Origin of the sequence: Myroides sp., assembly GCF_032073645.1 — a bacterium.
Classification (GTDB): Bacteria; Bacteroidota; Bacteroidia; order Flavobacteriales; family Flavobacteriaceae; genus Flavobacterium; species Flavobacterium odoratimimum.
The window spans coordinates 1-57,671 of sequence record NZ_DAMANB010000020.1 but is presented as its reverse complement, the minus strand read 5'-3'; the positions used below and the strand labels follow the sequence as shown (position 1 = coordinate 57,671).

At 34.7% G+C, this 57,671-nt stretch carries 53 protein-coding genes (1 of these 53 running past the window's edge); 41 read left to right on the top strand and 12 right to left on the bottom strand.

Going from position 1 to position 57,671, the window contains the following annotated elements; genetic code table 11:
* Both RT228_RS14090 and RT228_RS14085 read left to right on the top strand, forming a co-directional pair.
* Positions 1–1,613, top strand: partial view of a M56 family metallopeptidase gene (locus tag RT228_RS14090; protein WP_313138716.1) — the 3' portion only. It extends 139 nt beyond the left edge of the window; only the last 1,613 of its 1,752 coding nucleotides appear in the window; its start codon lies beyond the left edge, outside the window; it ends in the stop codon at positions 1,611–1,613.
* A 142-nt stretch (positions 1,614–1,755) separates the two neighbouring features.
* A complete protein-coding gene (locus RT228_RS14085) occupies positions 1,756–3,228 on the top strand; it encodes a hypothetical protein (protein ID WP_006266699.1) in 1,473 nt (490 codons plus the stop codon).
* 77 nt (positions 3,229–3,305) lie between these two features.
* Here the strand turns inward: RT228_RS14085 and RT228_RS14080 are convergent, their stop codons facing one another.
* Positions 3,306–4,121 (bottom strand): XRE family transcriptional regulator, encoded by an 816-nt coding sequence (locus RT228_RS14080; protein WP_006259918.1) that lies wholly within the window; start codon positions 4,119–4,121, stop codon positions 3,306–3,308.
* Positions 4,122–4,393: 272 nt separating this feature from the next.
* Here RT228_RS14080 and RT228_RS14075 point away from each other — a divergent pair, with 272 nt between their 5' ends.
* The 6 genes from RT228_RS14075 (at position 4,394) to RT228_RS14050 (ending at position 7,700) form a co-directional block, all read left to right on the top strand.
* The gene (locus RT228_RS14075) at positions 4,394–4,666 is read left to right on the top strand and encodes a hypothetical protein (RefSeq protein WP_006259917.1); all 273 of its coding nucleotides are present in this window, start codon (positions 4,394–4,396) and stop codon (positions 4,664–4,666) included.
* Positions 4,667–4,736: 70 nt separating this feature from the next.
* On the top strand, positions 4,737–4,964 hold the full coding sequence (locus RT228_RS14070; protein ID WP_006259916.1) for a hypothetical protein: 228 nt from the start codon (positions 4,737–4,739) through the stop codon (positions 4,962–4,964).
* Positions 4,965–5,632: 668 nt separating this feature from the next.
* On the top strand, positions 5,633–5,983 hold the full coding sequence (locus RT228_RS14065) for a hypothetical protein (RefSeq protein WP_286401259.1): 351 nt from the start codon (positions 5,633–5,635) through the stop codon (positions 5,981–5,983).
* Positions 5,980–6,441 carry a CHAP domain-containing protein gene (locus tag RT228_RS14060; RefSeq protein WP_286401258.1) on the top strand — a complete coding sequence of 154 codons (462 nt, stop codon included), beginning with the start codon at positions 5,980–5,982 and terminating at the stop codon, positions 6,439–6,441. Before RT228_RS14065 ends, RT228_RS14060 begins: the two co-directional genes overlap by 4 nt.
* A 46-nt stretch (positions 6,442–6,487) precedes the next feature.
* A complete protein-coding gene (locus tag RT228_RS14055) occupies positions 6,488–6,997 on the top strand; it encodes a hypothetical protein (protein ID WP_232297433.1) in 510 nt (169 codons plus the stop codon).
* A 97-nt stretch (positions 6,998–7,094) separates the two neighbouring features.
* Positions 7,095–7,700 carry a hypothetical protein gene (locus tag RT228_RS14050; protein ID WP_006259910.1) on the top strand — a complete coding sequence of 202 codons (606 nt, stop codon included), beginning with the start codon at positions 7,095–7,097 and terminating at the stop codon, positions 7,698–7,700.
* Positions 7,701–7,728: 28 nt separating this feature from the next.
* Here RT228_RS14050 and RT228_RS14045 read toward each other — a convergent pair whose 3' ends face one another.
* A complete protein-coding gene (locus RT228_RS14045) occupies positions 7,729–8,331 on the bottom strand; it encodes an ATP-binding cassette domain-containing protein (protein ID WP_286401255.1) in 603 nt (200 codons plus the stop codon).
* A gap of 496 nt (positions 8,332–8,827) precedes the next feature.
* Here RT228_RS14045 and RT228_RS14040 point away from each other — a divergent pair, with 496 nt between their 5' ends.
* The 3 genes from RT228_RS14040 (at position 8,828) to RT228_RS14030 (ending at position 10,254) form a co-directional block, all read left to right on the top strand.
* Entirely contained in the window at positions 8,828–9,271 is a 444-nt protein-coding gene (locus tag RT228_RS14040) for a hypothetical protein (protein WP_286401252.1), read from the top strand.
* Between the two features lie 97 nt (positions 9,272–9,368).
* Entirely contained in the window at positions 9,369–9,869 is a 501-nt protein-coding gene (locus RT228_RS14035) for a septal ring lytic transglycosylase RlpA family protein (protein ID WP_006259907.1), read from the top strand.
* Positions 9,853–10,254 carry a septal ring lytic transglycosylase RlpA family protein gene (locus RT228_RS14030; RefSeq protein ID WP_071306984.1) on the top strand — a complete coding sequence of 134 codons (402 nt, stop codon included), beginning with the start codon at positions 9,853–9,855 and terminating at the stop codon, positions 10,252–10,254. Before RT228_RS14035 ends, RT228_RS14030 begins: the two co-directional genes overlap by 17 nt.
* Positions 10,255–10,256: 2 nt before the next feature.
* Here RT228_RS14030 and RT228_RS14025 read toward each other — a convergent pair whose 3' ends face one another.
* On the bottom strand, positions 10,257–10,724 hold the full coding sequence (locus tag RT228_RS14025; protein ID WP_016650237.1) for a CYTH domain-containing protein: 468 nt from the start codon (positions 10,722–10,724) through the stop codon (positions 10,257–10,259).
* 97 nt (positions 10,725–10,821) lie between these two features.
* Here RT228_RS14025 and RT228_RS14020 point away from each other — a divergent pair, with 97 nt between their 5' ends.
* Positions 10,822–12,888, top strand: a complete 2,067-nt coding sequence (locus RT228_RS14020) for a site-specific recombinase (protein ID WP_006262405.1) — start codon at positions 10,822–10,824, stop codon at positions 12,886–12,888.
* A gap of 57 nt (positions 12,889–12,945) precedes the next feature.
* Here RT228_RS14020 and RT228_RS14015 read toward each other — a convergent pair whose 3' ends face one another.
* Positions 12,946–14,823 carry a monovalent cation:proton antiporter-2 (CPA2) family protein gene (locus tag RT228_RS14015; protein ID WP_006259903.1) on the bottom strand — a complete coding sequence of 626 codons (1,878 nt, stop codon included), beginning with the start codon at positions 14,821–14,823 and terminating at the stop codon, positions 12,946–12,948.
* Between the two features lie 174 nt (positions 14,824–14,997).
* Here RT228_RS14015 and dinB point away from each other — a divergent pair, with 174 nt between their 5' ends.
* The 10 genes from dinB (at position 14,998) to RT228_RS13965 (ending at position 25,957) form a co-directional block, all read left to right on the top strand.
* On the top strand, positions 14,998–16,068 hold the full coding sequence (dinB, locus tag RT228_RS14010; RefSeq protein ID WP_006259902.1) for a DNA polymerase IV: 1,071 nt from the start codon (positions 14,998–15,000) through the stop codon (positions 16,066–16,068).
* Positions 16,069–16,131: 63 nt separating this feature from the next.
* Entirely contained in the window at positions 16,132–17,028 is an 897-nt protein-coding gene (locus RT228_RS14005; RefSeq protein ID WP_006264497.1) for an LD-carboxypeptidase, read from the top strand.
* A gap of 1 nt (position 17,029) precedes the next feature.
* Positions 17,030–17,389, top strand: coding sequence for a YraN family protein (locus tag RT228_RS14000; protein WP_016650239.1), 360 nt, complete (start codon positions 17,030–17,032; stop codon positions 17,387–17,389).
* A 182-nt stretch (positions 17,390–17,571) separates the two neighbouring features.
* The gene (locus RT228_RS13995; RefSeq protein WP_006262401.1) at positions 17,572–19,971 is read left to right on the top strand and encodes a TonB-dependent receptor; all 2,400 of its coding nucleotides are present in this window, start codon (positions 17,572–17,574) and stop codon (positions 19,969–19,971) included.
* 79 nt (positions 19,972–20,050) lie between these two features.
* A complete protein-coding gene (locus RT228_RS13990) occupies positions 20,051–21,202 on the top strand; it encodes a PepSY-associated TM helix domain-containing protein (RefSeq protein ID WP_286401247.1) in 1,152 nt (383 codons plus the stop codon).
* Positions 21,203–21,281: 79 nt separating this feature from the next.
* Positions 21,282–21,692 (top strand): BrxA/BrxB family bacilliredoxin, encoded by a 411-nt coding sequence (locus tag RT228_RS13985; RefSeq protein ID WP_006259897.1) that lies wholly within the window; start codon positions 21,282–21,284, stop codon positions 21,690–21,692.
* 212 nt (positions 21,693–21,904) lie between these two features.
* Positions 21,905–22,636, top strand: a complete 732-nt coding sequence (locus RT228_RS13980; RefSeq protein ID WP_006262399.1) for a lysophospholipid acyltransferase family protein — start codon at positions 21,905–21,907, stop codon at positions 22,634–22,636.
* A gap of 80 nt (positions 22,637–22,716) precedes the next feature.
* On the top strand, positions 22,717–23,715 hold the full coding sequence (locus tag RT228_RS13975) for an acyl-ACP desaturase (protein WP_006259895.1): 999 nt from the start codon (positions 22,717–22,719) through the stop codon (positions 23,713–23,715).
* 21 nt (positions 23,716–23,736) lie between these two features.
* Positions 23,737–24,387, top strand: coding sequence for an HD domain-containing protein (locus RT228_RS13970; protein ID WP_006262398.1), 651 nt, complete (start codon positions 23,737–23,739; stop codon positions 24,385–24,387).
* Between the two features lie 169 nt (positions 24,388–24,556).
* Complete coding sequence (locus RT228_RS13965) at positions 24,557–25,957, top strand: SLC13 family permease (protein WP_006259893.1); 1,401 nt, start codon at positions 24,557–24,559, stop codon at positions 25,955–25,957.
* A gap of 103 nt (positions 25,958–26,060) precedes the next feature.
* Here RT228_RS13965 and RT228_RS13960 read toward each other — a convergent pair whose 3' ends face one another.
* Together RT228_RS13960 and RT228_RS13955 are read right to left on the bottom strand one after the other, a co-directional pair.
* Positions 26,061–27,959 carry an amidophosphoribosyltransferase gene (locus RT228_RS13960; protein ID WP_006266703.1) on the bottom strand — a complete coding sequence of 633 codons (1,899 nt, stop codon included), beginning with the start codon at positions 27,957–27,959 and terminating at the stop codon, positions 26,061–26,063.
* 59 nt (positions 27,960–28,018) lie between these two features.
* A complete protein-coding gene (locus tag RT228_RS13955) occupies positions 28,019–28,948 on the bottom strand; it encodes a PfkB family carbohydrate kinase (protein WP_006264501.1) in 930 nt (309 codons plus the stop codon).
* A gap of 767 nt (positions 28,949–29,715) precedes the next feature.
* Here RT228_RS13955 and RT228_RS13950 point away from each other — a divergent pair.
* The 4 genes from RT228_RS13950 (at position 29,716) to RT228_RS13935 (ending at position 32,179) form a co-directional block, all read left to right on the top strand.
* Positions 29,716–30,561: a hypothetical protein gene (locus tag RT228_RS13950; RefSeq protein WP_286401244.1), complete on the top strand. Its 846-nt coding sequence runs from the start codon at positions 29,716–29,718 to the stop codon at positions 30,559–30,561.
* A gap of 7 nt (positions 30,562–30,568) precedes the next feature.
* The gene (locus tag RT228_RS13945; protein ID WP_286401241.1) at positions 30,569–30,937 is read left to right on the top strand and encodes a hypothetical protein; all 369 of its coding nucleotides are present in this window, start codon (positions 30,569–30,571) and stop codon (positions 30,935–30,937) included.
* Between the two features lie 169 nt (positions 30,938–31,106).
* Positions 31,107–31,499 (top strand): DUF1493 family protein, encoded by a 393-nt coding sequence (locus RT228_RS13940; protein WP_006259888.1) that lies wholly within the window; start codon positions 31,107–31,109, stop codon positions 31,497–31,499.
* 50 nt (positions 31,500–31,549) lie between these two features.
* A complete protein-coding gene (locus tag RT228_RS13935) occupies positions 31,550–32,179 on the top strand; it encodes an RDD family protein (RefSeq protein ID WP_006259887.1) in 630 nt (209 codons plus the stop codon).
* Between the two features lie 268 nt (positions 32,180–32,447).
* On the opposite strand, the gene rnhA is transcribed toward RT228_RS13935, so the two are convergent.
* Positions 32,448–32,921 (bottom strand): ribonuclease HI, encoded by a 474-nt coding sequence (gene rnhA, locus RT228_RS13930; protein WP_006259886.1) that lies wholly within the window; start codon positions 32,919–32,921, stop codon positions 32,448–32,450.
* 8 nt (positions 32,922–32,929) lie between these two features.
* Positions 32,930–33,490: a phosphoribosylglycinamide formyltransferase gene (locus RT228_RS13925; protein ID WP_006259885.1), complete on the bottom strand. Its 561-nt coding sequence runs from the start codon at positions 33,488–33,490 to the stop codon at positions 32,930–32,932.
* 196 nt (positions 33,491–33,686) lie between these two features.
* Between RT228_RS13925 and RT228_RS13920 the strand changes: the two genes are divergently transcribed.
* The 5 genes from RT228_RS13920 to pyk all read left to right on the top strand — a co-directional run bounded on the left by RT228_RS13920 (position 33,687) and on the right by pyk (position 38,161).
* On the top strand, positions 33,687–33,923 hold the full coding sequence (locus tag RT228_RS13920; protein WP_002988156.1) for an acyl carrier protein: 237 nt from the start codon (positions 33,687–33,689) through the stop codon (positions 33,921–33,923).
* Between the two features lie 201 nt (positions 33,924–34,124).
* On the top strand, positions 34,125–35,378 hold the full coding sequence (gene fabF / locus RT228_RS13915; protein WP_025125226.1) for a beta-ketoacyl-ACP synthase II: 1,254 nt from the start codon (positions 34,125–34,127) through the stop codon (positions 35,376–35,378).
* Positions 35,379–35,393: 15 nt separating this feature from the next.
* A complete protein-coding gene (rnc, locus tag RT228_RS13910) occupies positions 35,394–36,140 on the top strand; it encodes a ribonuclease III (RefSeq protein ID WP_006259882.1) in 747 nt (248 codons plus the stop codon).
* A gap of 97 nt (positions 36,141–36,237) precedes the next feature.
* On the top strand, positions 36,238–36,726 hold the full coding sequence (locus RT228_RS13905) for an IPExxxVDY family protein (RefSeq protein ID WP_006259881.1): 489 nt from the start codon (positions 36,238–36,240) through the stop codon (positions 36,724–36,726).
* A gap of 4 nt (positions 36,727–36,730) precedes the next feature.
* Positions 36,731–38,161 carry a pyruvate kinase gene (pyk, locus tag RT228_RS13900; protein ID WP_006259880.1) on the top strand — a complete coding sequence of 477 codons (1,431 nt, stop codon included), beginning with the start codon at positions 36,731–36,733 and terminating at the stop codon, positions 38,159–38,161.
* Positions 38,162–38,325: 164 nt separating this feature from the next.
* Here pyk and RT228_RS13895 read toward each other — a convergent pair whose 3' ends face one another.
* Positions 38,326–38,931 carry a superoxide dismutase gene (locus RT228_RS13895; RefSeq protein WP_006259879.1) on the bottom strand — a complete coding sequence of 202 codons (606 nt, stop codon included), beginning with the start codon at positions 38,929–38,931 and terminating at the stop codon, positions 38,326–38,328.
* Between the two features lie 111 nt (positions 38,932–39,042).
* Between RT228_RS13895 and RT228_RS13890 the strand changes: the two genes are divergently transcribed.
* From RT228_RS13890 to RT228_RS13875, 4 genes are all read left to right on the top strand, one after another.
* Positions 39,043–42,189: an exodeoxyribonuclease V subunit beta gene (locus RT228_RS13890; RefSeq protein ID WP_286401239.1), complete on the top strand. Its 3,147-nt coding sequence runs from the start codon at positions 39,043–39,045 to the stop codon at positions 42,187–42,189.
* Between the two features lie 32 nt (positions 42,190–42,221).
* On the top strand, positions 42,222–43,418 hold the full coding sequence (gene kbl, locus RT228_RS13885) for a glycine C-acetyltransferase (protein ID WP_006262388.1): 1,197 nt from the start codon (positions 42,222–42,224) through the stop codon (positions 43,416–43,418).
* 108 nt (positions 43,419–43,526) lie between these two features.
* Positions 43,527–44,927: an OmpA family protein gene (locus RT228_RS13880; protein ID WP_006259876.1), complete on the top strand. Its 1,401-nt coding sequence runs from the start codon at positions 43,527–43,529 to the stop codon at positions 44,925–44,927.
* Between the two features lie 70 nt (positions 44,928–44,997).
* On the top strand, positions 44,998–47,760 hold the full coding sequence (locus RT228_RS13875) for a PD-(D/E)XK nuclease family protein (protein WP_253112811.1): 2,763 nt from the start codon (positions 44,998–45,000) through the stop codon (positions 47,758–47,760).
* Positions 47,761–47,786: 26 nt separating this feature from the next.
* Here RT228_RS13875 and RT228_RS13870 read toward each other — a convergent pair whose 3' ends face one another.
* Complete coding sequence (locus RT228_RS13870; RefSeq protein ID WP_073144147.1) at positions 47,787–48,569, bottom strand: alpha/beta fold hydrolase; 783 nt, start codon at positions 48,567–48,569, stop codon at positions 47,787–47,789.
* A gap of 150 nt (positions 48,570–48,719) precedes the next feature.
* Between RT228_RS13870 and RT228_RS13865 the strand changes: the two genes are divergently transcribed.
* The 6 genes from RT228_RS13865 (at position 48,720) to RT228_RS13840 (ending at position 55,135) form a co-directional block, all read left to right on the top strand.
* Positions 48,720–49,568: a ChaN family lipoprotein gene (locus tag RT228_RS13865; protein ID WP_225600442.1), complete on the top strand. Its 849-nt coding sequence runs from the start codon at positions 48,720–48,722 to the stop codon at positions 49,566–49,568.
* Between the two features lie 182 nt (positions 49,569–49,750).
* Positions 49,751–50,575, top strand: a complete 825-nt coding sequence (locus RT228_RS13860; RefSeq protein WP_006259872.1) for a succinate dehydrogenase cytochrome b subunit — start codon at positions 49,751–49,753, stop codon at positions 50,573–50,575.
* A 17-nt stretch (positions 50,576–50,592) separates the two neighbouring features.
* A complete protein-coding gene (locus RT228_RS13855; protein ID WP_006259871.1) occupies positions 50,593–52,593 on the top strand; it encodes a fumarate reductase/succinate dehydrogenase flavoprotein subunit in 2,001 nt (666 codons plus the stop codon).
* Positions 52,594–52,644: 51 nt separating this feature from the next.
* Complete coding sequence (locus tag RT228_RS13850; RefSeq protein ID WP_006259870.1) at positions 52,645–53,388, top strand: succinate dehydrogenase/fumarate reductase iron-sulfur subunit; 744 nt, start codon at positions 52,645–52,647, stop codon at positions 53,386–53,388.
* A 94-nt stretch (positions 53,389–53,482) separates the two neighbouring features.
* Positions 53,483–54,322: an ion transporter gene (locus RT228_RS13845; protein ID WP_006262382.1), complete on the top strand. Its 840-nt coding sequence runs from the start codon at positions 53,483–53,485 to the stop codon at positions 54,320–54,322.
* Positions 54,323–54,367: 45 nt separating this feature from the next.
* Complete coding sequence (locus RT228_RS13840; RefSeq protein WP_006262381.1) at positions 54,368–55,135, top strand: nitrilase family protein; 768 nt, start codon at positions 54,368–54,370, stop codon at positions 55,133–55,135.
* 43 nt (positions 55,136–55,178) lie between these two features.
* Here RT228_RS13840 and RT228_RS13835 read toward each other — a convergent pair whose 3' ends face one another.
* Positions 55,179–56,783, bottom strand: a complete 1,605-nt coding sequence (locus tag RT228_RS13835; RefSeq protein ID WP_313138715.1) for an Ig-like domain-containing protein — start codon at positions 56,781–56,783, stop codon at positions 55,179–55,181.
* Between the two features lie 67 nt (positions 56,784–56,850).
* Positions 56,851–57,537: a ComF family protein gene (locus RT228_RS13830; RefSeq protein ID WP_286418754.1), complete on the bottom strand. Its 687-nt coding sequence runs from the start codon at positions 57,535–57,537 to the stop codon at positions 56,851–56,853.
* Positions 57,538–57,671: the final 134 nt, after the last annotated feature.

Here is a 57,671-nt window from a genome sequence, read left to right as displayed (position 1 = left end):
ACCAATACACATCTTATCTTTATTTAACGATCACGCTGTTGAGTCTTTTGTGGTTTGGGTATAAACTGATTAAGTTAACTAGACGTATTAGTAATATGCCTAAGACGGCTATTCATCAGAATATACGAGTAGATAGATCGAGTAGTGATGCTTATTCTTTTCTACACTATATCGTGTTACCTAAAGATTATGAAGAGCTGAGCCAGCTAGAGATAGTACTACTCCATGAGGAAGTACACGTCCATCATAAGCACAGCTTAGATCTTATCCTCGTGGAGGGGTTAAAACACGTATTCTGGTTTAATCCGATGATACGACTACTACAGAAAGAGGTAAACCTAAATCTAGAGTATATCGTAGATCAAGAGATTGCGAAACGAGAGGATAGCTATACGTATCAGCGTGCACTTGTACTATACGAATCTAATAAGATAGCGTGTGTACCTGTGGTGAATACTTTTGGCTCTTCAGATCTGAAGAAGCGTATATTAATGCTTAACAACCCAAAATCAACTAATATGAAACGTTTAAAATTATTATTAATCACTCCTGTATTAGCAGGGTTCTTTTTCCTCTTTCAGATAGAGGTAAAAGCGAAGTATATAGAGAGTCCAGCTTTTGAAGAAGATCATGTAGAAGACACTTTATTAGATGAGTATACAAGTATGACTACTGAAGTAGAAGAGGATCAACTAGATCAATCTGGTAAAAAGAAGGCTCCTAGTCATGATGATATGGCAGCAATAGCGGAAGAAGCTATAAGAATAGGAGAGGAAGCGTCTAGACTAGTGGATGAAAGTGAGCGTATAAGAGAAGAGGCGGAGCGCGTAAGTAAAGAGATACTAGAAGAGAGAAAAGTAATTCTAGCTAAGGCGGAGGAGATGAGAAAAGTGAATTTAGCTAAAACAGATCGTGAACGAAAAGAAATTCTGGCTAAAGTAGAGAAGATAAAAAAAGAAAGCTTAAGTAAAGCAGAAGAAGCACGAAAAGTCGCTTTAAAAACACGAGAAGAAAGTCTAGCTAAAGCTGGGATAGCTCGAGCCAATGCAATAACAGAAGTGAAGAATAGAGAATGGAAAGTTAAAGCAAACAAAGTTGAAATTGATTTTTCAGAAGATACGGTAATAGATGGTGAGAATGTAGTTATCATTAAATCAGGTAAACGCAGTAAAGGAGAGTTTGTGTATTATGTAAACGGAAAGCTGTATGATGAGAGTAATAAACATGAAGCAGAAGCGCTAGTAGAGAAGTATGGTGCTAAAGGTGTACGTGTTTATAGTAGAGCAGCTGCAGCTGACGAACTTGGCTATACGGGTAATGGTAGTGTGTTTGGCTTTACATTAATGACAGATGAGGATCGTGCGAATGAAGCTAGAGTAGAAGCCTTAACTAAAAAATATAAAGAAAAAGTCATCAAGGATATGACTCAAGTACAGAATAGTGACTATAAAGGATTAGTGTATATCAATGGTGTGAAGAAGTCTGCTGAAGATCTAAAAAATATACGCACAGATAAAATGGTGTCAATGGATGTATTTAAAGGAGATGCAGCAGTCAAAAAATATGGTGAAGAAGGAAGAGAAGGTGTTATCCTAATACGTGTAAAACCTTAAGTGTGATTCTTATATAAGATTATGTTAGCGAGTAATTAACCTCATCAATATGATGAGGTTAATTTTTTTAATATAAATAGTGTTAATGTTATGTTAATTAAACTTATTTTTCTTTATTATATTTGCATTAAAATATTTTAATATGAAAAGAAATTTACTTGTAATGTGTCTATCACTTGCGACAATGGCAGGAGCCTTTGCTCAGAAATTAGTGATTAAGAAAAGTGTTGTTTATGTAGATAAAACTACTGATCCTTTAGCGAGTATTGAGAAGGTAGATAGTAATACCTATATATATAAGAACCCTCAAGGAGAAAATGTATTTAAGTTGGAGGATATTAATGTAAATACTAGAGTAGCTACTTCATTTCATGTAGTGAATGTGACAGACTTACGTAATAATAAGAGTAATAATATACCTTTTGAGAGTTTATCTTTTGCTTTTGGTAATGAGACTGTATTATTTGCATTAATTTCTAAAGGACAATATAAGTTGATTAATGACAAAGGAATAGACTATACTGTTTTAGACGCTTTAATGGATGAACCTAAACAAGATGTGATGAGTAGAGTTAATATGATTAATGACTCAGTACAAGCTGTTATTGATAAGGGGATTGCTATCATGGCAGAAAAGAAAATTAGAATAGCTGCTGACAATAAGATTTTTAGTGATAATACGGAAATAGGGAATGTGGTTTTTAAGACAACCAAAGATAATGGGACTATCTATGCATTCTTTAATAAAAAGACAAAAACAACTATTGGATATTGGTCAAGCTTTAAAGAAAAAATTAATATGGGGGATTTGTATAGAGCTGAGAGTCCTGCATATATGTTATTTACTTATGATAATCAACGTTTCAGAGTATATCAGATGTCTAATAATGGTGTAAAAACACCTTTTTCTCAAGAATTATTAGCTATTATGTATGCTAATGGTATTGACTTTGAAAATGTAAGTGATGAAACTATTAAAGTTTTAAGTGATAAGTTAGCAGAAGAAAAGAGAATAGCTAAAGAAAATGATGTAAATATTAGAAGAGAGAAAGGATTCTTAATCGATGGAAAAGGTGTGAGAGTAGAGGGTGAGATTTCTATCGCTTTTGATAATACTGATATGCTGGAGAATGATATTTTTGGTGGATCTGGTAATATAGCTGATATTTCAAGCTATGGTAATAAAGTTTTCGTTTATGCTGAAAATGCAAAAGGTAAGTTTAAGTCAACTAGTTATAAGGCTAGTGATAATGTTAAGTTTGAAGTTACTTTAGCTAAAGATGGTAAAGTAGAGCGCTATGAAGGATTTAATTATGATATTGCAAATAAGACTATGGGATTTTTAAATAAATTAGCTAGTGGGGCTACTTTCTTTAAACATATATATGGAAATAATAAACTCGAATTATTCTACAGCCCTACAGAGAAGTTTTATACTATAAAATTAAAAGATGTTAAGAATGGTTTTGCGACAACTAGAAGTGATCAAGATAAACTTATAGCAGCTATTAAAGCTTATCTAGGATGTGAATCAATTAATTTAGAAGGAATTGATTTGTTTAGCCTAGAAGGATTAAAACAATTAGTAGATAAGTACGATACTCAATGTAACTAGCCATTATAAATTAAGAATAAAAAAAGCCCAAGTCTAATTTTAAGCTTGGGCTTTATTATTTTATGTAATGTATCTATCTAGAAAATACGTTTAATCACGTGGAATATTTGGTATACGCTATTAATAGGGTATTCAAATGGTTCGTATATTTTATTACGGCTAGATAAGGTGATGACACCTTTTTTCTCGTCATAGTTCGTAATGTCTTTTAAGAAGGTAGCATCCTTAGTGATGACGATAAACCCATAAGTCGTGTTTCTAAAACCGCCTTCCCATAGGTGACGTCCTACTTCACGTCCTAGTACTTCTGCTCCATCAGGGGTATCTTCTATGTTCCCTCCATTCATAGAGTCTCCTACTACATCAAAGGCCTTGTAATGACCAAGCCCAAACTTATCTACTCTGAACTGTACTGTGTCAAACTCTTGTATAAGCTGTGCGTCATCCTGATAGCAGGTAATATAAGAAGCATGAGCTGATGAAGGGATCTTCAGTACCTCTATATAGATACGCCCATCAGGGTAGAAGGTAAACTTGTTTCCGTGGTTATTATACATAATCTCTGGTACAGTATCCTTCGTGATATTAGTCGCTTCGAAGTTATATAGCTCCTGAGTAGGAGTATCTCCAGTTAGTTCTTGTATCGCTGGAGATGTATGTGATGTTAATAACATACTTCCTTCTCCTGTTAGTAACCAATGTTTGCTCAAGCTTAGGGCAAATTTGGTTAGATTCTCTATAAAGTTATCGCTGATGTTTACACGTCCATTTACTATCTGAGAGAAAGAAGACTTAGTATACCCTAGTTTTTGTGCTAGATCTGTTTGGTTCTTCGCTAATCCCTCAAAGAAAATCCACTTGATGGCATCGTTTACGCGTTGAATTCTATCCATAATAGTAATGATATTTAAAAAACTTTGTTTCTAATTGTTTTTATAATCGAAACTTTGTTTGTATATTTGTAAAAGTAATAGGAACAAAATTAGTCAAAAAAAGCATAGGTAGCTAATTTTAAAGGGATAAACTGAAATAATAGCGGTAGAATACTTCGACAGATACAAGTAAGATATTCTAGATAAGCAGTAAAAATCTCCTTTATAATACGAACGATGTTTATATTTTGGGTATGTCTTGTTCGATATATCAATACCAAAAATAAATTGTTATGAAAGCAGTGATGAGTACATCAACCGTATTTGAAGCAGGAGAACCAGCTATTCTGACTTTAAAAGAGAAACAAAGCATAGAGCGTGAACTGTATCTATACAGCGCCTTATACAGAACTAATGGTACTGGATACTTTACCTCAGGAGAGCGTATCTGTATAAACCAAGAGAGAGGGTATCACCTAAGCGTAGGGGGAGAAGAAGAGCTAAAACCTTATCAAATATCTAGTGAGTTAGAAGAAAAAATAGCTAGGTTAAGAGATAGAAGGTAGTGGATAAGGAATAAGTGATTATAAATAAAGTTTCGATTATTAAGTTGTTTTATCATTAAAAATAAAAGTTATGACAAAAAGAGTAGCAGGTAGTCAATTAAATAAGTTGAGAAGATATAAACTGATCTTGGATTTATATAACCAATACAAGACAGAAGACATCCCAGTGACGGTGGTATGGAAGAAATATATCTGTCCTGTGTATCCTATCTCTCGTACGACTCTATATGAAGTGCTGAATACGCCAGTGTATAAAGAACTCGCAAAAATAGAGGCAACCATGAAAGACCTAGATTAGAGTTATTAACAGTGTTTATAAGATGTGAATAGAGTTGTTCAGTCTCTTGACAACAAATAGGTTATGGTGTTGATAAGTGAGATCTTTGTAGCGTAATAATCAGGTTATCAACAGTGATTATAGGAAGTGAACAGAGTTGTTCAGTTACTGAACAGAAAGTTGAGTTAAGGTAGTAAAAGAGCGACCTTTGTAGAGTAGAAATACAAAAATAAGAAGTGTTTTGAAAGATTGAACAGAAGTGTTCAGTTGCTTAACAGAAAGTTGAGTTAGGGTAGTAAAAGAGCGATCTTTGTAGAGTAATAATCAGGTTATCAACAGTGATTATAAGAAGTGAGCAGAAGTGTTCAGTTACTTAACAGAAAGTTGAGTTAAGGTAGTAAAAGAGCGATCTTTGTAGAGTAGAAATGCAGAAATAAAAATTAGGAATATAGGAGTAGTACTTGCACAATAGGCGCCTACGTGCAATGTCTTTCCATCAGTATATTCTTTCCATTACAGATGAGAGCAATCTCATCACAGTATTTATAATCCAATAAAATTAGAGTAAAGTGAACTTGCTGTCAAAAAGCGAGCAAGGATAACTATGCCTTTATTGTTTATGTATAATCCAATTTAAATAATTGAAAATATGATAATTAAAGTATAACCAATCCAAAACCAGTGTGCTAATGAATGAAACAATAATAGCGACGGTAGTGGGCTTCGTTTCATCATTAGCGACATGGTGGGCGGCTAGACGTAAGAGTAAAGCTGAGGTACAAAGCTCAGAGCTCGATAATGTAGAGAAATCTCTAAAATACTATAGGGATATAGTAGATGACTTAGGAATTAAATTAAAAGAAGCTACCAACGAGCTTTATAAAACGTCTAATCTGCATCGCGAGGCTATCGATGAGCTAACTGCTACTAAGAAGGTAATCATCAACCTAGAACAGAAACTAGAGAAATTAGCTCTACAGAATAAAGAGTTGATCGATGAACTAAGGAAGTATAAACAGTTAAATGGCAAGAGAGAATGAGAACACAATTAGTTAGACAAGCTCAGAGTCAACTCCATGTACAGGAATGGCCTATCAAGAATAATAAAGGACCTGGAGTAAAAAAGTATCTGAACAGTGTAGGACTAGGTGAGGGGTATGCGTGGTGTATGGCTTTTGTGTACTGGTGTGTACAAGAGGTGTGTACTGATTATAAACTGTCAAATCCTTTAAAGAAAACTGGAGGAGTTTTAGCTCAATGGAATGCGAGTAAAGAGCTTCGTGTTATGAAGCCTGAGGTAGGAGATATCTTCATCATGGACTTTGGGAAAGGATTAGGTCATACAGGTATCGTGATAGCTGTGAATGGTGATGTCATTACAACTATAGAAGGGAATACGAATGACCAAGCAAGTAGAGAAGGGTACATCGTGGCTGAGAGGAAACGTCATATCCAAACGATCAATAAAGGATTTATCAGGGTGTTTAGTAACTCGTGACGTTATACAGTCTACCCAATCACAAAATCAAAAAAACTATATGAATATGAAAAAGCATGATCGATATATGCTCGTTTTTTTAGTGTTGTTGTTAGCACTTCTATTGATGAGCTGTGGTAGTCGCAAGACAGCGATTAATATGCAACCGACCACCACTGAGCAGGTAACCCAAACGGTAGAAGAAGTAAAGAGGGATACAGTACTGATAATCCCTGCTGATAAGAGTCAGTATGTGGCTGAATTAGCTGTACAAGGAAATAAAATAGTTGTGAAAGATGCGAATATAAAGCGCAGTAAAAACAAGGTGTTACAACCGCCAAAAGTACAGCTTCAAAATAATAAGCTAATCGTGGACTGTGAGTCAGAAGCTCAACGCTTATTCTTCGAATGGAAGGATAAGTTTATCAAAGAACAAAAGGTAGTGGAGACAAGGATACCCGTAGCTGTACCCCTGAATCTATCATGGTGGCAACAGACACAGATATGGCTAGGAAGAGGGTTTATGTTGTTGGTGTTCTTTGGTACAGCAGGCTTTATCATTAAGTCAAGAATATAAAATATTAACCAATCAATAAATAGCACATAGTTGAATAGAGCGTTATATGAGGCTATGTGTATAAATCAATTAATTAACCAATTTAAAAAGTAAAATTATGTCAACAAATGAACAACCAGTAAAAATTAAAGGAGATACATCAACTATTGTTGAATATGGAGGAGAGAACTTTAAAATATTAAAAAAAGAGTCTTTTAATGAATCAGATTATAAAACAAAAATAGTATCTACCTTTGGGATAGATGAACAGGTAGGTGAGTATGCAAAACATAGGCAGATTAGTGCCCCTGGAGTTATAAGTCATGAAGAGGAGTTGAAGGATGGAGATAATTCGATTAGTTTTAGCACTGCAATAACTTCAGATAGGGTAGTCGGTAATATTGTACAAGCTCTTAAGTTTGAAGAAAATGTAATAGAGACAGGGAGTGTGTCTTATGGCTTAATGGGAAGTAATTATACTTTTTTAAATATTATATCAACTGCCTCAGATGGTGTAGGAAGCTTAAATTTAGAAGTTTCTGCATTACAAGGAGCGAGACTTACATTAGATGATAAAAATGTAGTAAGATCTATTAATGGTGTTTTAGCAGATGAGTCTGGAGAGTTACCATTAGAACTGAATGTATTAACTAGTGCTGATGGTACGAAGTTTAAACTAATGGTTTCTAACGAAGGCTTCTTAGGAGTACAAAAGATTCAATAGAACTGATTTATCAATGCCCTAAGCGAACTTAGGGCATTGCCTTTAATATTCCATTCTCTAGGAGTAGTGATTTAGTAGCGATAGTATCTACTAGATCGGTATTATGGTCTGTGATGATGATGATTTTATGTCTAGCAGTGGTTCTAATAGCATCTGCTATAAACTCTTGTAGCAGGGGAGAAATACCTGCGAAGGGTTCGTCTAATAGACAGATAGGCTGAGGTAAGTTTAGAATGTAAAGCGTCTGGATGAGTTGTTGTTCACCTGTTGATAAGTCTCTAATCTTAGTATCTAGATATTGATGAAGGGATGTGCTTCGAATCATATCTTCTTTCACAACATCTTTTACTGTAAGATACTTAGGAAAGATATTAAATTGAGGTTTATAACTGAAGTACTGATTAAGTTTATGCCTATTGGAGATAATGGTCTTGTCTATTCGGATGTAAGCATGATTTGCTTGAAGTGTACCAAATAAGATTTTCATTAATGTACTTTTGCCAGTGCCATTGCGTCCACGAATATTGAGTATATCTCCTGTGGTAGCAGAGAAGTATATACCTCTTAGTATAGGGTTATTCTCAAGCGTGTAGCTAAGACTATCAATATGTAAGGTATGGTTATAGGCCATATAATAAATATTGAATGAGACATGTGATGACTAAACAGCCTAAAGCGGTTAGGAGTAAGGTTTTTATAATCGGCGTTTGATTGTTGCGGTGATAGAATAGTTCGTTCTTCTTGAAGGTCAGAAAGTGGATACTGTATAGACCTAATGTGATTATAGGGATAAAGAAAAACAGAACATTGCGCATCGCTATGCTTAGGATAATATTTAGGGCGAGTATAGATAGTATGTTTCTCCAAGGGATAACCATGTAGGAATGCATAAATGTATAGTAGTTAGATTAATAAAGTGTAATGTACCTCTTTTTATTTATTAGAAGGGAATTAAGATAATTTTAATTTAGGAAGAGGCTGATTTATTAGATTAGAAGAACAAGCGGGTTATGTTTATAAATAAAGATGATGTTTTCGTTAGAGTGTAAATTAATTGTAAAACTTCATTGTGTCCGTTGGCATTCGATAGTTTTAAGTATATTTGTCTCTAAACTAATAACATCAATATGAATTTCGGTACTATTATTAAAGAGGCACACTCAGGTGTAGCTTATTTAGCCTTGATTTTCTTAGCTATAGTAGCAGTGAATGCTTTTATGGGATTATCAGGGAACAAAGAGTTTAAAGACAAAGACAGAAAATTAGGATTGTTTGGATTGATATTCACTCATATTCAGTTATTATTAGGTCTTGTACTTTATTTTGTATCTCCAATGGTTCAAGGATTTGGAGTAGCAATGAAAGATTCTACATTAAGACTTTATGCTTTAGAGCACCCATTGATTAATATTATCGCGATAGTATTAATTACTATTGGATGGTCTAAACACAAGAAAGTGACAGATAGTAAATCTAAGTTTAAGAAATTTGCGATTTTCTATACATTAGGATTAGTGTTGATTTTATCAAGACTTCCATGGAAAGTATGGATGCCAAGTTTATTCGCTTAAGCTTATAAAAATATAGAGTAAAAAAGGATCTTCGAAAGAAGGTCCTTTTTTATTGGTATGCTTATTGCAAATATTCGTCTGTTCTATTTTATAAAATATGAAAACATATCAATATTTACTAGCCATATCTTTTGTAATTTTCTTATCGAGTTTCGGTGGGACTACAAGAATCGTAAAAGAAAATAATGTAAAAACATCATTGACAAAAGTAACTCCAGATTCTCTAGAGTTAGACAACGATTCTATCGTAATGGGAGAAGAAGAAACAGAAGATTTTATCGTAGTAGATGATGATACACAAGCATCTTATTATCACGATAAATTCACTGGAAGAAAGACTGCTAGTGGAGAGGTGTTTGACAACCAGAAATACACTGCAGCCCATAAAACACTACCGTTTGGGACAAAAGTGAAAGTGACTAACTTAAAGAATAAACGCTTTGTGATATTGACTATTACGGATCGTGGACCATTCGTTAAAGGTAGAAGTATAGATATCTCTAAAAAAGCGTTTGGTGAATTAACTGATAATGTTGGTCGCGGTGTTCTAGATGTAAAAATAGAAAAGTTTATAGGAGAAAATGAAGAGCAATTATAGTATAAAATATTATTTTATTGTAATCATATTAACCCTGTTTTTAGGAAGTTGTTCTTCTGTAAAAAATGGACAATACACTTCTAAAGGTAATTATAAATCGAATGTAACGGCCTCTTATTACCACAAAAAGTTTAATGGAAAGCGTACAGCAAGTGGGGAAAAATTCCACAACTCGGGGATGACAGCCGCACATAAAAGCTTGCCTTTTAATACGAAGGTAAAAGTTACGAACGTAAGTAATAAAAAATCTGTAAAAGTTCGTATTAATGATAGAGGGCCTTTTGTTAAAGGACGCGAAATAGATCTATCTAAAAAAGCCTTCATGAAACTAGCGGATCACAAAGGCGAGGGATTATTACAAGTAGATATTAAAATCATTAAATAATACTACCATTTCTTATAAGGATGATTGGCGATATAAGAGTTATAATATTTTAGATCTCCTGTCACTTCCTCTCCTAACCATATAGGTTTCTCGAATTGTTCATTTTCAGCAGTTAATTCTATTTCTGCAAGAATTAAACCTTCATTATCTCCGTGAAAGATATCCACTTCATAAGTGTGTTTACCAACTTGGATAAGATATCTTGTTTTAGATATTACAAAGTCTTCACATAAGGCTATCAGTTGATTTGCTTCATCATAGTTTATTTCTTTTTCCCATTCTAGACGAGAAGTACCTGCGTCATTACTCTTTCCTTTAATGGTGATATAGGCATTAGTGTCTTTTAATCTGATACGAACAGTTCTTTCTGGATGAGAGTTTAGATAACCTTGAGTTATTTTATTCGACTTAAAGGATTGCTCTATGAATTCTAGAGAGTTGACTAGAAATTTTCTTTCTATTTCGATCATGATTGTTAAGAATAAAATGTAATTTTATGCCAAAATAAACGTTTTTATTTTACTAACGATTTAAAAGTAGATTTTTTTTCAAATGAAATTACGACATATGTTGCGCTCACCTCATGGGGTAGAGGAATTGTTTAATAAATATGTTATTGACGGGAAGGTTTATGCTACAGAGGATTTACTTTTTATTGTTGATTTAGTGCATATTTTTAGACCTAAGAATAATAAAAAAATAAATAGAGTATCTATTGATGCGCTCTTAGCTTATCTAAAAACACATGAGATAGAAAGAGTTGCTTTAATGGAATACTTAAAAGACTTGTTATCTAATCGACACTTTAGTCGTATGGTATCAGACGCTGGTATACTACAAGATGCTGATTTCTTCGATGAGGTTAAAAAGAGATTATGGGCCAAGGTGTTGCCTTATCAGCCAGAGAAACAAACGTATGAATACGTTTTAAATCAGGTGTTCTATAAACATACTGATGCTGAATGGGTAGATATGATCCCTGAAGAACAGTTAATAGAATTGTTTACCTTATTAAACTTCAATACTATCTTCACTGAAGAGAAAGATGGTGGTGTCCTTAATGAACTGTTGACATCTATAGATATCATTACTCAACGTATGAGTGGTAGAGCGATGGAGAGCTCGATTATCAATATGGTACCAGAGTATTCTCATTTAGAAAGCCCTTTTAGAGCTTTGGAACAAGAGTTTTCTATCGTATTACAGAGTTTCCATAAAGGAGAAATGAAGTTCTTATTGGAGCATGATATTAACTATAAGCAAATCGTAGTATTGCATAAGCAATGTCAGGAATTTGTAAATCAAGCCTTCAAGAACAGTTCGAAGTATGGTATCTCTATGAAAGTAAACCAAAGTTTACTTAGACTGAGACAACAGCTGGCTAGGGTGTATATTCTTATCTCTATCTTGGTAGTAAAAGAAGGTACAATATTAGAAAGACAACAAAATTCCATAACACTAGCTCGTAAGCTGATAGAATATAACTGTTATAAGTATAATGTGACAGGACTAGTCAAAGAGAGTACACAGCTGATCTCTTATGAGATTACACAACATACTGCTAAAACTGGAGAACATTATATCACGAATACAGGTAAAGAATATTGGCATATGTTCCGTGGTTCTATGGGAGCGGGTATTGTGGTTGGTTTTATGTGTATTTTAAAAGTTTTTGCGCATGAAGCAGATGTAAGTAATTTCGGAGAAGCAATGTTGTATAGTTTAAACTATGCGTTAGGTTTCTGTTTGATTTATTTATTAGGTTTTACTTTAGCTACCAAACAGCCTGCGATGACTGCAGCTACGATTATTACTGCTATTGAGAATGGAAGAAAACAACATATAGATAGTGTAGATAAGCATATTGGTTTTGCTAAGCTATTCGCGAGATTGTTTAGATCACAGTTTATTGCTTTCATTGGTAACGTGATTCTAGCTTTCCCAGTGGCACTTTTGTTGATCTGGGGAATAGACCAGTTGTTTGGTGTAAATATCACTTCTCATGGCTGGGACAAAATGTTAATAGATGCAGACCCTATTGAGTCACGTGCTTTATTTCATGCTGGAATAGCAGGAGTGTTCCTATTTATGTCAGGGATTATCTCTGGTAATGTATCGAATAGAAATAAGCACAATAAAGTGTTTTATAGAATTCAAGAGCACCCATGGCTAAAAAGAAATATCGGTGTAGCTAGTACAACGAAATTGGCAAACTGGGTAGATACAAAATGGCCTGGTATTATCTCGAATGTTTGGTTTGGTATTTTTATGGGTACTTGTGGTACGATAGGAGCGTTTATAGGTTTAGGTATTGATATACGCCATATAACATTCGTAAGTGGTAATATTGCTTTAGGATGGTATGGATCAGGCTTTAATGCTCCTGTAAATATGCTTATATGGGCTTTTGTAGGAATGTGGTTGATCGGATTAATGAACTTCTTAGTGAGTTTCTCTTTATCTCTATTCTTAGCATTCAGATCTCGTAACATACCTCTTAAGGAAACTAAGGACTTGATCAAAGCAACTTGGAGACATTTTAAGAGTTTTCCGATGGAGTTCTTTTTACCTACATCAAGTGTAATCGTAGATAAACCTGCACAGCAGACAGGGGATAAGAAGGAAACTAAGTAATTTATTTGTATATAAAATAAGAGGGGGCTATTACACGTGTAGTAGCCCCCTCTTTGATTAATTGATGTCGTTAGAATCAGTTCCTGTTTTAGATTGACTTTGATGACTTCGAGTATTCTTTAGACTAGTTTTCAACATTTCTGATTGTTCTGCGAATTCTAATCGAGAGACATTGATGTAATCTTCTAAATTATGTATGTTTTTGGCTAGCTTTCTAAGTGATGCTCTATCGCTTTTGATAAAGAGCTCACTCTGCATATTTGCTTCTTCGTGGCTAAAGCCTAGTTTTTCTAACATAACTCCTCCTACATAGACAGCAGAGAAGAAAGTCTCTCTATATACTTCTGTAAGACCGTCCTGTAAGTATTCATAAGCATTCTTACGGTTCTTCGCTCTTACAATAACTTCTACATTAGGGAAGTTCTTACGAAGTACAGCTACTAGTTGTTGATTTAGTTCAGGAGGGTCCATTGCTGCAATAACGTAATCGGCTTGATCCACACCAATAGACTTTAATATATTAATAGAAGTAGCATCTCCATAATAAACATTAAAGCCTAATTTACGCAAATGGTCTACACGTTCTGCGTCATTATCAAGAACTAGTGTAGGTACATCATTGGCTTGCAATAGTCGCCCAATAGTATTACCAAAGTCTCCGAACCCTGCAATTACAATTTTCTTTTCAGCAGTAATATGTGATAGATCGTCATATTCTTGTTTGTCTGTAGTAGAAGGGCTTAATCCTAAGTAAGGAGCAATCCATTTCTCATTAAGAAGTAATAAGATAGGGGTTACTACCATAGACAGTGCTGTCGTAGCTAGTAAGTAATCATACCACTGTTGGTTGATTAGATTAATCGTTTTACCTAATGCTAAGATAACGAAAGCGAACTCCCCAACTTGTGATAGTAAGATAGCAAATAAGAAGTTCTGATCTTTTGGGAACTTCTTCCACTTTCCAATAGCTAGTAAAACAATAGTTTTAATTGCCATAGTACCTACTAGTAAGCTAGCGATAATTAGTGGTTCATTGATAATAATCTGGAAGTTGATAGTAGAACCTACTGCAATAAAGAAAATTCCTAAGAGGAGTGCTTTAAAGGGTTCTATATCACTTTCTAGCTGATGCTTATATGGATTATTCGCTAATACTACCCCTGCGATAAAGGCTCCTAGAGCTGGTGATAAACCTACCATCTGCATTAATAGTGATACTCCAATCACTAGTAATAAAGCTGAAGCAGTATAAATTTCTCTAATCTGTAAACGACCTACTGATTTAAATAGAGGGTTTACAATATAATTACCTACTAAGAAGATAATAGATATAGCTCCAAGAATAGCTAGTGTTTTCATAAAAACAGGGGCTCCATCTAACCAGCTATTTGCCTCTGTAGAAATAGGTGTTTTAGTCGAAACGGCTAATAGTGGGATAATAGCCATCATCGGGATAACCATAATATCTTGGAAGAGAAGTACGGCAAAACTTGATTTACCTGCATTGGATTGGTTTAATCCCCGTTCAGATATAGTCTGTAAGATAATCGCCGTAGATGACATGGTGATTACAAACCCCATAGTCAAAGAGGTTCCGATACTTAAACCAACACCCCAATGGGCAATGGCTGCCACGATAGCCGTAGTTCCTACTGCCTGGGCGGTACCAAGTCCAATAATCTCATTCTTAATTTTCCAAAACTCTTTGGGGTCTAGTTCTAACCCCACAAGGAACAGCATCATCACAACACCGAATTCGGTAGCATGCATGATGTCAGCACTGTCATTTCCAACAAACTTTAGTACAAAAGGGCCAATAAGTACACCTGCAAAAAGGTATCCTAATACAGATCCCATTCCTAATTTCTTAGAAATTAGAACGCATACAACAGCTGCAAATAGAAAGACAAATGCTTGTGCCAAAAAATCATTCATTACGTATAGCTATTTTTTTAGTTAATCAATAATGATGTAATTATCATTATATGTTTTCATAGTTCTTACAAAATTAAAAAAAGAGAATAGGATTATTAAGAATATATTTAAAAAAAAGAAGATTATTTTTGTACAAGATGTTTTTTAGGTCTGAATAGATAATTAGTTGATTAGATGAATCGTAAGATTATACATGTCGATATGGATGCTTTCTACGCTTCTGTAGAGCAATTAGACTTTCCTGAACTAAGGGGGAAGGCGCTAGCTGTGGGAGGTAGTGAAGAGAGAGGTGTTATCGCGGCAGCTAGTTATGAAGCTAGGAAGTATGGAGTACGTAGTGCAATGAGTGCGATGATGGCAAAGAAGAATTGTCCTCACCTTATTTTTGTTAAACCTCGATTTGAAAGATATAAAGAGGTGTCTCGTATTATTCGATCTGTTTTTTATGAATATACTGACCTAGTAGAACCATTAGCATTAGATGAAGCATTCTTAGATGTAACAGAGAATAAGATAGGATGTCCCAGTGCTACGTTGATAGCCCATGAGATTAGGATGAAGATATTAGAGCGAACAGGCTTAACAGCTTCAGCTGGTATTTCGATTAATAAGTTTTTGGCAAAAATAGCAAGTGATTACAATAAGCCTAATGGACAGAAAACGATAGAACCTGATGAGGTGATTAATTTCTTAGAAGAACTAGAAATAAAGAAGTTCTTTGGGATTGGAAAAAAGACTGCGGATAGAATGTATCATTTGGGAATATTCACAGGTAAAGATTTAAAAGCAAAATCAGTAGAGTTTTTAACAGAGCATTTCGGAAAGGCAGGACAAATATATTATGATATTGTAAGAGGTCTTAGCAATTCTCCTGTAAGACCTAATCGAACTATAAAATCAGTAGGTACAGAACGGACGTTCGATGAGAATCTTTCTTCAGAGGTCTTTATTGAGACAAAGCTTGACATGTTAGTAGAAGAACTAAGTTTGCGTTTAAAGAAACAAAGCTTAGGAGGAAAGACTATTACATTGAAGATTAAGTACTCTGATTTTGTACAACAAACACGTAGTACTACTGTTCCTTATTTTGTATCAGATAAAGAGATTATTCTTGATTTAGCAAAGGTGTTATTATATCAAGAAAAACTAAAGGATTCTGTCCGATTAATAGGTGTGTCGCTTTCTAATCTTAATACAGATGAAAAGAAGAAGCCTATAGCAGTGCAATTAAGTTTTGATTTTTAATTTTGTATAAATCTGAGAGGTACTTTAGTATTTTGAAGATTGTAATTTTAATGTGTTTAAAGAATGATAAAACCAGCATATTTAAAGAAAGGAGATAAAGTAGCTATTGTGTGTACTGCTAGAAAGTTTAGTCACGAAGAAGCGAAGCAAGCAATCGCTCTGTTAGAATCATGGGGACTCGAAGTAGTATTAGGAGATACTATTGGTTTAGATAATTATCAACTAGGAGGAACAGATCAACAAAGAGCGAGTGATTTTACAAAACAACTAAAAGATCCTAGTATAAAAGCGATATGGTGTGCTAGAGGTGGATACGGTACAGTGCGTATTATTGATGATATTGACTTTAGTGGTTTTGTTGACAATCCGAAATGGGTAATAGGCTTTAGTGATGTTACAGTATTACATAGCCATATTCATAATCTAGGAGTAGAGACTATACATGGACTTATGGCTTTTAGTGTAGAGAAGTCTTTAGTAGAGTCAAGAGATTCGTTATATAAAAGCTTATTTGGTGAAGGGCTTGCTTACGAAATAGAAAGTGATAATAGCAATAGACTTGGTACTGCAAAGGGGCAGTTAGTTGGAGGCAACTTATCTATATTATATAGTCTTTTAGGCTCTAAGTCTTCAGTTGATACAAAAGGGAAAGTACTTTTCATAGAAGACTTAGATGAATATTTATATCATATTGACCGTATGATGCATAATCTAAAGCGAAATGGCATGTTAGAAGGTTTGGTTGGTTTAGTTGTTGGAGGCATGACAGATATGCATGATAACGCAATACCTTTTGGTTATGATGCAAAGCAAATTATACTGTCTATAACAGCAGAGTATGATTATCCTATTGTTTTTAATTTTCCTGCAGGGCATGGGGTTAGTAATTTAGCATTGAATCTAGGTAGTCAAGTTCACTTAAAAGTCGATTCAGATAAAGTACAATTAAAGTTTATATAAAATGGCTAAACATCATGAGGTAGGTAAAGAAGGAGAGAATGCTGCTGTCGATTTTTTGATTAAACGAGGATATGAGATTCTTGCTAGAAATTATTTTGCTGAGAAAACAGAATTAGATATTGTTGCTTTAAAAGATAATATCCTTGTTTTTGTTGAAGTCAAGACAAGAAGCTCTCTTGATTTTGGTACCCCTCAAGGTTTTGTAAATAATCGGAAGATAAAATTACTGATTAAAGCTGCTAATCTGTTTATTACCGAATTTGAAAGAGAAGAAGAAGTTCGTTTTGATATTATTGGTATTTATAAGAAAGGAGAAACTTTTGATATCGAACATATAGAGGATGCTTTTTATTTCTTCTAAATAGAGGATGATTATAATTCTCTAAAAAATGCCTGATTCTAGAAGGCTGAAATGTAGATTTTGTAAGGAGTATACTCTTTTGGTATATAGTTATTTAAAAAAAGTCTTAATAAGGTTTGTTTCTTATTTAGAATCAATTTATTTTTGCACTCATTAAATGAGTCTAAATAATATATCATAGTATGAAATTATTCAATACTTTGGTACTTACTATTTTTGGGGTAGTAGTAGGTATCGCTCAAAACTCTACGGTAAAAGGACGTATAGTTGATGAATCTAACAAACCTATTCCTTTTGCAACAGTTGAAATCGTTGAATTAAATGTTGCTACTCAAACGGATAATAACGGAGAGTTTGTTTTCAATAATCTTAAAAAAGGAAAACAAACGCTAAGAGCTAGTTTTATTGGGTTTGGCAATGTATCTAAAACATTAAATGTTGATAAAGATGCTGAGGTAACAAACTTTGTATTAAAACAAGTTGATAATTCTCTTTCTAATATTACTGTTTATGGGAAGAGTAATAAAAATGTAAAGAAACTTCAAAACTTGACAAGACTACCTTTAGGTATACAAGATCAAGTGCAAAATATTTCTATTGTTTCTGACGCTATTATTGAAGAACAAGGAGCTTTGACTGTGACAGAAGCGGCACGTAACGTAGCTGGTGTTACTCAGTTTTCTAGCTATGGAGGTGTGAAAGAAAGTATGTCTATTCGTGGATTTAGAGGAACACCAATATTAAAGAATGGGGTTGCTTTAGATTCTGATTTTAGAACAGCTGCAGGAATTGTGGATATGCAGGGAATAGAAAGTGTACAAGTTATCAAAGGATCTGCAGCTATCAACCAAGGTATTGGTAATGGATTAGGTGCAGCTGGAGGGGTAATAAATGTAGTTACTAAAACTCCTAACTTTAAAAATAAAAGAGAAATAGGTTTTAGAGCTGGTAGTTACGGGCAGGTACGTCCTACAGTTGATTTCGAACAGGTACTAGATAAGAAAGAAACTGTATCATTCCGTTTTAATGGTGCTTATGAAAGAAATGATGGCTTTAGAGCATATACTGGAAATGATAAATATTATTTAAATCCATCGATTACTTATAAACCAGATGAAAAAACAACAGTAACTGCTGAGTTAGATTATTTGGAATCTAATGCAGTACCAGATTTAGGTACTACTAACTTAGGACCTGATAATGTGAATAAGCTTTATGATATGCCACATAATAAGTTCTTAGGTTATAAGGATAATTACCTAAAAACAAATATTCTTTCTTATGCTTTAAGAGTTGAAAGAGAGTTAACGGATAAGTTAAGCTTAAGAGTTTCTGCAGTGACTGCTGTAAATAGAAATGATCAAGAGAATATTGGTGTTAGTAAAAATAAAAAACTTGGATATGATTATTTAAATAGATCAATGTCTAAGTCTAATACAAAAGACGAAAATAGTGTTGTTCAAATTGACTTAGTAGGTAAAGACTTTAATACAGGAGGATTAAAACACACTTTCCAAGTAGGTTTTGATTTTAGACAAACTACAGTTACTTCAAATAGTTATGATACTTATTTTAATAATAAGAAACTAGGTAGAGGAGATTTCATTGACACAATTTACGTTTTAGGAGATTGGTCTAATGATCGTCCTGATGGAGTGACTTTTGGTCATAAAGAAGAGACTGTTATAACTACACCTACCATTGGTTTTATGGCACAAGATTATATCCAAGTAGGAGAATATGTGCGTGCTTTATTAGGAGTGCGCTATAGTAGACTAAATGGAAATAATACTGAGAATGCTACTGTAGATAGATGGAATCCAATCTTTGGATTGATTGTTTCGCCAACTAAAAATATTAATGTATTTGGATCTTATACAACGACTACAAGTTTAAGACAATCTAACAATCAATTAGCTAGTGGTGGTGTTGGTGGTCCACAAGATACTAAACAGTTTGAAACAGGAGTTAAAACAAGTTGGTTTAATGAACAATTATTGTTCAACGTAACATACTTTAATGCTAAAAACAGCAATTTATTAGCTCAAGTTTATGATGCTAGTGGTAATGCTGTTACTGGTATTTACGAAAAAGCAGGTAATTTAAATCGTCAAGGAGTTGAAATTGATTTGACAGGTAAGATTACAAATAACTTACAAGTAATGATGGGGTATGCTTATCTAGATGCACAGTATAAAGATAGCCCTGTTTATTATGAGGGTTCAGCACCGATGAACGCACCAAAACATACAGCTAATGGATGGGTGAATTACCAATTTGATGGATCGTGGAAAGGATTAACAGTTGGAGCAGGAGCTTATTTTGTAGGAAAGAGACCAGTTAATGAGTACAGTTTAACACCTAACGCGGCTCATGGAACGATGGCAGGAGTAGAACCGTTTGATATGCCTGATTATACTACAATCAATGCACAAGTTTCTTACTCATTTAAAAATGCTACTTTAAGAGTATTCGCAAATAATATTTTTGATAATAGAGGTTATACTTCATATTATAGAGGAGGATACATCAATGAGATTGCACCTAGAAATTTTGCAGCTCAGTTAACTTATAGATTCTAATTAAAACAATTGAATTAGTAAATAAAAACACGACTTTACTCGCAGAGTAGAGTCGTGTTTTGTGATTATAGACCTTTTTATGAAGACAAAAAAGAAGAATGCCTTTCGAAAATTAATGAACGATTTACATTTATGGTTAGGTATAGCCAGTTCATTAATATTATTTGTTGTCTGTCTAACAGGAACAATCTATACTTTTAAAAGTGAGATTCAGCAAATGCTAGCACCAGATATGTATAAGCTGACAGTTGTTAAGGATGAGGTTTTACCTATTGATACCATGAAGGCTTTTGTTGAATCTACTTACCAAGGAAAAGTACAACGTGTAAGTATAAAAAATAAGAAGAACGCTCCTTATGTTTTTTCTGTAGGATTTAAAGACAAGGATAAGAAGAACGAAACCGCTTATCTCAACCCTTATACTAATGAAATAGTAGGAGTTGGTAGAGGTCCAGCAGATGAGTTTTTTATGACTGTATTTAAGTTACATAGATGGCTATTATTAGATATGAAAATAGGAAGACCTATTGTAGGAATAGCGACTGTTATTTTTGTTTTTCTTTCTATATCAGGTCTGATACTATGGTTCCCTAAAAAGATAAAAGGTTGGAAGAGTATAAAGCCAGGTTTTAAAATTAAGTTTAATGCAAATTGGAAACGTATTAATCACGACTTACACAATACATTAGGTTTTTATACTCTTATTATTGTTTTGATTATGTCTTTGACAGGATTGTGTTGGTCTTTTGAATGGTATAAGGATGGTTTAAGTTCTGTTTTAGGAGCAAAGGTATTCGGTGGACGTAATGAGGTCAAACCAGAATCTACTTTGACAGAAGGAGCTAAGACTTTAGATTTATCTGACGTTATACAACGAGCTAATCAAACTATCTCATACGAATATAGAACGATGACTGTATCCTTTCCAAAAGGAGATAAAGGATCTTTTGAAGTCAGTAAAAATGAAGCAGCACGTTTTAACGAAACTGTGACTGACAGAGTGTTTATAGATCAATATTCTGGTGATATTATTAGACAAGATATGTTTAGTGATAAGAGTGTAGGAGAGAAGGTAGCTAGTTCTATTCGCGCTTTACACTTTGGAGATATCTATGGAATGTTTTCTAAAGTTATTTACTTCATTGTCTGTTTGATAGCTACAAGTTTGCCGATAACAGGTATTTTTATCTGGATAAATAAGATGAAGAAGGGGACTTCTAATAAAGTATAACATTTCTTTATAATTCAGATGTTTTTATGTTTAATAAAAAATGTAACTTTGCTTAATAACCTAATTTTAGATTTATATTATGTATCCAGAAGAAATAGTAAAACCGATGCGTCAAGAATTAGTTGATGCAGGATTTGAATCATTACATACAGGAGCTGATGTAGAAGCAGCTTTACAAAAAGAAGGAACTACACTAGTAGTTGTAAACTCAGTGTGTGGATGTGCTGCACGTAATGCTCGTCCAGCAGCAGTAATGAGTTTAGGAGGAGAGAAAAAACCTACTAATGTAATCACTGTATTCGCAGGAGTAGATAAAGAGGCAGTAGATGTTGCTCGTCAGCACATGTTCCCATTCCCTCCGTCATCTCCTTCTATGGCTTTGTTTAAAAATGGTGAATTAGTTCACATGTTAGAAAGACATCACATTGAAGGAAATACTGCTGATGCTATAGCAGAGAACTTAATGGATGCTTATAAAGAATTTTGTTAAGAAAGAAGACCACTAAACGGTGGTCTTTTTTTATTCTATCTTCGTTATTAGTACGTTAATCGATTCTAGTTAATTTGTTTATAAATATTTTTTAAGCAGATACTTTTTATGTAATTTCACAAACATAGTGACTTAGATAAGCGTTAATTTGCGAAGTATGTTTATTGTTGTATATATGTTTAAGTGTATATTTGCGATAAACTAATCGATTAATGCAAAAAATAATATCCTACCCTATATCCATACTATTTGTGATTATTATGCTAATAGTATTATGTGTATTTCACGCCTTACAGTGGATTGCATTTAACTTGTTTGGATATAAAGCTCATAACATTACTGTTAATGGACTTGTATGGTGGCTAATGGCCTGTACAGGAATCCTTGGTACGAGTTATAAGTTCCGTCAAGAAGAGGAGCTTCCTACAGATCGTCCGATCATATTTGTATCTAATCACCAGAGTATGTTTGATATTCCGATGATTATTTGGTTTTTTAGAAAGAATCACCCAAAGTTTGTCAGCAAAAAAGAACTAGGAAAAGGTTTCCCTAGTGTGTCCTATAATCTTAACCATGGGGGTTCTGTATTAATAGATCGTAAGGATGCTAAGCAGGCGCTAAGTGCTATTAAAGGATTAGGACAGTATATTACTAAGTATAACCGATCTGCAGTAATCTTCCCAGAAGGGACACGTAGTAGAGACGGTAAGTTGAAGAGGTTTTCTGAGAATGGAGTTAAAATGCTTTGTAAGTTTGCTCCTGATGCATTAGTTGTGCCTTTGACCATTAATAATTCTTGGAAGATATTCCGTTTCGGAAACTTCCCTTATGGGTTAGGAGCGAAAATAAGCTTATATGCTCATCAACCTTTTGCTGTGAAAGAGTATTCTTTCGAGGAAATTATGAAGAGATGTGAAGAACAAATCAAATCAAAACTAGAATAAGTTTCTAAATATAAACTAGTCTTTTACTACTATCAAGCAAACTAAACCAAGGAGTAGTATAAAGACATAAACATAATAATATGTCTATAAAGAATGTTCGCCTAGAAGTAATGCAATTCTTAGAAAAGAATATTGATAGCTTCGTAGAAAGTTATCTGATCCCCGTAGAGAAAATATGGCAACCATCAGACTTATTACCAGACTCAGAAGGTGAAAACTTTTTGGAAGAGGTAAAAGAATTAAGAGAATACGCTAAAGAATTACCTTATGATTTTTGGGTTGTTTTAGTAGGTGATACAATCACTGAAGAGGCATTGCCAACGTATGAATCTTGGTTGATGGATGTAGAAGGAGTGAACCAAAAAGATGGTGAAGGTGGTAATGGATGGGCTAAATGGTTACGTCACTGGACTGGTGAAGAGAACCGTCACGGAGATCTTCTTAATAAGTATCTATATTTATCTGGTAGAGTAGATATGAAAGAGATAGAGATTACTACTCATCACTTGATTAATGATGGTTTTGATCCAGGTACTGATAGAGACCCTTATAAGAACTTTGTATTTACGAGTTTCCAAGAGTTAGCGACTTATATTTCTCATAATCGTGTAGCTAAATTAGCGAAGCAGTATGGAGACCATAAGTTGTCTAAGATCTGTAGATTGATTGCAGGAGATGAGATGAGACATCACCATGCATATAGTGAGTTTGTTGACCGTATCTTTAAAGTAGATCCTAGCGAAATGTTATTAGCATTTGTGGATATGATGAAGAGAAAGATTACGATGCCAGCTAACTTAATTCGTGAATCAGGAGGTAAGATGGGGGATGCTTTTGAGCTGTTCTCTGATTCTGCACAGCGAATAGGTGTCTATACAGCGCATGATTATATCGATATTATGCAGAAGCTTATAGATCGTTGGCAAGTAGCAGAGTTGAATAATCTTACAGATGATGCAGAGAAAGCAAGAGATTATCTAATGAAGTTGCCAGCGCGTATGGCTAGAGTAGCTGACCGTATGACTATCGGTAAAGAAGAACACATATTTAAATGGGTTAAACCAGCCCTTATTAAATAATAAATACACAACACAATAAATATGGACAAGCGTATAGATCAAGTCATCCTTTATGTAAAGAAAGAGTTACAGCAAGCTGAGAGCGGTCACGACTGGTTCCACATTGAACGAGTTTATAAGAATGCTTTAAACATCGTACAAGGAGAGGGAGAAGTGAATCTAGACATAGTGAAACTAATAGCCTTACTACACGATATAGCAGATAGTAAATTTCACAATGGAGATGAAACAGTAGGTCCAACTAAAGCCAGAGTATTACTAGAAAACTTAGGGTATGATGAGGATACTATTGACCATGTTGTAAAAGGAATTGAAAATATATCTTTTAAAGGAGGTAACTTTAATCAAGCTTTTCGTTCTAAAGAATTAGACATTGTACAAGATGCAGATCGATTAGATGCTATCGGTGCTATTGGTATCGCTAGAACATTTAATTACGGAGGGTATAAGAATAATTTGATTCACGACCCGAGTATTGATCCTAAGATTGGAATGTCTAAAGAAGAGTATAAGAAGAACGTAGGAACTACGATTAATCACTTCTATGAGAAACTACTTCGTTTAAAGGATTTAATGAATACCGAAACAGGAAAACAATTAGCAGAAGGAAGACATCGCTTTATGGAGTCTTTTCTTAGCCAGTTCTACGATGAGTGGGAAGGTAATGCTTAATACGTTTTATAAAAATAAGAAGAAGCCATTCGTATGAATGGCTTTTTTTATGCCCTCTAAAGCGGTTATTTCTGATAGAAATCAAATAATAAAGCATTTTTCGAAACAATAGGTATTGTAAATTTATTTTTTTGTTAACTTTAGTTAAAATTATTAAACACGACTGTATATGCGTTTAGACTATGAGCATGAAAATCGACCACTAAAATCAAAGAGAAATTACCTTATTATTCTTTTTAATATTATTACCTTATTACTTCTTATCAACTATTTACCTTATGAACCACAAGTGAATAAAGGACTAGCTCTTTTAGTCTTTGTAGCTGTGTTATGGTTGACAGAAGCAATACATGTGACCACTACAGCCGTATTTGTACCTGTGCTTGCCATAGGACTTGGATTGACGGATACTAAGCCCGCTTTAGCCTCTTTTGCAGACCCTACTATATTTCTATTTTTAGGAGGTTTTGTATTAGCAGGAGCGCTGCATGTACAGAAACTAGATATGATCATAGCCAATAAGATTATGTACCTCGCTAAAGGAAGGTTGTCTTATGCTGTATTTTATCTCTTTTTAGCTACAGCTGTATTATCAATGTGGATTAGTAATACTGCTACAGTAGCGATGATGTTACCTTTAGTGATAGGAGTATTAGGTCAGTTAGATAAAGAGAAGTATAGAAGTACCTATGTGTTTGTACTCTTAGGTATTGCATATAGTGCTAGTATCGGAGGGATGGGAACAGTAGTAGGTAGTCCACCTAATGCCATCGTTGCTTCTCAGTTAAATGTTTCTTTTGCAGAGTGGATGAAGATGGGGATTCCTATGGTCTTGATATTATTACCATTGATGATAGGGGTGATTTACTTTGTGTTCAAGCCTAAGCTAGACTTTGAGTTTAAAGCTAATACAAAGAAAATCCCAATGACTTCTGATAGATGGTTGACATTAGCTATATTTATTACTACAGCGCTATGCTGGATCTTTAGTGACCAGTTAAATCCACTAGTAGCTTCCCTAGTAGGCTTTGAAAGTAAGTTTAGTAATTTTGATACCTTTATTGCCTTAGGAGCTTTTATGTTGATCTGTGTGAGTCAGGTCTCTAGATGGAAAGAGTTACAGCACAATGTGGATTGGGGAGTTCTTCTTTTATTTGGAGGAGGTTTGACTTTGAGTATGGTACTTAGAGATTCTGGCGCAAGTGAAGTTTTAGCAGACTTATTAGTATCAGTGATTAAGGATAGTAGTTATTTCACTATTGGGCTAGTAGTATCGTTCTTTATTGTATTCTTGACAGAGTTTACTTCTAATACAGCTAGTGCCGCTTTGTTAGTTCCTTTGTTTATAACGATATCAGACCAGTTAGGCTTACCGCCATTAGGATTGTCTATGATTATAGGTCTAGGAGCTTCGTGTGCCTTTATGTTGCCTGTTGCTACTCCACCTAATGCCATTGTATTTGGTACAGGTGATATTCGTCAGAAGGATATGATGAAAGCAGGTTTTGTATTGAATATTATCTGTGCGGTATTAATTGCTATTATCGCGTATTTCTTTTGGTTACAATAACTAAATACAAGTTATACTTTATAAAGTAAATGGGCTGTTATCTTTTGATAACAGCCCATTTATTATTTAGTCTCTCGTGATGAGATGTGCTTTATTTTATATTTTAGTATGGTTTTTCGTCTCTTCCTTCGTAGAAGTTGATAAAGGCTCTATTTACCACTCTATTACCTCCTTTAGTAGGATAATCACCAGTGAAGTACCAGTCTCCTAAATTCTTAGGGCAAGCGATATGTAAGTTCTCTACAGACTGGAATACAATCTTAACCTCAGACTTTATATTCACATCTTTTACCATTACAGCGATCTTATTAGAAATCTCTTCATCTGTAAATGGCGCATAGATATCTTTTACATAGTTAATGACTTCATTGTCTTGTAAGTGCTCTTGTGCTTTAGACTTTTTATATACTTCATCCACGATATGATATAAGTTGCGGTCTTTTAGTAACTCTATAGCCGCTTGGAAAGCGATTAATCCCTCTAACTTAGCCATATCGATACCATAGCAGTCAGGGTATCTCACCTGTGGAGCAGCAGATACCACCACGATACGCTTAGGATTAAGTCTATCCAGCATACGGATAATACTCTTCTTAAGTGTAGTACCACGTACGATACTATCATCGATGATCACTAAGTTATCAGTAGGTTTGATCACACCATAAGTCACATCGTATACGTGAGCTACTAAGTCGTCACGACTACTGTCATCTGTGATGAATGTTCTCAGTTTAGCATCTTTTACCGCGATCTTCTCTGTTCTTAGTTTTACAGATAAGATCTCTTGTAACTTCGCTTCAGATAAGTTTTCTTTATTCTTTAGAATATCACTTATTTTACGTTGATTAAGGAAGTCTTGTGCTCCTTCTACCATTCCGAAGAATGACGTCTCAGAAGTATTCGGGATATAAGAGAACACAGAGTTATCCGTATCATCTCCGATCGCTTTTAATACCTCAGGGAAGATTAGCTTACCTAAGTCTTTTCGCTCTTGGTATATATCTGCATCATTTCCTCTAGAGAAATACACTCTCTCAAAAGAACACGCTTTAAGAGGAAGAGGCTCTAAGATTTGTTCAAATTTTACAGAAGCATCTTTGCGGATAATGATAGCCTTACCAGGATCTAATTCTTTAATCTCTTCAAAAGGTACATTGAATGCAGTCTGTATCACAGGTCTTTCACTAGCTACTACCACAATCTCATCATTCTCGAAGTAGAATGCAGGGCGTATACCGGCAGGGTCACGTAATACGAATGTATCACCATGTCCGATCATACCAGCCATCGCAAAACCTCCATCCCAGTTCTTAGAAGCACGACGTAAGATACGCGCTACATCTAGACGTTCTCCGATTAGTGGAGACGCTTTCTTTTTAGTATATCCTTCTTGTTTTATCTTATAGTATAAGTCATTTACTTCATCATCTAAGAAGTGTCCTATCTTCTCCATTACTGTAATGGTATCAGACATTTCTTTAGGATGCTGACCTAGTTCTACTAAGTCTTGGAATAAATCACGTACGTTAGTCAGGTTGAAGTTACCCGCTACGATTAGGTTTCTGTGCATCCAGTTATTCTGGCGCAAGAATGGGTGAACACTCTCGATATTGTTCTTTCCGAATGTTCCATATCTTACGTGACCTAAGAAAACCTCTCCTAGATAAGGAATATGTTTTTTCTGAAGATCTACGTTGTTTTGGTATTCAGGGTGTGCTTCCATCTCTTCATTGATACGCTCATTGATCTGCATGAAGATATCCTGAATAGGTTGTGCTTTGTTTGAACGAACACGACTAATGTATCGCTCCCCAGGTTCCATATCAAGTTTAATACTTGCTAGTCCAGCTCCATCTTGTCCTCGGTTGTGCTGTTTTTCTAGTAATAGATACATCTTTTGTATCGGGTAGAAAGCACTTCCATACTTCTCTTTGTAGTAGGATAACGGTTTTTTTAGTCTTAGAACCGCTATACCGCATTCGTGTTTTAAAGCGTCGCTCATGTTAGTTGTGTGTTGTTGTTGAATAAAAAAAGCCCCATAACGAGGCTTATAATTTTACATTATTGTTTTAATTCGATATCGAATTGAGTTAACATTTTAAATTGTTGTAGTCTTCCCACCACTTCTTTGTCGTTTAATTTTTCCATCCTTGATGTTCCAAATTCTTCTACACAGAATGATGCAAGATTAGAGCCATATATAATAGCGTTCTTCATATTTCTGAACGAAACATTGCTGCTCTGTGTCAAATAACCTGTAAAACCACCTGCAAAAGTATCTCCAGCTCCTGTCGGATCGAACACTTCTTTTAACGGTAATGCAGGTGCGAAAAATACGTCTTTATCTTCAAATAATAAAGCACCATGCTCACCTTTTTTAATAACAACGTATTTTGGTCCCATAGTATGAATAACTTCAGCAGCCTTCACTAGAGAATACTCTCCAGATAGCTGACGTGCTTCTTCATCATTGATAGTGATAACATCGATTCTTTTTAGCACTTCCTTTAATTCATCTAGCGCACAATTCATCCAAAAATTCATGGTGTCTAGAACGATAAGTTTAGGCTTAGCGGTTAATTGATCTAATACTTTGATCTGAATGTTTGGGTGTAGATTACCTAGCATTACTACATCAGATTCTTTAAAATCTTCTGGTACGATAGGATTAAAATCAGCCAATACATTAAGTTGTGTATCTAAAGTATCTCTAGAGTTTAGATCATTATGGTATCTACCACTCCAGAAGAAGGTTTTTCCTTCTTTTACTACTTCTATTCCAGTAGTATCGATGTTTCTACTATTTAAAAGATCCAAGTGCTCTTGTGGGAAATCATTTCCAACCACAGACACTATAGCAGATTTAATATTAAAGTGTGAGGCAGACAATCCGATGTATGTCGCTGCACCACCTAATATCTTGTCTGTTTTTCCGAATGGAGTTTCTATTTCATCAAAGGCCACCGTCCCCACTATCAGTAATTTATTCATATTTTTTGCAAAGAAATAAGCTACAAATATATGGCAATACTCTTTTTACTACCAAATTTAAAAGCTATAATTAACTATTTTGCTAACACTGAGTGTTTTAGTATAGATTGTTGTTTTTAATGCAATTATCTAGTACTTAGTCAGTATTATTCTATAAAAAGATGATGTCGTCATCTTTATCACATGCTGTTATTTAACACAGAATTAAATAATTATAAAGTCTTTTCTCTGAAGCTTATCTGGCTTCTTTTTTAGAAACTACCCGATGCATAATACAGCATGCACAGGAGTCTATACATTAGCTTAAAGATAGTGAAATAATCATAATGATAGCTATGCAGAAGCTTCTAAAAAGCGCCTTCTTCAAGAGTGCCACAACACCTCTTCAAGATTCCTTCAACAAAAGCCTTGTTAACTAGAGCAATCTTGGAGAAATGTTGAAGAAGTGTTGAAGGAAACGCTTCTACTGCTTATAAATACTAAGGTTAGAGGGGGTTAAGGTTTATTGTATGATTTGCCTTTTTTTGTATTAATATGTTGGTAATTAGTGATTTGTGTTTATTTTCTCAATAAATTAGGTATAAAAAGTGTGCTGTTTTTTCTGCTAAAAGAGGGTAAATACCCCCTAATCTCGTCAAAAAACAGAAATAAGGAGTTGTAGTTAGCCTTTTATAGGTCTAAAAAGTGTTTTTTAAGGGGATAGAATAGAAAAAAGGGAAATGTTTTTTAGATTTACGATAACGAACTAACTAATAACCTTATTAATTATGAAAAAGAGCTTAATGCTTTTAATGGTGTGTGCTATGGGAACTCTCGCTAGTGCTCAGGTACGTATTCCTTTTAGACTGACTAAGTATAATAATCTAATACTAAAGACAGTTGTGAATCAGAAGGATAGTCTAGACCTGATGTTTCAGGTAGCGATGGATGATGGCGCTATCTCGCCTGTGCGTGTGAATAAGGTAGAGCATATCATTTTTGACAAAGAAGATTATAGTGCTTCTAATACAGTAGAGATTAGCGGGCATTTGTGGGATGGTATTTCTTTTGTAGATAATCAGTATAGCGGATTAGAGTCAGATGGTAAGATCGGTATGGCGTTGTTTAAAGATAGCGTATTAGAGATAAATTATGATAAGGAAGAGTTAGTCTCTTATACGAGTATGCCTAGTGTAGAAGGATATCAGTCGGTTCCTGTTCATTATCGAAACGGTGCGATGTTTATCGATATGCTGAGTGAGATAGCTGGGCGGGAGTATGTACATCCTTTTTATCTTCAGTCTGGGTATTCGGGAGGGATACTATACGATGATAATTTTGCGGAGGAGAATAGGTTAAAAGATAAACTGGTTACTATAGATCATAAAGAATTAAAGAACTCAGCAGGAAAAAGTGTGATCACGAATACTGCTGAGGTGACTAAGGTGAGTTTAGGTAGTGCTGAATTACAGCAGGTGAGAGTGGCGTACTTCTCAGGAGAATTAAAGAATCAATCTTTTAGTCTATTTGGAGCAGATATGATGAAACGTTTTAATTGGATTATTAATGCTGATAGAACTAGGGCGTGGATAAAGCCGAGTAAGCATTATAAGGATGAATTTATAAAATTATAGAAGAGTTATGAGGGGGATAAGTATAGTGTGGTTCATATTTTGTTTTCTTGTGCCTTCTTTAGTGTCAGCACAGGGATCACATATTATAAAAGAGCCTATCGTATTATTAATGAATGCAGCAACAGGAGAGAAAGAAGTAAGAGACGCTAAACAGCTTAGATTTATTGGTAATCCGATACAAGAGGATGGTCTGCTTAAGGAATTTCAAGTGAAAGTATATGAAAACAGTGGTGTATACTATGTGTTTAATTTCTCTGTTGTAGCGTCAGGCGTTGTATTAGATACGAAGGCAATGGGGCAGGAGATGTCGATTAGTGAGTTTTTTAAATTTGCTGAGTTAAAAGCTACTCAATATAATAAAGTTAATAAAAAGTAGGTAGACCTTATTTCTCTTTGGCATCTGATTTGATATTTGAAAGTATAATTCTTAAAGAAACTAAAGAAGATGGTACATCAGTTTATTATACAACTGAGAATAAAAACAGAAGTGGAATGCTCTGTTATAGAGAGGTTTAATAAAATGATTGAGAAGAGAGATAAATACTATGAGGGAATTGACTTTAGAGAATGTGATATCTTTTTTGAATACTGATACGAGTCGACAAGAAAAGGTGATTACTGAGAACAGTGATATTGCTTATAATTTTGGATACGGTCTTGATATAGATGATTTACTTATTTCGCTAGAAGATGAGTTTGAGGTGAGTTTTGAATATTTTGAATTTGACCGTTATTTTTATCCCGAAGGTTTTGAATATAGTTTAAAGGGGTGTGTGATGATGATGGTTAATGGGGTTTTGTTACCTTTTAATATTGTAATCGCTATTTTAAGATGGGTATTTAATGTTCCAGAGCAGTATAAGCCTGATCTTAATAAGGAACTGTGTACGCCTGTAACTCTTTATGAGTATATGATGAAGAATAAAAAGAGTATGTAGTTTATTTTGTAATCATTAATATGTTTATTTTTGTTAAAAAAATACAATTAATGAAAAAAGAATACTTTATCTCTATTAATGGCGAAAGTCAGGGGCCATATCAGTTCTCTGAGTTAGGACAGTTTATAATTTCTCCGACTACGCTAATCTGGCATAGTGAATTGCATGATTGGACAGAGGCAAGATTTCTACGAGAGTTTGAAGTGTATCTTCAGAGACCGATGTATAGTACGCCAAATTATGGGTATAATCAAAATGTTAGTTTGGCTTATACTAGGGATAATCGATATGTGATTGTAACTACGCCTACAGAACGAATTCACTATCGATACGCTGACTTTGGAGAGCGTTTTGTAGCAGGGTTATTAGATGGTTTGATTCTTTTAATACCAAGCCTCTTTTTTCCATTTATAGCTGGGTGGCTCTATTATTCATTAATGCAGAGTAATGATGGACAAGCGACTATAGGGCAAAAAACGATGAAGATCATGTTGCTAGACTGTAAGGGGCAGCGAGTAACTTTTGGTCAAGCTACAGGGCGATTTTTTGCTAGATTATTATCTGGTTTTATATTCTGTATTGGTTATTTTATGTTTTTCTGGTCAGATCAGAAGCAGACTTTACACGATAATCTAGCGGAGACTCTAGTAGTAACAGAGATTCGTAGAGAGAGGCTGTAAGTACAGTGTATGTGCTATAGTAGAGAGATGGTGTTACAAGGAAAGTATAATCAGTGATTATATACGAGGTAAGAAGAAAATGAGGTGAATGACATTAAACAATGCCAATATCAGATAATGAATTAGCATACTTCACAGAATATGGAGCTAGTGAGTTATGCGATAGGTTATTTAGTAGTGACTTAGATTTTTCGGATATAGAGAGACCTTCTCTTATGTAGTATAACGACAAAGAGCATCCCTTAAAAAGATGCTCTTTGTCGTTTTATTAATTTTCTTCAGACTCGTAATATTCGTCTATTAATAATTTAGTTCCTGTTGCTGCTTTTACTGCAAGGACGTCACATCGTTCGTTCATGGGGTGGTTGTTATGTCCTTTTACCCATTTAAACTGGACGTTGTGTTTGCGGTATACTTTTAAGAAGCGTTGCCATAAGTCAGGATTCTTTTTGTCTTTAAAGGCTTTTTTCTCCCATCCGAATACCCATCTCTTTTCTACAGCGTCTACCACATACTTAGAGTCCGATACGACTAGGACATTAGTACCTTCGTTCTTTAGCATTTCTAAGCCTACGATCACCGCTAGTAGTTCCATGCGGTTATTGGTAGTTTTGCGATATCCTTGGGATGCTTCTTTATAGACATTATGACCTGCCCACTCTAGTATCAGTCCGTATCCACCAGGACCAGGGTTACCTCTAGAGGAGCCATCGGTATATAGTATTACTTGTGGCAAATTCATTTATAATATTAAAATAGTAGTTTCTCGATTACTTGTGGGAAGTGTAGGTGTTCTAGTTTAAGTACAGCTGCTCCTACTTCTTCTGGCGTATAGGAAGGCTCTATCGGAGTAGAAGCTTGGAATATAACAGCTCCTTCATCGTAGTTTTCGTTTACATAGTGAATAGTGATTCCAGACTCTTTTTCTTTATTTTCTACGACTGCAGTGTGTACGTGATGACCATACATTCCTTTACCGCCATATTTAGGCAATAATGCTGGATGTATATTAATTACTTTATTCGGATATTTTTTAACAAGGTCATCGGGAAATTTCCATAAGAAACCCGCTAATACAATTAAATCAGGTTGAAATTGTTCTAATTTTTGAGATACAGCGCCATCATTTAGCATATTTCTGTCAAAAATCAGAACTGGAAGATTTCTTTTTTCAGCTTTTTCTATTACCTTAGCATTTTGGTTGTTAACCAATATAAGGTATTGATTAGAAATAGACTTGCTTTCAAAGTAGTTGATGATGTTTTCTACATTAGTCCCTGAACCAGAGGCGAATAGAGCTATGTTTTTCATGTAGTTAGTTGTGTTATGAAGTTGAAAGTACAATAAATAAGTACAAAAAAAAGAATAATAACTGACAATAAATAGAAAAATAGCGATAAGTATTAATAATTTTTATAATTTCGCACCGACAATTAACATGGAAAATCAGGATTTAAAATAAAGTTTTTTATTTTTGCCTACGAAATTAAATTTAAAATTAAAGATTATGTCAGACATTGCATCAAGAGTAAAAGCGATTATCGTTGACAAATTAGGTGTTGACGAGAACGAAGTTGTAGCAGAAGCAAGCTTCACTAATGATTTAGGAGCTGATTCACTAGACACTGTTGAGCTTATCATGGAGTTCGAAAAAGAATTCGATATTCAAATTCCAGATGACCAAGCTGAAAACATTGCTACAGTTGGACAAGCTATCTCTTACATAGAAGAAGCTAAAAAGTAATAACTATATCCCGCGTGTTTATTCCATAAACATGCGGGTGTTATTATTTTTTTGAAAATGACTGATTTTTAGAAGAAACAAAAAAGGACAGATTGGCAACAATCTAACATATACAATCAAACAAACACCCCAATGTTTCCTTTTTTTACAAAAGTGAAGATTGGGATTTTTTTTTATAGTACAAACCATATAAGTTATTTTATGAAATTAAAGCGAGTTGTTGTAACCGGTTTAGGTGCCCTTACGCCAATTGGAAATAATATTCAAGAGTATTGGAACAACCTAATTAATGGAGTAAGCGGAGCTGCACCCATTACATATTTTGACGCTACCAATTTCAAAACTCAGTTTGCGTGCGAAGTAAAGAATTTTAACGTAGAGGATTTTATCGAGAGAAAAGAAGCACGTAAGATGGACCGTTATGCACAGTATGCTATGGTTAGTGCAGACGAAGCGATCAAAGATTCAGGATTAAATTTAGAGACTATTGATTTAGATAGAGCAGGAGTTATTTGGGGTTCAGGTATTGGAGGATTAGAAACATTCCAAAACGAGGTGACAAACTTCGTAGAAGGAAATGGAATACCAAAGTTCAATCCTTTCTTTATCCCTAAAATGATAGCGGATCTTGCTGGTGGACATATTTCTATGAAATACGGTCTGAGAGGGCCTAACTTCACTACAGTATCTGCATGTGCATCATCTACTAATGCTATTATCGATGCATTTAACTATATTCGTTTAGGTATGGCTGATATCTTCGTAACTGGAGGTTCTGAGGCTGCTGTAACGATAGCAGGTATCGGTGGATTTAATGCAATGCATGCACTATCTACTAGAAATGATGATCCTAAGACTGCGTCTAGACCAATGGACAAAGACAGAGAGGGATTCGTATTAGGAGAAGGAGCTGGAGCAATTATCTTAGAAGAATATGAACATGCTGTAGCACGTGGTGCTAGAATCTACTGTGAGATCGGTGGAGGAGGTATGTCAGCTGATGCTCACCACTTAACAGCGCCACATCCAGAAGGATTAGGAGCTACTAATGTGATGATCAACTGTCTTAAAGATGCTGGATTAGAGGCTAAAGATGTAGATGTGTTAAATATGCACGGTACTTCTACACCACTAGGAGATATCGCAGAGTCTAAGGCTATTCTTAACGTATTCGGAGAGCATGCTTATGAGATGAACTTGAACTCGACTAAGTCGATGACAGGTCACTTATTAGGAGCTGCTGGTGTTATCGAGGCTATCTCTGTGATTTTATCATTAGAGCACGGTATTGTTCCACCAACAATCAACCATTTTACAGATGATGAAGCGATAGATTCTAAGCTAAACTTCACATTCAATAAAGCACAGAAGAGAGATGTTAAAGTTGGAATGAGTAATACATTCGGCTTTGGAGGACACAATGCTTGTGTGTTGGTTAAGAAATTAGAGAAGTAAAATCATCCTATAAAGATGAAAAAGTTACTAAATAGAATATTCAATAATTCCCGTTCCTTCAATAATGAAGACGGGAATTTTTGTCGAAAGGTGACTGAGATAGTCGGTGTAAAACCAGTAGAACTATCTTATTATAAAATTGCATTCACGCATCGATCGATGAATAGATGTGATGAAGAAGGTCATCCCGTTAATTATGAACGCTTAGAGTTCTTAGGTGATGCAATGTTAGGATCTGTTATTGCTTCTTATTTATTTATAGAAGTTCCGAGTGGTGATGAGGGTTATTTGACGAAGATGCGTTCTAAAATTGTGAGTCGTGAGAATTTGAACCAATTAGGAAAGGATTTAAAATTAATCTCACATGTAGAAAGCAAGATGGGTAATCAACAGTTCGGAGAGAATATACATGGTAATTTATTAGAAGCTATTATAGGTGCTATTTATCTAGATAGAGGTTACCCTGCGTGTGAGAAGTTTATCCACGAACAACTGTTGAGCAAGGTATCTGATATCCAAGAGTTAGAAACGAAGATAACTAGTTATAAGAGCTTGCTAATCGAATGGTGTCAGAAGAGAAAGCATACGTTTAAATACGATACTTTCGAAGAGGATACAGCAGAAGAATTAAAGTACTTCGGTGTACGTCTGTTTATAGACGATAAACTCGTAGCTAAAGCGAGAGCTACATCTAAAAAGAAAGCAGAAGAAAAGGCATCACAACGTGCTTACTTCGCATTTCAAGAACAGATAAAGCAATAATTTTTGTTAATTCCTTAACGTTTATATAATCTAATATGGTGAGGTTATACAAATATAGCTCGATAAAAGTTGTATATTTGTGTAACTAATTTCTTATATGGGTATAATAAAATATAAGCTTGAAGACTTTGATAGTGAGGATTATCGCTTGATCGCTATACATACTTCCAGAAAAGAAGATTATAAAGTAGTGTATTTTATTAATTCAATACTTGAAATTAATCTAGAACGAAGTAAGAGGGATGTAGACATCTTTACAGATGTGGGACACGCTTTTTTTTCATTCTATGAGTATGATGACTTTGATCATCATGTGTATTGGAAGGTGGTAGCGAATAAAGCTTTTCTAATACCTGAGTCAGGGTTAGACTCTCCCTTATTTGTCTCAGCCAATCATCCAGTAACTAAGCAAGGGTATTTATTGCCCGAATTAAAGTCAGTCGATTATTTGATTAAGATAGAAGAAACTGATAGTCAGTTCGAAATTGGTACAATCATTGATCGGTTGAATTCAGTAAAAATTATATCTGCAGCTTATGAGATAAAGCAAGAGATATTAAAAAATAAAACGAACTTAATTTTTTAAAAATATGTTAGCACAAAAAAAGACGAAAATCGTAGCAACGTTAGGACCAGCATCTAGTACGAGAGAGGTATTACATGATATGATTAAAGCTGGTGTAAATGTTTTTAGAATCAACTTTTCACATGCTGATTATAAAGATGTTCAAGAGAAAGTAAATATAATCCGTGATCTAAATAAAGAATTTGGATATACTACTTCTATTTTGGGTGACTTACAAGGTCCTAAATTAAGAGTAGGTGTGATGTCTGAAGACGTTATCGTGAATCCTGGTGATGTGATTACATTCTCTACGAAAGAAGAGTTTAAAGGTGACGCAGAACGCGTATACATGAATTATAAAAAATTCCCAACTGACGTTAACGCAGGAGAGAGAATTTTATTAGACGATGGTAAACTTATCTTTGATGTATTAGAAACTAATGGAGAAGATGAGGTAAAAACTGTAGTTGTACAAGGTGGACCACTTAAATCTAAAAAAGGGGTTAACTTACCAATGACGAAAGTATCATTACCAGCGTTAACGGAAAAAGATATTAGAGATGCTATTTTTGCTTGTGAGTTACAAGTAGACTGGATCGCATTATCTTTCGTTCGTACACCTGAAGATTTAATGGACTTACAGAACTTGATTAAAGAACATTCTGATCACAAGATTCCAATCATTGCTAAAATCGAAAAACCAGAGGCAGTAAAGAATATTAAGAAGTTAGTAGCTTACTGTGATGGTCTGATGGTAGCTCGTGGAGATCTAGGTGTTGAGATTCCTGCTCAAGAGGTGCCATTGATCCAAAAAGAATTAGTTCACGTAGCTAAGAATGCTAGAATCCCTGTAATAATCGCTACACAGATGATGGAGACGATGATCTCTAGCCTTACTCCTACTAGAGCTGAGGTAAATGACGTTGCAAACTCTGTAATGGACGGTGCTGATGCTGTAATGTTATCAGGAGAAACTTCTGTAGGAGCATACCCAGTACAAGTAATCGAGAAGATGACACAGATTATTCAAAGTGTTGAGACTTCTCCATTAATTAAAGTACCACAAAGTCCACCTACAATCAAGACAAACCGTTATATCACTAAAAATATTTGTTACCACGCTGCTTTAATGGCGAATGATATCGAAGCTAAGGCTATCTGTACATTGACAAATAGTGGTTATACAGCGTTCCAAATTTCGGCTTGGAGACCAAATAGTAATATATTAGTATTCTCTTCTAATCGTCGTATTATTACTCAATTAAACTTGTTATGGGGAGTTCAGGCTTTCTATTACGATAAATATGTGAGTACTGATGAGACTATTGAGGATATTAATGCTATGGTAAAAGATAAAGGATTAGCTGAGCCAGGTGATATGGTTATCAATTTAGCAGCAATGCCAATTATCGAAAAAGGTATGGTGAATACACTAAGAATATCAGAGGTACAATAATTATCGTACTTCCACAATATAGAAAGCTCAGGACATGGTTCTGAGCTTTTTTTGTTTAATCCAGTATGGCATAGCATATAATTAATGAGAAATCTGAGGTAAGGGTATAAAAAAAGCTCCATTGCTGGAGCTTTTAATAGTTTGTAATGAGGTGCAAAAATTAATTATTTTGCCTCTGCGTATCTTCTTGCTACTTCCGCCCAGTTGATAACATTAAAGAAAGCATTAATGTAATCAGGACGACGGTTTTGGTAGTTTAAGTAATAAGCGTGTTCCCAAACATCCATTCCTAAGATTGGAGTTCCTCCACAAGCAACACCAGGCATTAATGGGTTGTCTTGGTTAGGAGTACCACATACTTCTAATTTACCATCTTTAACACATAACCAAGCCCATCCAGACCCGAATTGTGTAGCACCAGCTTTAGCGAAAGCATCTTTAAAGTTTTCGAAAGATCCGAAAGCAGTATTGATTGCATCAGCTAACTCACCTGTTGGCTGACCACCTCCATTAGGAGTCATTACTGTCCAGAATAAGTTGTGGTTATAGAAACCACCACCGTTGTTACGAACAGCTCCATTAGACATGTCTAAGTTAGCAAGGATATCTTCGATAGTTTTTCCTTCTAAAGCTGTTCCAGCGATAGCTGCGTTTAAGTTAGTAGTATAAGCATTATGATGTTTTGTATGGTGGATTTCCATCGTACGTGCATCAATATGTGGTTCCAATGCATCGTATGCATATGGTAATTTTGGTAATTCGAAAGCCATAATTCGTATTATTTAAAGATTAATATTAATTTTATTTCAAATTTAAACAAATAAAGCCTAATATGGAAGGTTTGTAATGTTTAATATAAGTTAATAAATAGAACCTACTTCATGCTTGATAAGCCTTCATTCTCAATATATAACGCGTCTGCTGGGTCTGGAAAAACCCATACTTTAGTTAAGGAATATCTTAAGATTTTACTCCTTGATAAGCAAGATGACGCCTATAAAAAGATACTTGCTATTACTTTTACGAATAAAGCTGTAGCAGAAATGAAGACTCGTGTTGTATCTTGTCTAAATGCTTTTTCTAAAGAAGAGCTAGATCCTAAGTATGCAAGTATCTTTAATCAAGTACAGGAAGAAACAGAATTAGAGGAAGGATTTATAAGAGCTAAGTCAGGACGTATTATCAGAAGTATTATTCACAACTATGCTTCTTTTGATATCTCTACGATAGATAAGTTTACGCATAAGGTTATTCGCTCTTTTGCTTTTGATTTAGAATTGCCGATGACTTTTGAGGTGTCTTTAGATTCAGATGAATTACTACAAGAGGCGGTGGACGCAGTAATCGCAAAAGCTGGTGTGGATAGTGAATTGACAGATTTGTTGATTGATTTTTCTATTGATAAAGCAGATAATGATAAGAGCTGGGATATCACGAGAGAGCTGAAAGAAGTAGGAGCTTTGCTATTAAATGAAAATAATAGAGAAGAAATAGCGTTGTTCTCTGAGCATACTTTACAAGACTTTGTAAAAGTGAGAGATTTTCTTCGCGAAGAGATTAAAAAGATTACAGCAGAGAGCATTGTTCTGGGACAGAGTATAATGGACTTAATAGAGTCTAAAGGAATGGATAAAACTTCGTTCTCAGGACAGTATTTTGTCAAGCATATAGAGAATGTGATTCAAGATACTGTAGGTACAACCAAGCGTTATCACGAATTTGATGATATTAAAATAAAGAAGACTGCTAAAGATGTGGAGTTAATCGAAGCTTTTATACCAGATTTTCTAAAGGTGTTAGCGCAGGTATATGATTTGTATTCTCGTAGAGCTTTTTATACTGCTTTCTTGAAAAACCTTACCCCTCTATCACTGTTAAGTACTATAGGGCAGGAGATGGATAAGATTCAAGAGGAGCAAAATATATTGTCGATCACTCAGTTTAATGCGATTATTCACAATGAAATACAGAATCAACCAGCTCCATTTATCTATGAGCGTTTAGGAGAGCGATATCATCACTTTTTTATAGACGAGTTTCAGGATACATCAGAAATGCAATGGCAGAACTTGGTACCACTGATTGATAATGCATTAGCAGGAGAAGATCATACAGGAACTAAGGGAAGCCTGATGATAGTAGGTGACCCTAAACAGTCTATCTATAGATGGCGCGGAGGAAAGGCAGAACAATTTATTGCTTTGAGCAAGGATGAGAATCCCTTTGCTAATCCTGATAAACAGACCGTGAACCTTGGTCGTAATTATCGAAGTTATGCTGAGGTCATTCAATTTAATAATAGATTTTTTAAGGATGTCTCTCGCAACTTTATTAACGAGGATTATAAAGATCTATATGAGAATAATAGTTATCAAGAAGTTAATAGTAAAGCTGGTGGGTATGTAAATATTGAATTCTTACAAAAGGATGAAGGAGAAGAGGCAGAAGAGAAGAATATGCAATATGCGCAAGCTACGCTGAATACTATACAAGGCGTTTTAGAGCAGGGGTTTGATCTGAAAGATATTGTTATTCTAACACGTAAGAGAGACCATGGTGTGCTATTAGCAAATTACTTAACAGAGAATGGTCTAGAGATACTTTCTTCTGATTCGTTATTGATTAACAATGCTAGTGAAGTGAGGTTAATCATTAATGTACTGAAGTTCTTAAAGACAGAGCGCGATCTAGAAGCAAAAATGATGATGCTGTACTATGTAAGTGGTAAGCAAAGTGATTTGACAAAGAAACATGACTTTATAAAAGCGGGACTTTCTTTTGAGACTGAGTTAGAATTAGAAGCTTGGTTAGTAGACCACAATGTGCCTATCTCATTTGAGGCTTGTCGTTCGAAGTCATTGTACGATGCTGTTGAGGCTATTGTTTTAGCTTTTTTACCAGATAAGAGTGCTAGTTCTTATGTTTTGTATTTCTTAGACTTGGTATTAGAAAAGTCTTTAAAGAATCAATTTGGGATTAGTGACTTCTTAGAATATTGGAATACAAACTATCACAAGTTTAGCATACCGACACCTGAAGGTAGAAATGCTGTGCAGATTATGACGATACACAAATCTAAGGGGTTAGAATTTCCAATTGTTATATTTCCTTTTGCAGAAGAGGATTTCACACGCCCTAGTCGTGATAAACTATGGGTGAATATAGAGACGGATAAAGATCAGATAATGTTCCCCAAAGCTTTGGTTGACTCTAAGAAGGAAGTGGTGGAATATGGTGAGTATGCTCAACTTCTGTATGAGAAAAAAGAACAAGAGATGTTGCTGGATAATGTAAATGTTCTTTATGTAGCATTGACTAGAGCTGAAGAACAGTTATATATTATTAGTTATAAAAACGTAACAAGTAAAGGAGAGTTTAGAAATAATTTATCTAAACTATTCTTAGATTTTTTAGTGACAGAAGGTGTTTATAATGACGTAGATTTAGTCTATGGATTTGGAGAGAAGGTAAAGGTTTCTAAAAGTAAAGAGGTCATTACGGATGAAGTGAATAAAATGATTCTTCCTGTAAAGAGTGTATTGGATTTTGAAGCAATCAAAATTGCACAGAGGGAAGCTTTGATGTGGGATTCTCATAACCAAAAAGCGATAGAGTATGGTAACTTAGTCCATAAACTGATGTCGTTTATAACAGATTATCGCGATGTAGATGCTGTGGTAAGAGAAGGGCTAGAAAAGGGATTGATACAAGAGGATGCAAAGGAGCGTTTTAAGGAGATTATTCAACGTATCGTGAGTAACCCCGATTTAGAGATTTTCTTTAGAGAAGATAATATTGTATTTAACGAGCGAGTAATCATAGGGCCTTATCAGCGCAATACTATACCAGATAGAGTAGTGATAAGAGGAAGACAGGCTTATATATTAGATTATAAAACAGGTAAAGAAGAAGAGAAATATAAAGACCAGGTGAAGGCTTATGGCCAGTCTTTAGTAGAAATGGGTTATGAAGTCGTTAAAATGGTGTTGCTATATACAGGGGAGAACTTAAATATAATACATTTGTAAAAGAGTATAAATTGTTTAAAACTTAAAATATTATGTACGGAAAGATTAAAGATCATCTTCAGAGTGAATTAAAGTCAATAGAGGATAACGGATTATTTAAAAAGGAGAGAATTATTACTTCGCCACAAGGTGCAGAGATTACTGTTTCTACAGGGGATAAAGTTTTAAACTTTTGTGCAAACAATTATTTAGGATTGTCATCACATCCAGAAGTAATTCAAGCAGCAAAAGATACATTAGATACCCATGGATTCGGAATGTCTTCAGTGCGTTTTATTTGTGGAACACAAGATATACACAAGAATTTAGAAGCAACTATTGCTGATTTCTATGGAACAGAAGATACTATTCTTTATGCAGCAGCTTTTGATGCTAATGGAGGAGTATTCGAACCATTATTAGGTGCAGAAGATGCAATTATCTCTGATAGTTTAAACCACGCTTCAATTATTGACGGAGTGCGTTTATGTAAAGCAGCTCGTTATCGTTATGAAAATAACAATATGGCTGAGTTAGAAGAGCAATTAATTAAAGCGAATGAGGCTGGTCACCGTTTTAAAATTATCGTAACGGATGGTGTATTCTCAATGGATGGTCTAGTAGCACCATTAGATAAAATATGCGATTTAGCTGATAAGTATGATGCTTTAGTAATGGTAGACGAATGCCATGCTGCTGGATTTATCGGAGCCACAGGTAAAGGAACATTAGAAGCTAAGAACGTAATGGGACGTGTGGATATCATCACAGGAACTTTAGGTAAAGCTCTAGGTGGTGCAATGGGAGGATATACTACAGGTAAAAAAGAAATTATTGAATTATTAAGACAACGTTCTAGACCCTATTTATTCTCTAACTCATTAGCACCAATGATTGTTGGAGCTTCTATTAAAGTATTTGAAATTTTAAAACACGATACTTCATTACGCGATAAGCTAGAGTGGAATACAAACTACTTCAAAGACGGAATGAAAAAGGCAGGTTTTGATATTATTGATGGAGATTCTGCTATTGTACCAGTAATGTTATACGATGCTAAATTATCACAAGTAATGGCAGATAGACTACTAGAAAAAGGAGTTTATGTAACTGGATTCTTCTTCCCTGTGGTACCAAAAGATAAGGCGAGAATCCGTGTACAATTATCAGCTGCGCATACTCAAGAGCATTTAGATAAAGCTATCGCTGCATTTACAGAAGTAGGTAAAGAGCTAAAAGTTATTCAATAAAAAAGGTTAATACAATAAAAAGTACTATTCTTAACGAAATTTTTTGTAAATATTGATTGATAATTGTACTTTTGCTAGATTATTACGGTAAAGTAAAAAATAAAAGTTATGAAACATTTCAACAAATTATTTGCAGCAGCAATTCTTTGTGCAGGGCTTTCAGCTCACGCGCAAGACGCTGACCATCCGTGGGCTGTAACTGTTGGAGCAAACGCAGTTGACACAAAAGTAAGTTCAGCTAAAGGTTTTGCACACAGAACAGGAGGATATTTTAAAACGGATAACTGGAATATCTTACCATCAGTATCTTACTTAAATGTAGCTAGATACTTAGGTGATGGATTCTCTTTAGGTTTAGTTGGGTCTGTTAATAAAATTGACAAATTCATCAAATCAGAAGCAGAAGGATATGAAAAGTACAATCCTGGAGATTTAACTTACTACGGAATTGACGCAGAAGTTAAATATAGCTTCAAAGAGATTTTGAAATCGAAAGTAGTTGATCCATTCATCTTAGTAGGTGGAGGTTATACTTTTATGGGAGATGCAAGTCAAGGAACTGTTAATGGAGGAGCTGGATTAAACTTCTGGTTTACTAAAAACGTTGCTTTAACTGTGCAATCTACTTATAAGCATTCATTCTCTGATTCTAGAACACCAGACGTAGGAGTTGCTTCACACATGCAACACTTTGCAGGTATTCGTTTCCAATTTGGAGGAAAAGATACTGACGGAGATGGAGTTTTAGACAAATATGACGAATGTCCAGAGATCCCAGGTTTAGCTGAGTTCAACGGATGTCCTGATACAGATGGAGATGGAATTCCAGATCATTTAGATGAGTGTCCAGACTTACCAGGTTTACCAGAATTCAACGGATGTCCTGATACAGACGGAGATGGTATTCCAGATAATAAAGACGAATGTCCAGAGATCCCAGGTTTAGCTGAGTTCAACGGATGTCCTGATACAGACGGAGACGGAGTGCCAGATAATAAAGATGAGTGTCCAGAAGTACCTGGTCCAAAAGAAAACAATGGTTGTCCTTGGCCAGATAGAGACGGAGACGGAGTACCTGATCATTTAGATAAATGTCCAGATGTACCTGGTCCAGCTTCTAACAACGGATGTCCTGAAGTTAAAGAAATCGAGCCTGAGAAAGTAAAACAGCTTAACGACTACGGAAAAACATTATTATTCCACACTGGAAAATATACTTTCCAAGATGGTTCTTACGCAGTGTTAGATAATATGGTTAAAATCATGAAAGAATACCCAACTGCTAATTTCCACATCGCTGGATATACTGACAGTACAGGATCTGACAGAATTAACTTACCATTATCTGATAACAGAGCTAACGCTGTAAAAGTTTATTTAATTGAAAAAGGAATCGATTCTGCTAGATTAACTTCTAAAGGATACGGATCTAAAGATCCAATCGCTTCTAACAAAACAGTTAAAGGACGTGAGTTAAACAGACGTGTTGAAATCCAATTAGCTAAATAATTGATTTAAAACACATAATCTATAGAAAACGCTTCGAGTAATCGGAGCGTTTTTTTTGTACCTTTATTTTATGAAATCAAATACTTTTTTAGATAAGCTGAGTGCGCAGATTTATGCCGATTTTCCTAATTCCATGGACAATTTGGTGATCGTTCTTCCTAATAAAAGAGCTAAGGTCTTTTTGTTAGAAAATTTAAAGAAGTATTACAGAAATAGTGTCTTCGCTCCAGAGATTATTAATATTGAGGATTTCATTCAACAAGTGTCTAAGATTAGAGGGATCGATTCGATAGAATTACTTTTTAAGTTTTATGTAGTTTATCAAGAAATAGAGGGAGGTAATGCACAGGATTTTGATCGCTTCTCTAGTTGGGCTAATATGTTGTTAAGTGATTTTAATGAAGTAGATCGTTACTTGTTGAATCCTGATTATGTGTTTTCATATTTAAAGAATATTGAAGACATTAAACACTGGTCTTTAGATCCTGAACAAAAGACAGACTTAATTGTAAATTATTTAGCCTTTTGGGAGCAGATACCAGTTTACTATAAAAAGTTCTATGAGGTTTTACTAGAGGAGCGTATCGGTTATCAAGGGTTGATATATCGTGAAGCTGTTAAGTCGCATAAAGAGTATTTGAACAGTAATAATAAGGTGTTTTATTTTGCTGGGTTTAATGCATTAAATGCAGCAGAGGAGAAAATTATTCAACATTTCTTGTTGGAGAAAAGAGCTAAGGTGTTTTGGGATATTGATAAGCATTTTATGGAGGATCCTTATCACGATGCAGCGCTCTTTTTGAGACGTATAAAACGCAACTGGATACATTATCAATACAACCCTTTTGAATGGATAGTAGATGAGTTTGGCAAAGAAAAGAATATACAAGTGATACAAACTCCTAAGAGTGTAGGGCAAGCAAAGATCGCAGGGCAAATAGTAGAAGGACTTGGAGAGGAAGCTTCGAGATTAGAGAAGGTTGCCATTGTTTTAGGGGAGGAGAATTTGCTATTACCAGTATTGCATAGTTTGCCTTCTTCAGTATCAAGTTTGAATATCACAATGGGGTATAGTGGTAAGAGTAATCCTATTCAGATCTTATTGAACAAGATTTTTAAGATGCATTTGGCCGCTATACGACGCTCAAATAAACAATATGTTGTTTACTACAAGGAAATTTTAGATGTATTGACTAATCCTGTATTAACGCAAATTATTGTTCCTGAAAAGGTTATTAAAGAAATTAATGATCGAAATCTTAGCTTCTTTAGCATGAATCGTTTTGCAGAGTGGATAGAGGATCCTGATTTTCCTGTTCGTAAGCTTGTTTTCGGTAGATGGAATGAAAGGTCATCTGTTGAGGTTTTACAAAACCTTATTGAGATTGTATTAGCTATTAAGTATAGTTTAAATGATGAGGTACACAGTGACCGAATTAGTAAAACATTCTTGTATTCTTCCTATCAGATGTTGAATAGGTTAGTTTCTTATTGTCAGAAATATGATTTTATACAAAGTTACGATACTTTGTATTCGTTGTATAAACAAGTGATGGATATGTCTGAAGTATCTTTTGAGGGTGAACCTTTAGAAGGACTACAGATAATGGGGGTGTTAGAGAGTCGTGTTTTGGATTTTGACACTGTTATTGTGACTTCTGTTAATGAAGGGAAGTTCCCTGCAGGTAAGTCAGTTAATTCTTTTATTCCTTATGATGTAAAGAGAGAAATAGGCTTGCCAACTTATAAGGAAAAGGATGCTATTTATAGTTTTCACTTTTATCACTTGTTGTTAAGGGCAAAGAATATTTATCTTTTGTACAATTCTCAATCAGAGGGAATGGATGCTGGAGAAAAGAGTAGATTCTTAACACAGTTAGAAGTAGAACAGTTAGAGGCACATGATGTAAAATATGTTACCTATTCTGCGGATTTACCTGAAAAAGCAAATGAGTTGATTCAGATTCCGAAGTCAGACCTCTTAAAAGAAGAGCTAAAGAATATTGCTACAACTAAAGGTTTCTCTCCATCAGCTTTATCTAATTATCTTCGTAATCCTATACAGTTTTATTTGCAACGTGTCTTAAGGATTAGAGAAGTGGAAGAGGTAGAGGAGAGTGTGGCTTTAAATACTTTGGGTACTATTATACACAACTCTTTAGAGAATTTGTATAAACCCTTTAAAGGAGCTAGGCTTACAGTGGAGATTATTAACACCATAAAAACAAAAGCTGATGCAGAAGTACAGTTACAGTTTGAAGAGGTGTATAACAGTGATAAGGAGAAGATAGGAAAGAACCTACTCGCTTTTGAAGTAGCTAAACGAAATGTGTATCATTTTCTAGAAGGAGAGATAGAAAAGATAAAAGGAGGGGATGATATTTTATTATTGGAGTTAGAGACAGAGCTTACTTTTACACTTGAAGATCCTAGATTGCCATATCCTATTAATTTATTTGGATTTGTAGATAGAATAGAGGAACGAAATGGTGTAATCCGAGTTATCGATTATAAAAGTGGTAAAGTAGAAGCAAATGATGTTAAGTTGAGTACATGGGAAGGACTTACACTTGATCTGAAAAATGATAAGATTATTCAGTTATTGTGTTATGCTTTAATGTATACGAAACACAATACAAATCAATCTGTGGAAGCTGGTATTTATTCATTCAAGAATAGAAAAGGTGGCTTCTTATTTTTTGGAGTAAAAGAAGGAAGAGAGGTTGATCATGCTATTACAAATGAAACCTTAACCTTGTTCAAGGATGAATTAGTTGCCTTGTTGTTAGAGATACTTAATCCTGATGAGGATTTTATAGAAAAAGAATTATAAAATAGGGAAGCAAAAGCTTCCCTATTTTATTTTAATGTATTCTTTAGTGCTTCGAGTAATTCTTCTTTTGCTTCAATCTGAAGTAGGTGCCCCCCAGGGATAATAGTTAAATCAGATTCTGTATTTTCAACTTCTTTAGTAATGTCGTTAATAGAAAGAACAGGATCAGCATTACCAATAATCATACTTATAGGGTATGGAGCAAAATGGAGTAGAACTTCTCTGTCATTCCTTGATTTCATTCCTTCTACAGCAGCTAGTATACCTTGTTTAGGTGTTTTAAGAGCAGTATCTAAGTGTTCTTGCACTTCTTTAGCGTGAGTGATTTTAGTGTCTTCTAAAAAGGTGTTGTTAATCGCCATAGTGACAAAGAGATCACTATTCTTTTTGATTACTTCAGCTGCTCTATCTCTGTTAATTTGCCTTTCTGGACTGTCAGCTCTGGTAGTAGATGAAACTAAGATTATTTTCTTTACATTATCCGGATATAGTTCTCCGAAGGCTAGTGATACATAACCTCCCATAGAATGTCCTATTAGTGTTACCCTTTTTAGGTTTAAAGAATTTGTAATTGTAAAAACAGCATCGGCCATGTCTTCCATACTGTGTATGTAACCAATACAACCTGATTCACCATGTCCTAAAAGGTCAATAGCAATAACCCTATATTTCTTTGAAAAGTAGTCAAGGTAGTAATTCCACATTTTACTATCTTCTAAAAATCCGTGTAGAAAGATTAAGGTGTTTCCTTTTCCTTTGTCAGTATATGATAAATAGGTGTTTTTATATAGAATTTTAGTAGTAGCCATTCTTTAATTTTGTTGCAAATGTATGATATACTATGACTTTGTCAAATCTTTTAACATTCAATAGAACTCTTGGTATTACAACTATATTAAACCAGTCTAAATAATAGAAAAGGTTATCTTTGCAGTTCTAATTTCAAAATATTTAGTAAAATGAAAAAAATAGTTGGTGCGTTTTTGTTGTTATGTGGAATAACTTATGGACAATCAGGATTACCTTATCAGATTTATACAAATAAAGGAAAGAAAGTTTCTTATGAAAAGATGATAAAATCACTTAGTAAAAGTGAGGTTGTTTTATTTGGAGAGTTTCACAATAATTCATTAGGACATTGGTTGCAATTACAAGTAACACAGTCTTTAGGTAATAAAAGAGAGCTAACTCTTGGTGCAGAAATGTTTGAAGCAGATAATCAGGAGGGACTAACTAAATATGTAAGAGGAAATAGTACAGAAGAGCAGTTTCAAGAAGAGGTGAGGCTGTGGAATAATTATAAAACTGATTATAGACCATTAGTAGAATATGCAAAGGAGAATAAATTAGAATTTATTGCGACTAATGTACCTAGACGATATGCAAGTCTATTGTTTAAAAAAGGTACTGCTGCATTAGATACTTTAAGTGTACAAGAGAAGAGCTGGATTGCACCATTGCCATTTCCTTATGATGCTAATTTGCCAGGATATAAGAATATGATGGCAATGTTTGAGGATCATAAAGATGAGAATTTGCCAAAGGCGCAAGCAATTAAAGATGCTACTATGGGGCACTTTATTGTTCAAAATTTAAACCCAAACCATTTATTCTTGCACTATAATGGTTCTTATCACAGTAATAATTATGAAGGTATAGTGTGGTATCTTAACCAATATAGACCTTCGCTAAAAATAGCTACTATTACGATGGTAGAGAGTGATAATGTTGGTCATTTCGAATATGATAATTTAGACTTGGCTAACTTTATTATTGTTATAGATGCGAATATTTTAAAGTCATTTTAACGCTTTACTATAAAAAACCTTTTTTTTTCTTAAAAAAAGTCTCGATTGGTCTATTTTAGTGAATTAGCATTGTTTTATTCTTTGTTTATATCGAGTATAAATAGAAGGGTAGACTTTGTTGATAACGTTAAGAAGGTGTATTTTTGAGAGATTTTTTCAAGAAAAACAATTAAAATTACATTATGGCAAAATCTGCACTTTTAAAGTCATCCTTAGCTAAGAAATATTGGATGGCTCTTACAGGGTTATTTTTATGCTTGTTTTTAGTAGGTCACTTGGCGGGAAACCTTCAATTGATATTTGGTGACGCTTCTGCATTTAACGAGTATGCGTTATTTATGACTACTAATCCAGCAGTAAAAGTATTATCTTATGTTACGTATATTTCAATCCTTTTTCACGCGATTGATGGTATCGTTTTAACGATTCAAAACAAAAAAGCACGTCCAATCGGATATGCAAAAAACAATGCTGCTTCTAATAGCTCATTTTCTTCAAGAAACATGGCGGTATTAGGAACTTTACTTTTAGTATTCATCGTGACTCACATGGCCAACTTCTGGGCTAAAATGCACTTTAGTGAAATGCCTTTACAAACTGTAGAAGTAAAAGTAGAGGGTCAAGATCCTGTAGTAGTATATAAAACAGTACAAGAGCAAGCTATCCCAGTAAACGCTGTTGAAATGGGACAGATAGAAGTAAAAGGTACTAAGTTTTATCAAGCAGGTACAGACTTAAAGATTGCTGATGGATATAAAGATTTACATAAAATTACAATTGAGTTCTTCCAAAACGAAAGTACTGGATTAATCGCTACAATTGCTTATGTACTTGCTATGGTGGTTTTAGGATTCCACTTATCTCATGGATTTGGTAGTGCATTCCAATCTTTAGGAGCTAATAATCCTAAATATAAGGGAGTACTTAAAGGGCTTAGCTTCTTAATTGCGTATGTTGTACCTGCGCTATTTGCTATTATCCCATTATATATTCATTTTATTAAATAGTCCTAAAGAAATTGATCATGAAATTAGATTCTAAAATACCTAATGGACCACTTGATAAAAAATGGTCTGACTATAAAAATCATATTAAATTAGTTAACCCAGCGAATAAACGTAACATTGATGTTATCGTTGTAGGAACTGGATTAGCAGGTGGTTCTGCTGCTGCTACATTAGCTGAGTTAGGATATAACGTAAAAGCTTTTTGTTATCAGGATTCACCTCGTCGTGCGCACTCTATTGCTGCTCAAGGGGGGATTAACGCTTCTAAGAACTACCAAGGTGATGGTGACTCAGTTTACAGATTATTCTATGATACTGTAAAAGGAGGAGACTACCGTGCACGTGAAGCAAACGTTTATCGTTTAGCTGAAGTTTCTGAAAATATTATTGACCAATGTGTAGCTCAAGGTGTACCTTTTGCACGTGAGTACGGAGGTTTATTAGATAACCGTTCTTTTGGTGGGGTACAAGTATCTCGTACTTTCTACGCTAAAGGACAAACTGGACAACAGTTATTGTTAGGAGCATATTCTGCTATGAACCGTCAAATCGGTCGTGGTAAAATCCAAATGTATAACCGTCATGAGATGTTAGACATCGTTAAAGTTGATGGTAAAGCAAGAGGTATTATTGCTCGTAACTTAATCAATGGAGAGATAGAACGTCACTCTGCTCACGCTGTAGTTATCTGTACAGGTGGATATGGTAACGTATTCTTCTTATCTACAAATGCAATGGGTTCTAACGTTACTGCTGCTTGGAAAGCACACAAACGTGGAGCATTCTTCGCTAACCCTTGTTATACACAAATTCACCCAACTTGTATTCCTGTAACTGGTGACCACCAATCAAAACTTACTTTGATGTCTGAGTCATTACGTAATGATGGACGTATTTGGGTTCCTGCAAAAATGGAAGACGCTATAGCAATTAGAGAAGGTAGATTAAAACCAACTCAAATCGCTGAAGAAGATAGAGATTACTACTTAGAGAGAAGATACCCATCATTCGGTAACTTAGTACCTCGTGACGTTGCGTCTCGTGCTGCTAAAGAAAGATGTGATGCTGGATATGGAGTTAATGCTACAGGTGAAGCTGTATACTTAGACTTCGCTTCTGCTATTGACCGTTATGGTAAAGAGCAAGCTCGTATTCAACACTTAGATGAAAACGACGCTAAGCTAGTTTACAAATTAGGTAAAGATGTAGTTGAAAATAAATATGGTAACTTATTCCAAATGTACGAGAAGATCGTAGATGAGGATCCATATACAACTCCGATGATGATTTACCCTGCGGTTCACTATACAATGGGTGGATTATGGGTAGATTATAATTTAATGTCAACTATCGAAGGATGTTATATCCTAGGTGAAGCTAACTTCTCTGATCACGGTGCTAACCGTCTTGGAGCTTCTGCATTAATGCAAGGTTTAGCTGATGGATACTTCGTATTACCATATACTATCGGAGATTATTTAGCTAATGATATTCGTACTGGAACTATCCCAACAGATTTGCCAGAGTTCGAAGCTGCTGAGAAAAATGTTCGTGATATCATTGACCATTTAATGAACAATAAAGGAACACATTCTGTTGACCACTTCCACAAGAAGCTTGGAAAAATTATGTGGGATAAAGTAGGAATGGCTCGTAACGCAAAAGGTTTAACTGAAGCTATGGCTGAGATTGCTGAGTTAAGAGCAGAGTTCTATAAAGATGTGAAAGTATCAGGTACTGCAGAGAGCTTTAACCAAGAGTTAGAGAAAGCTTTAAGAGTAGCTGATTTCTTAGAATTAGGTGAATTATTCGCGAAAGATGCTTTACACCGTGAAGAATCTTGTGGAGGTCACTTCCGTGAAGAGCACCAAACTGAGGATGGAGAAGCAAAACGTGATGATGAGAACTTCGCATACGTTGCTGCTTGGGAATACAAAGGAAACCCAAGTGATGCAGTGCTTCACAAAGAAGACTTAGTTTATGAAAACATTAAATTGGTAACTCGTAGTTATAAATAATATTGAGACTTAGGTCTTCGGACCTAGTCTTTTTGTAAAAATTCGACACAAATGAATCTTACACTTAAAATATGGCGTCAATCAAACGCTAAAGTACAAGGAAAAATGGTTGATTATAAAATCAACAATGTTTCTCCTGATATGTCTTTCTTAGAAATGCTTGATGTATTAAACAACGAGTTAATCGAGAAAGGTGATGATCCAGTAGCTTTCGACCATGACTGTCGTGAGGGTATCTGTGGTATGTGTTCTTTATTTATCAATGGTGAAGCACACGGACCAGACAGAGGTATTACTACATGTCAGTTACACATGAGAAAGTTCAAAGATGGTGATACTATCTATATCGAGCCATTTAGAGCTAAAGCTTTCCCAGTAATTAAAGACTTAGTAGTTGACCGTACTGCTTTTGATAAAATTCAACATGCAGGTGGTTTCGTATCTGTAAATACTTCAGGTAATACACAAGATGCTAACGCTATTCCAATTCCTAAACATGATGCTGACCGTGCATTTGACGCAGCTACTTGTATTGGATGTGGTGCTTGTGTGGCTACATGTAAAAACTCTTCTGCTATGTTATTCGTATCTGCAAAAGTTTCTCAATTTGCTTTGTTACCACAAGGTAAAGTAGAGGCAGCTGATCGTGTACTTAATATGGTAGCTGAGATGGATGCTTTAGGATTCGGTAACTGTACTAATACAGGAGCATGTGAGGTAGAATGTCCTAAAGGAATTTCTTTAGAGAACATCGCTCGTATGAACAGAGAATACTTAAAAGCAAGCTTGAAATAATAGTTTTTCTTGAAATAAATGAAAAAGCAGATATAGAGATATATCTGCTTTTTTTATTTTTGTACTCTAATTTATTGGAAAGAGAATTCGAGTTATGAGGAGTAAAAAGTCAATAAAGCACTGTGTCTTTAATTTATTAAATAATGATTCTAATGCTTTAGAAAGCAAAATAATACAAGGAGGAATCATTATCTTGATATTACTGAATGCTATCTCACTGATCTTTGAATCAATTCCTGAAGTTAGTGCAGAGTACAGTTCTTTTTTTTCCTTATTTAACTTATTCTCTGTAGTCTTCTTTTCAGTAGAGTATGTGTTGAGAATGTGGTCTATTACCTGTGATGAGCGATTTAATCAACCTTTTTTGGGAAGATTAAAATATGCTTTTACTTCTATGCAGTTAATAGATTTATGCGCTGTGTTACCATTTTATCTAGCTTTTGTACATGTGGATCTCCGTATCATAAGATTAATGCGTGTGTTTAGATTATTACGTGTATTCAAGATTACTCGTTATGTATCAGCATTGGCTCTTGTAGTTAATGTGTTTAAAAGAAAAGCGAGTGAGTTAGCAATTGCCGCATTTATGTTGATCTTTTTATTGTTAATAGCTTCTACAGCTATTTATTATGCAGAGAACCCTTCTCAGCCTGAGGCATTTTCTAGTATTCCTGATTCTATGTGGTGGTCTGTTATTACGATTTGTACTGTAGGTTATGGAGATATCTATCCTATAACTGTGATCGGTAAGCTAATAGGAGGAGTACTTGCGGTTATTGGGATAGGCTTTTTTGCTTTACCTACAGGTATTATCTCATCTGGTTTCTCAGAGATCTTGGCTGAAAGAAAGGAGAAGAAGTTATTAGCGTTACAAAAAACGAATGTTTCTAGTTGTAATTGTCCTTGTTGTGGTAGACCTCAAGAAGAGAAGTGAGAATTAATGCTTATTTTTGGACTATAATCTAAATATCGTAGTGTAATGAAAGTTACCATGTTACAATCTCCATTGGTATGGGAAGATATAGAAGCGAATAAAGAACATTTTTTAGAAAAGCTAGATTCTATAGAACAAGATACAGATTTGGTAGTTTTGCCTGAGATGTTTGTGTCAGGCTTTACAATGAAGCCTGAGCGCGTTTTTTTGACTATGGAAGACGAATATATCACCAAGTTACAATCGTTGTGTAAAAAGCATCTATATGCGCTTACAGGAAGTCTTGTTATTAAAGAAGGAGAAGACTACTATAACAGAATGTTCTTTATCTCTGATGAAGGTGAGATTAGTACTTATGATAAACGACACTTATTCTCATTAGCAGGAGAAGAGAAGGTATATAAAGCAGGGATAGATAGATTAGTAGTTAACTATAGGGGGTGGAATATATGTCCTTTAGTTTGTTATGACCTAAGATTCCCTGTTTTTAGTAGAAATAATGACGGAGTATATGACTTATTAATCTATGTGGCTAGTTGGCCAGATCAGCGTATTTACGCATGGGACTCTTTGCTAAAAGCACGTGCTATCGAGAATATGAGTTATGTGGTAGCTGTAAATAGATGTGGAAGCGATGAGAATGACAATATCTATTCAGGCCATTCACAAGCCTTAGATATGCTAGGAGGCTATTTAGTAGAACCATTGAAGGGAGAACAAGTAGCGTATGTAACCTTAGATAAAGCAAAACAAGATAAAATAAGAAAGAGTTTCGGTGTACTTAGAGATGCTGATTCATTTACTATCTTATAAACAAAAAAGGCTCTTAGTTTTTATGCTAAGAGCCTTATTTGTTTTATAAATTGATTTGTTCTTTAATATCCCAGTTGGCACGGACATCTATCTGTTCAGGGAAGTAGACAGATTCTTCAGGCTGTCTTCTATCCCAATAGTATCCTTTATCCCATACGCCATTTTTATTGTCATCATAGATAACTCTTATGTAGTACATTCTAGGGGGTAATGCTAAGAACTCGAATGTATTAGAGCTTTTACTATATTGACTAACGATTACTTTTTCTTTGTCATCTAGTAATTCAACGATAACAGGATAACGCTTTAATCCATTTAGTGTAATGGTCAAGTTTCCATAATCTGTATAAGCTGTCGTTTTATTGTTCAGCACGATTGTATCATTTGACTTACCAAAGAAGTCTGTAATAGCACCAGGCCATAATGTTACCTTGTAATTATCTAGTTCTTCTTTCTTAAACTTTAGATAGAACTTTTGTTCCCTTGCTTTGTTATCTATAGTAAAAGGGACTGCTACAGAATCTTTATTAAAGATGGTGATTAGATCTTTATTAATAGACTTAACAGGTGTAGTTGTTTCTACTAGTAAATCAGATAAGAAATCAAGTGTACCTGATTTTCCTGACACGGATAGCGAATCTATTTCTTTCATCTTAGGTCTTGGTTTAACCATAAATGTCTTTGTAAACTCACCTTTCGTAGCAGTGAAGTGCAGAGAGTCTGCTTCTATCTTTGGGAACCAAACTTGCAAACTATCTTTATCTGCTAGTTGTGTATAAGCACTAGGGATTACTACCCCATCTTTTTTAACTTCTACGGTAGCTCCTTCAGCGTTTCCTATATACGGTAAGTACCATTTGTTTTGGGTAATCTGAGCAGGTCTAGAAGCCTCGAATTTCTCATCAGACTTGAATAGTGTCAAATCATAAGATTGATCTGTTGGAATCTCAATCGGTTCTTTTATAAAAGCTATTTTATCCTCAGTAGGATTAAACATAAAGTTGCTGTTCTTATCCTTTAATGCTACTAAGTAATACTTTCCTGCTTTAATATTCTCTATAGAGAAAGTCGTAAGACTGTCTAGTGTATTCGTTACATAAAGAGGTTTTTCTCTATAGATAGTAGAATCTTTAAATGTCTCAGCATCGTATAGCATTACATTGACGAAGTTATCCGACTTTAATTGATGTGCAGTTCTGATTGTTCCACTTAGTTTCAGAGAGTCGATATAATCTCCTGTAGAGAAGATATATTTAAACTGTTTTAGGACATTACCTTCATTGTTATCCGTTATAGCGTCCCCGAAGTTAAAACTATAAGTCGTATTCGGCTTTAAAGTGTCTATAAGATTGATCGTAACCGTCTTTCTAGCATTTCCCATAGGTAATACTTCAGGCATTCTATCCATAGGAGGAGAGATAATCAAGTTTTGATTTACGTTTTTGATCTTAACGAATTCGTCGAAATCAATAGTAATTTGCTTTTTGTCAAAATGTATAGAGTGGTTCTTAGGACTACTTCCTAGTACTACAGGTGGAATAGTATCTTTAGGTCCTCCTGAAATAAACCCTCTTTTAGCACAGTTCGAAAACGTTATAAAACAAAATACTGTAAAACAAACAATAAAGTATATACGAAACTTAGACATAGTTTTAATTTAAAAGACAAATTAACGACTATATTTTTTAGTTAGAAAATATGTATTATTAAAATTTTTAAATGCTACGAGCCAAACAGAGAATCGTGATTTTAGTATTCGGTATTTGTAATAATTTTTTACAGCATGCCTCTAAGGTATTCCCTGTAGTGAGGATATCATCTAGCAGTAAGAAGTGATTGTATTCGTCGTCTTTAAAGTTTAGGTCTAGATCAAAAACTTCTTTTGTTTGACTTTTTCTCTGAAAACGTGATTTAGTTGTCTGAGAAGAGGTTTGAAGCGTTTTGATTAGAAGTTGATTATTTATTTTGATGTGAAAGTGATTACTTAGTGCTTTCGCGAAGCCGTCTACTTGATTATATCCTCTTTTCTTTTGTTTCTTTTTATGCATGGGGACAGGTATGATAGAAGTGATCTCCTTTAGACGCGTTGTTTTGGCTAATTGATGTGCATAGATAGTACCTAAGAAATAACTTAGCTCAGGATGATTTCTATATTTGAGATTATGGATGATCTGCTGCACTTTGCCTCCTTTAGAAAAGAAAAGTAAACTAGCAGCAAACTCTATGGGTATCTTACCATAGAACTTAGCCATAGAATCATTTTGATCTATAAGATGTTCTTGTGTATAAGGTATTTCGTTTCTACAAGTAATGCATAGATATTGTTCATTTCTCAGTAATATGGAGTTACAAGCCATACAGTTCTTGGGAAAGAGGAGATTCAGAATATCAGTTATAATCATCAGTTCTAGGTTACTATGTGGGTTATTTAGATGTTATGCTAAAATTAATCAGAACTTTCTCTACGTAATTATTAATAACCAATAGCGTCCTAAATAAATTTAAGGCATAAAATATCCTCCCATTTTAGTAGGTT

Coding starts and splice junctions, on each gene's coding strand:
- RT228_RS13880 (WP_006259876.1), top strand. CDS start 43,527: ATGAAACATTTCAACAAATTATTTGCAGCAGCAATTCTTTGTGCAGGG.
- fabF (WP_025125226.1), top strand. CDS start 34,125: ATGAAATTAAAGCGAGTTGTTGTAACCGGTTTAGGTGCCCTTACGCCA.
- RT228_RS13925 (WP_006259885.1), bottom strand. CDS start 33,490: ATGAAAAACATAGCTCTATTCGCCTCTGGTTCAGGGACTAATGTAGAA.
- RT228_RS13940 (WP_006259888.1), top strand. CDS start 31,107: ATGAGGGAATTGACTTTAGAGAATGTGATATCTTTTTTGAATACTGAT.
- RT228_RS14060 (WP_286401258.1), top strand. CDS start 5,980: ATGAGAACACAATTAGTTAGACAAGCTCAGAGTCAACTCCATGTACAG.
- RT228_RS13990 (WP_286401247.1), top strand. CDS start 20,051: ATGAAGACAAAAAAGAAGAATGCCTTTCGAAAATTAATGAACGATTTA.
- RT228_RS13905 (WP_006259881.1), top strand. CDS start 36,238: ATGGGTATAATAAAATATAAGCTTGAAGACTTTGATAGTGAGGATTAT.
- RT228_RS14055 (WP_232297433.1), top strand. CDS start 6,488: ATGAAAAAGCATGATCGATATATGCTCGTTTTTTTAGTGTTGTTGTTA.
- RT228_RS13945 (WP_286401241.1), top strand. CDS start 30,569: ATGAGGGGGATAAGTATAGTGTGGTTCATATTTTGTTTTCTTGTGCCT.
- kbl (WP_006262388.1), top strand. CDS start 42,222: ATGTACGGAAAGATTAAAGATCATCTTCAGAGTGAATTAAAGTCAATA.
- RT228_RS13975 (WP_006259895.1), top strand. CDS start 22,717: ATGTCTATAAAGAATGTTCGCCTAGAAGTAATGCAATTCTTAGAAAAG.
- RT228_RS14020 (WP_006262405.1), top strand. CDS start 10,822: ATGTTGCGCTCACCTCATGGGGTAGAGGAATTGTTTAATAAATATGTT.
- RT228_RS13830 (WP_286418754.1), bottom strand. CDS start 57,537: ATGATTATAACTGATATTCTGAATCTCCTCTTTCCCAAGAACTGTATG.
- RT228_RS14025 (WP_016650237.1), bottom strand. CDS start 10,724: ATGATCGAAATAGAAAGAAAATTTCTAGTCAACTCTCTAGAATTCATA.
- RT228_RS14045 (WP_286401255.1), bottom strand. CDS start 8,331: ATGGCCTATAACCATACCTTACATATTGATAGTCTTAGCTACACGCTT.
- RT228_RS14040 (WP_286401252.1), top strand. CDS start 8,828: ATGAATTTCGGTACTATTATTAAAGAGGCACACTCAGGTGTAGCTTAT.
- RT228_RS13950 (WP_286401244.1), top strand. CDS start 29,716: ATGAAAAAGAGCTTAATGCTTTTAATGGTGTGTGCTATGGGAACTCTC.
- RT228_RS14035 (WP_006259907.1), top strand. CDS start 9,369: ATGAAAACATATCAATATTTACTAGCCATATCTTTTGTAATTTTCTTA.
- RT228_RS13850 (WP_006259870.1), top strand. CDS start 52,645: ATGAATCTTACACTTAAAATATGGCGTCAATCAAACGCTAAAGTACAA.
- rnhA (WP_006259886.1), bottom strand. CDS start 32,921: ATGAATTTGCCACAAGTAATACTATATACCGATGGCTCCTCTAGAGGT.
- RT228_RS13980 (WP_006262399.1), top strand. CDS start 21,905: ATGCAAAAAATAATATCCTACCCTATATCCATACTATTTGTGATTATT.
- RT228_RS13875 (WP_253112811.1), top strand. CDS start 44,998: ATGAAATCAAATACTTTTTTAGATAAGCTGAGTGCGCAGATTTATGCC.
- RT228_RS14000 (WP_016650239.1), top strand. CDS start 17,030: ATGGCTAAACATCATGAGGTAGGTAAAGAAGGAGAGAATGCTGCTGTC.
- pyk (WP_006259880.1), top strand. CDS start 36,731: ATGTTAGCACAAAAAAAGACGAAAATCGTAGCAACGTTAGGACCAGCA.
- RT228_RS13970 (WP_006262398.1), top strand. CDS start 23,737: ATGGACAAGCGTATAGATCAAGTCATCCTTTATGTAAAGAAAGAGTTA.
- RT228_RS13955 (WP_006264501.1), bottom strand. CDS start 28,948: ATGAATAAATTACTGATAGTGGGGACGGTGGCCTTTGATGAAATAGAA.
- RT228_RS13920 (WP_002988156.1), top strand. CDS start 33,687: ATGTCAGACATTGCATCAAGAGTAAAAGCGATTATCGTTGACAAATTA.
- RT228_RS13965 (WP_006259893.1), top strand. CDS start 24,557: ATGCGTTTAGACTATGAGCATGAAAATCGACCACTAAAATCAAAGAGA.
- RT228_RS13895 (WP_006259879.1), bottom strand. CDS start 38,931: ATGGCTTTCGAATTACCAAAATTACCATATGCATACGATGCATTGGAA.
- RT228_RS13935 (WP_006259887.1), top strand. CDS start 31,550: ATGAAAAAAGAATACTTTATCTCTATTAATGGCGAAAGTCAGGGGCCA.
- RT228_RS14030 (WP_071306984.1), top strand. CDS start 9,853: ATGAAGAGCAATTATAGTATAAAATATTATTTTATTGTAATCATATTA.
- RT228_RS14085 (WP_006266699.1), top strand. CDS start 1,756: ATGAAAAGAAATTTACTTGTAATGTGTCTATCACTTGCGACAATGGCA.
- RT228_RS14005 (WP_006264497.1), top strand. CDS start 16,132: ATGATAAAACCAGCATATTTAAAGAAAGGAGATAAAGTAGCTATTGTG.
- RT228_RS13845 (WP_006262382.1), top strand. CDS start 53,483: ATGAGGAGTAAAAAGTCAATAAAGCACTGTGTCTTTAATTTATTAAAT.
- RT228_RS13860 (WP_006259872.1), top strand. CDS start 49,751: ATGGCAAAATCTGCACTTTTAAAGTCATCCTTAGCTAAGAAATATTGG.
- RT228_RS13890 (WP_286401239.1), top strand. CDS start 39,043: ATGCTTGATAAGCCTTCATTCTCAATATATAACGCGTCTGCTGGGTCT.
- RT228_RS13835 (WP_313138715.1), bottom strand. CDS start 56,783: ATGTCTAAGTTTCGTATATACTTTATTGTTTGTTTTACAGTATTTTGT.
- RT228_RS14065 (WP_286401259.1), top strand. CDS start 5,633: ATGAATGAAACAATAATAGCGACGGTAGTGGGCTTCGTTTCATCATTA.
- RT228_RS13985 (WP_006259897.1), top strand. CDS start 21,282: ATGTATCCAGAAGAAATAGTAAAACCGATGCGTCAAGAATTAGTTGAT.
- RT228_RS13995 (WP_006262401.1), top strand. CDS start 17,572: ATGAAATTATTCAATACTTTGGTACTTACTATTTTTGGGGTAGTAGTA.
- RT228_RS14070 (WP_006259916.1), top strand. CDS start 4,737: ATGACAAAAAGAGTAGCAGGTAGTCAATTAAATAAGTTGAGAAGATAT.
- RT228_RS13855 (WP_006259871.1), top strand. CDS start 50,593: ATGAAATTAGATTCTAAAATACCTAATGGACCACTTGATAAAAAATGG.
- RT228_RS14015 (WP_006259903.1), bottom strand. CDS start 14,823: ATGAATGATTTTTTGGCACAAGCATTTGTCTTTCTATTTGCAGCTGTT.
- RT228_RS13865 (WP_225600442.1), top strand. CDS start 48,720: ATGAAAAAAATAGTTGGTGCGTTTTTGTTGTTATGTGGAATAACTTAT.
- RT228_RS14050 (WP_006259910.1), top strand. CDS start 7,095: ATGTCAACAAATGAACAACCAGTAAAAATTAAAGGAGATACATCAACT.
- RT228_RS13870 (WP_073144147.1), bottom strand. CDS start 48,569: ATGGCTACTACTAAAATTCTATATAAAAACACCTATTTATCATATACT.
- dinB (WP_006259902.1), top strand. CDS start 14,998: ATGAATCGTAAGATTATACATGTCGATATGGATGCTTTCTACGCTTCT.
- RT228_RS14075 (WP_006259917.1), top strand. CDS start 4,394: ATGAAAGCAGTGATGAGTACATCAACCGTATTTGAAGCAGGAGAACCA.
- RT228_RS13960 (WP_006266703.1), bottom strand. CDS start 27,959: ATGAGCGACGCTTTAAAACACGAATGCGGTATAGCGGTTCTAAGACTA.
- RT228_RS13840 (WP_006262381.1), top strand. CDS start 54,368: ATGAAAGTTACCATGTTACAATCTCCATTGGTATGGGAAGATATAGAA.
- RT228_RS14080 (WP_006259918.1), bottom strand. CDS start 4,121: ATGGATAGAATTCAACGCGTAAACGATGCCATCAAGTGGATTTTCTTT.
- rnc (WP_006259882.1), top strand. CDS start 35,394: ATGAAAAAGTTACTAAATAGAATATTCAATAATTCCCGTTCCTTCAAT.